The organism is Lysinibacillus sp. NPDC094403 (assembly GCF_050278745.1).
Lineage (GTDB): Bacteria > Bacillota > Bacilli > Bacillales_A > Planococcaceae > Lysinibacillus.
The window spans coordinates 1-55543 of the sequence record NZ_JBNNTL010000023.1 but is presented as its reverse complement, the minus strand read 5'-3'; the positions used below and the strand labels follow the sequence as shown (position 1 = coordinate 55543).

Annotated in this window: 57 protein-coding genes, 2 pseudogenes and 2 riboswitches; of the genes and pseudogenes, 37 read left to right on the top strand and 22 right to left on the bottom strand. The window is 35.2% G+C overall.

The genetic code is table 11. The features are described 5' to 3' along the window. Positions 1-93: 93 nt before the first annotated feature. Positions 94-651 (bottom strand): flavodoxin family protein, encoded by a 558-nt coding sequence (locus ACQKMV_RS21655; protein WP_427422912.1) that lies wholly within the window; start codon positions 649-651, stop codon positions 94-96. A 113-nt stretch (positions 652-764) separates the two neighbouring features. On the opposite strand from ACQKMV_RS21655, the gene ACQKMV_RS21650 reads away from it, so the two are divergent. Further along, complete coding sequence (locus tag ACQKMV_RS21650) at positions 765-1655, top strand: LysR family transcriptional regulator (protein WP_427506415.1); 891 nt, start codon at positions 765-767, stop codon at positions 1653-1655. Positions 1656-1793: 138 nt separating this feature from the next. On the opposite strand, the gene ACQKMV_RS21645 is transcribed toward ACQKMV_RS21650, so the two are convergent. Further along, positions 1794-2819, bottom strand: a complete 1026-nt coding sequence (locus ACQKMV_RS21645; protein ID WP_427506413.1) for an S-layer homology domain-containing protein — start codon at positions 2817-2819, stop codon at positions 1794-1796. A gap of 135 nt (positions 2820-2954) precedes the next feature. Between ACQKMV_RS21645 and ACQKMV_RS21640 the strand changes: the two genes are divergently transcribed. The 8 genes from ACQKMV_RS21640 to ACQKMV_RS21605 all read left to right on the top strand — a co-directional run bounded on the left by ACQKMV_RS21640 (position 2955) and on the right by ACQKMV_RS21605 (position 12173). Next, positions 2955-3902 (top strand): bile acid:sodium symporter family protein, encoded by a 948-nt coding sequence (locus ACQKMV_RS21640; protein ID WP_427506412.1) that lies wholly within the window; start codon positions 2955-2957, stop codon positions 3900-3902. A 450-nt stretch (positions 3903-4352) separates the two neighbouring features. Next, complete coding sequence (locus ACQKMV_RS21635) at positions 4353-4508, top strand: hypothetical protein (RefSeq protein WP_198516273.1); 156 nt, start codon at positions 4353-4355, stop codon at positions 4506-4508. A 340-nt stretch (positions 4509-4848) separates the two neighbouring features. Further along, a complete protein-coding gene (locus tag ACQKMV_RS21630; RefSeq protein WP_427506410.1) occupies positions 4849-6036 on the top strand; it encodes an MFS transporter in 1188 nt (395 codons plus the stop codon). A gap of 176 nt (positions 6037-6212) precedes the next feature. Beyond that, complete coding sequence (locus ACQKMV_RS21625) at positions 6213-6863, top strand: ArsR/SmtB family transcription factor (RefSeq protein WP_427506408.1); 651 nt, start codon at positions 6213-6215, stop codon at positions 6861-6863. A 25-nt stretch (positions 6864-6888) separates the two neighbouring features. Further along, positions 6889-7209, top strand: a complete 321-nt coding sequence (locus tag ACQKMV_RS21620; RefSeq protein WP_427422906.1) for a DsrE/DsrF/TusD sulfur relay family protein — start codon at positions 6889-6891, stop codon at positions 7207-7209. A 31-nt stretch (positions 7210-7240) separates the two neighbouring features. After that, positions 7241-8509: an MFS transporter gene (locus ACQKMV_RS21615; protein WP_427506407.1), complete on the top strand. Its 1269-nt coding sequence runs from the start codon at positions 7241-7243 to the stop codon at positions 8507-8509. A 610-nt stretch (positions 8510-9119) separates the two neighbouring features. Next, positions 9120-9434: a hypothetical protein gene (locus ACQKMV_RS21610; RefSeq protein ID WP_427506406.1), complete on the top strand. Its 315-nt coding sequence runs from the start codon at positions 9120-9122 to the stop codon at positions 9432-9434. 786 nt (positions 9435-10220) lie between these two features. Further along, the gene (locus ACQKMV_RS21605) at positions 10221-12173 is read left to right on the top strand and encodes an LTA synthase family protein (RefSeq protein ID WP_427506405.1); all 1953 of its coding nucleotides are present in this window, start codon (positions 10221-10223) and stop codon (positions 12171-12173) included. Between the two features lie 272 nt (positions 12174-12445). On the opposite strand, the gene ACQKMV_RS21600 is transcribed toward ACQKMV_RS21605, so the two are convergent. The 6 genes from ACQKMV_RS21600 to ACQKMV_RS21575 form a co-directional block, all read right to left on the bottom strand. Further along, positions 12446-13750 carry an alpha/beta hydrolase family protein gene (locus ACQKMV_RS21600; RefSeq protein ID WP_427506403.1) on the bottom strand — a complete coding sequence of 435 codons (1305 nt, stop codon included), beginning with the start codon at positions 13748-13750 and terminating at the stop codon, positions 12446-12448. A gap of 187 nt (positions 13751-13937) precedes the next feature. Then, positions 13938-14378, bottom strand: coding sequence for a DUF3021 family protein (locus ACQKMV_RS21595; protein WP_427506402.1), 441 nt, complete (start codon positions 14376-14378; stop codon positions 13938-13940). 12 nt (positions 14379-14390) lie between these two features. Beyond that, positions 14391-14828, bottom strand: coding sequence for a LytTR family DNA-binding domain-containing protein (locus ACQKMV_RS21590; RefSeq protein WP_427506401.1), 438 nt, complete (start codon positions 14826-14828; stop codon positions 14391-14393). A gap of 673 nt (positions 14829-15501) precedes the next feature. Then, complete coding sequence (locus ACQKMV_RS21585; RefSeq protein WP_427506400.1) at positions 15502-15888, bottom strand: DUF3021 family protein; 387 nt, start codon at positions 15886-15888, stop codon at positions 15502-15504. A 24-nt stretch (positions 15889-15912) separates the two neighbouring features. Beyond that, positions 15913-16431, bottom strand: a complete 519-nt coding sequence (locus tag ACQKMV_RS21580; protein WP_427506399.1) for a hypothetical protein — start codon at positions 16429-16431, stop codon at positions 15913-15915. Between the two features lie 81 nt (positions 16432-16512). Then, positions 16513-16980, bottom strand: coding sequence for a LytTR family DNA-binding domain-containing protein (locus ACQKMV_RS21575; RefSeq protein WP_427506397.1), 468 nt, complete (start codon positions 16978-16980; stop codon positions 16513-16515). A gap of 301 nt (positions 16981-17281) precedes the next feature. On the opposite strand from ACQKMV_RS21575, the gene ACQKMV_RS21570 reads away from it, so the two are divergent. Genes ACQKMV_RS21570 through ACQKMV_RS21555 form a run of 4 tightly spaced genes read left to right on the top strand, consistent with a single transcriptional unit; the run spans position 17282 to position 19657 of the window. Beyond that, positions 17282-17935, top strand: coding sequence for a copper amine oxidase N-terminal domain-containing protein (locus ACQKMV_RS21570; RefSeq protein ID WP_427506396.1), 654 nt, complete (start codon positions 17282-17284; stop codon positions 17933-17935). Positions 17936-17946: 11 nt separating this feature from the next. Continuing rightward, positions 17947-18189 (top strand): hypothetical protein, encoded by a 243-nt coding sequence (locus tag ACQKMV_RS21565; protein ID WP_427506394.1) that lies wholly within the window; start codon positions 17947-17949, stop codon positions 18187-18189. Positions 18190-18202: 13 nt separating this feature from the next. Continuing rightward, a complete protein-coding gene (locus ACQKMV_RS21560; RefSeq protein WP_427506393.1) occupies positions 18203-19102 on the top strand; it encodes an FAD:protein FMN transferase in 900 nt (299 codons plus the stop codon). Further along, a complete protein-coding gene (locus ACQKMV_RS21555) occupies positions 19103-19657 on the top strand; it encodes a ferric reductase-like transmembrane domain-containing protein (protein ID WP_427506392.1) in 555 nt (184 codons plus the stop codon). Positions 19658-19693: 36 nt separating this feature from the next. Here ACQKMV_RS21555 and ACQKMV_RS21550 read toward each other — a convergent pair whose 3' ends face one another. Beyond that, positions 19694-20929 (bottom strand): sensor histidine kinase, encoded by a 1236-nt coding sequence (locus ACQKMV_RS21550; protein ID WP_427506390.1) that lies wholly within the window; start codon positions 20927-20929, stop codon positions 19694-19696. Further along, positions 20929-21600 carry a response regulator transcription factor gene (locus ACQKMV_RS21545; RefSeq protein ID WP_427506388.1) on the bottom strand — a complete coding sequence of 224 codons (672 nt, stop codon included), beginning with the start codon at positions 21598-21600 and terminating at the stop codon, positions 20929-20931. Before ACQKMV_RS21545 ends, ACQKMV_RS21550 begins: the two co-directional genes overlap by 1 nt. 161 nt (positions 21601-21761) lie before the next feature. Here ACQKMV_RS21545 and ACQKMV_RS21540 point away from each other — a divergent pair. Further along, a pseudogene (locus ACQKMV_RS21540) lies at positions 21762-22647 on the top strand (DMT family transporter). Between the two features lie 36 nt (positions 22648-22683). Here ACQKMV_RS21540 and ACQKMV_RS21535 read toward each other — a convergent pair. Then, entirely contained in the window at positions 22684-23370 is a 687-nt protein-coding gene (locus ACQKMV_RS21535) for an ArsR/SmtB family transcription factor (RefSeq protein ID WP_427506387.1), read from the bottom strand. Between the two features lie 91 nt (positions 23371-23461). Between ACQKMV_RS21535 and ACQKMV_RS21530 the strand changes: the two genes are divergently transcribed. The 6 genes from ACQKMV_RS21530 to ACQKMV_RS21505 all read left to right on the top strand — a co-directional run bounded on the left by ACQKMV_RS21530 (position 23462) and on the right by ACQKMV_RS21505 (position 27688). Then, complete coding sequence (locus tag ACQKMV_RS21530) at positions 23462-23770, top strand: antibiotic biosynthesis monooxygenase family protein (RefSeq protein ID WP_427506385.1); 309 nt, start codon at positions 23462-23464, stop codon at positions 23768-23770. Positions 23771-23942: 172 nt separating this feature from the next. Continuing rightward, the gene (locus ACQKMV_RS21525; RefSeq protein WP_427506384.1) at positions 23943-24269 is read left to right on the top strand and encodes a PadR family transcriptional regulator; all 327 of its coding nucleotides are present in this window, start codon (positions 23943-23945) and stop codon (positions 24267-24269) included. Beyond that, positions 24259-24804 carry a DUF2812 domain-containing protein gene (locus ACQKMV_RS21520; protein WP_427506382.1) on the top strand — a complete coding sequence of 182 codons (546 nt, stop codon included), beginning with the start codon at positions 24259-24261 and terminating at the stop codon, positions 24802-24804. The genes ACQKMV_RS21525 and ACQKMV_RS21520 overlap by 11 nt, the downstream gene beginning before the upstream one ends. A gap of 451 nt (positions 24805-25255) precedes the next feature. Further along, positions 25256-26455: an MFS transporter gene (locus ACQKMV_RS21515; RefSeq protein ID WP_427506380.1), complete on the top strand. Its 1200-nt coding sequence runs from the start codon at positions 25256-25258 to the stop codon at positions 26453-26455. A 177-nt stretch (positions 26456-26632) separates the two neighbouring features. Next, positions 26633-26971, top strand: a complete 339-nt coding sequence (locus ACQKMV_RS21510) for a hypothetical protein (protein ID WP_427506379.1) — start codon at positions 26633-26635, stop codon at positions 26969-26971. Positions 26972-27217: 246 nt separating this feature from the next. Beyond that, positions 27218-27688, top strand: a complete 471-nt coding sequence (locus ACQKMV_RS21505) for a peptide-methionine (S)-S-oxide reductase (RefSeq protein ID WP_427506377.1) — start codon at positions 27218-27220, stop codon at positions 27686-27688. A 405-nt stretch (positions 27689-28093) separates the two neighbouring features. Here the strand turns inward: ACQKMV_RS21505 and ACQKMV_RS21500 are convergent, their stop codons facing one another. The 7 genes from ACQKMV_RS21500 to ACQKMV_RS21470 all read right to left on the bottom strand — a co-directional run bounded on the left by ACQKMV_RS21500 (position 28094) and on the right by ACQKMV_RS21470 (position 34725). After that, the gene (locus ACQKMV_RS21500) at positions 28094-29377 is read right to left on the bottom strand and encodes a Na+/H+ antiporter NhaC family protein (RefSeq protein ID WP_427506376.1); all 1284 of its coding nucleotides are present in this window, start codon (positions 29375-29377) and stop codon (positions 28094-28096) included. A 109-nt stretch (positions 29378-29486) separates the two neighbouring features. Further along, positions 29487-29595: riboswitch (SAM riboswitch) on the bottom strand. Between the two features lie 382 nt (positions 29596-29977). Further along, a complete protein-coding gene (locus tag ACQKMV_RS21495; RefSeq protein ID WP_427506374.1) occupies positions 29978-30364 on the bottom strand; it encodes a hypothetical protein in 387 nt (128 codons plus the stop codon). Positions 30365-30383: 19 nt separating this feature from the next. After that, positions 30384-30911, bottom strand: coding sequence for a hypothetical protein (locus tag ACQKMV_RS21490; RefSeq protein ID WP_427506373.1), 528 nt, complete (start codon positions 30909-30911; stop codon positions 30384-30386). Positions 30912-32102: 1191 nt separating this feature from the next. Continuing rightward, positions 32103-32450 (bottom strand): hypothetical protein, encoded by a 348-nt coding sequence (locus ACQKMV_RS21485; protein WP_427506371.1) that lies wholly within the window; start codon positions 32448-32450, stop codon positions 32103-32105. A 30-nt stretch (positions 32451-32480) separates the two neighbouring features. Then, positions 32481-32810 carry a fluoride efflux transporter FluC gene (locus tag ACQKMV_RS21480; RefSeq protein ID WP_427506369.1) on the bottom strand — a complete coding sequence of 110 codons (330 nt, stop codon included), beginning with the start codon at positions 32808-32810 and terminating at the stop codon, positions 32481-32483. Further along, positions 32807-33169 carry a fluoride efflux transporter CrcB gene (gene crcB, locus ACQKMV_RS21475; protein WP_427506368.1) on the bottom strand — a complete coding sequence of 121 codons (363 nt, stop codon included), beginning with the start codon at positions 33167-33169 and terminating at the stop codon, positions 32807-32809. The genes ACQKMV_RS21480 and crcB overlap by 4 nt, the downstream gene beginning before the upstream one ends. A gap of 1106 nt (positions 33170-34275) precedes the next feature. Then, entirely contained in the window at positions 34276-34725 is a 450-nt protein-coding gene (locus tag ACQKMV_RS21470) for a VOC family protein (RefSeq protein WP_427506367.1), read from the bottom strand. A gap of 538 nt (positions 34726-35263) precedes the next feature. On the opposite strand from ACQKMV_RS21470, the gene ACQKMV_RS21465 reads away from it, so the two are divergent. Together ACQKMV_RS21465 and ACQKMV_RS21460 are read left to right on the top strand one after the other, a co-directional pair. Beyond that, positions 35264-37006, top strand: a complete 1743-nt coding sequence (locus tag ACQKMV_RS21465; protein WP_427506365.1) for an ABC transporter ATP-binding protein — start codon at positions 35264-35266, stop codon at positions 37004-37006. Then, on the top strand, positions 37003-38736 hold the full coding sequence (locus tag ACQKMV_RS21460; protein WP_427506364.1) for an ABC transporter ATP-binding protein: 1734 nt from the start codon (positions 37003-37005) through the stop codon (positions 38734-38736). Before ACQKMV_RS21465 ends, ACQKMV_RS21460 begins: the two co-directional genes overlap by 4 nt. A gap of 70 nt (positions 38737-38806) precedes the next feature. Here the strand turns inward: ACQKMV_RS21460 and ACQKMV_RS21455 are convergent, their stop codons facing one another. Then, the gene (locus ACQKMV_RS21455; protein WP_427506363.1) at positions 38807-39178 is read right to left on the bottom strand and encodes a hypothetical protein; all 372 of its coding nucleotides are present in this window, start codon (positions 39176-39178) and stop codon (positions 38807-38809) included. 172 nt (positions 39179-39350) lie between these two features. Between ACQKMV_RS21455 and dacB the strand changes: the two genes are divergently transcribed. From dacB to ACQKMV_RS21415, 8 genes are all read left to right on the top strand, one after another. After that, the gene (gene dacB, locus ACQKMV_RS21450) at positions 39351-40784 is read left to right on the top strand and encodes a D-alanyl-D-alanine carboxypeptidase/D-alanyl-D-alanine endopeptidase (RefSeq protein WP_427506362.1); all 1434 of its coding nucleotides are present in this window, start codon (positions 39351-39353) and stop codon (positions 40782-40784) included. A 466-nt stretch (positions 40785-41250) separates the two neighbouring features. Next, positions 41251-42186: an LCP family protein gene (locus ACQKMV_RS21445; protein ID WP_427506361.1), complete on the top strand. Its 936-nt coding sequence runs from the start codon at positions 41251-41253 to the stop codon at positions 42184-42186. A gap of 336 nt (positions 42187-42522) precedes the next feature. Continuing rightward, the gene (locus tag ACQKMV_RS21440) at positions 42523-42633 is read left to right on the top strand and encodes a transcriptional regulator (protein ID WP_427506359.1); all 111 of its coding nucleotides are present in this window, start codon (positions 42523-42525) and stop codon (positions 42631-42633) included. 147 nt (positions 42634-42780) lie between these two features. Then, positions 42781-43338: a signal peptidase I gene (gene lepB, locus ACQKMV_RS21435; RefSeq protein WP_427422873.1), complete on the top strand. Its 558-nt coding sequence runs from the start codon at positions 42781-42783 to the stop codon at positions 43336-43338. Between the two features lie 476 nt (positions 43339-43814). Continuing rightward, a riboswitch (purine riboswitch) is annotated at positions 43815-43914 on the top strand. A gap of 66 nt (positions 43915-43980) precedes the next feature. Continuing rightward, positions 43981-45171, top strand: a complete 1191-nt coding sequence (locus tag ACQKMV_RS21430) for an MFS transporter (RefSeq protein WP_427506357.1) — start codon at positions 43981-43983, stop codon at positions 45169-45171. Between the two features lie 208 nt (positions 45172-45379). After that, positions 45380-45655 carry a hypothetical protein gene (locus tag ACQKMV_RS21425; RefSeq protein ID WP_427506356.1) on the top strand — a complete coding sequence of 92 codons (276 nt, stop codon included), beginning with the start codon at positions 45380-45382 and terminating at the stop codon, positions 45653-45655. Positions 45656-45714: 59 nt separating this feature from the next. After that, entirely contained in the window at positions 45715-46008 is a 294-nt protein-coding gene (locus ACQKMV_RS21420; RefSeq protein WP_427506354.1) for a hypothetical protein, read from the top strand. A 767-nt stretch (positions 46009-46775) separates the two neighbouring features. Continuing rightward, complete coding sequence (locus ACQKMV_RS21415; protein ID WP_427506353.1) at positions 46776-49382, top strand: cation-translocating P-type ATPase; 2607 nt, start codon at positions 46776-46778, stop codon at positions 49380-49382. A gap of 52 nt (positions 49383-49434) precedes the next feature. On the opposite strand, the gene ACQKMV_RS21410 is transcribed toward ACQKMV_RS21415, so the two are convergent. The 3 genes from ACQKMV_RS21410 to ACQKMV_RS21400 all read right to left on the bottom strand — a co-directional run bounded on the left by ACQKMV_RS21410 (position 49435) and on the right by ACQKMV_RS21400 (position 51459). Beyond that, positions 49435-49920 (bottom strand): DUF3231 family protein, encoded by a 486-nt coding sequence (locus ACQKMV_RS21410; RefSeq protein WP_427506352.1) that lies wholly within the window; start codon positions 49918-49920, stop codon positions 49435-49437. 395 nt (positions 49921-50315) lie between these two features. Beyond that, the gene (locus ACQKMV_RS21405) at positions 50316-50603 is read right to left on the bottom strand and encodes a hypothetical protein (protein WP_427506351.1); all 288 of its coding nucleotides are present in this window, start codon (positions 50601-50603) and stop codon (positions 50316-50318) included. A 145-nt stretch (positions 50604-50748) separates the two neighbouring features. Continuing rightward, positions 50749-51459 carry a cupin domain-containing protein gene (locus ACQKMV_RS21400; RefSeq protein WP_427506416.1) on the bottom strand — a complete coding sequence of 237 codons (711 nt, stop codon included), beginning with the start codon at positions 51457-51459 and terminating at the stop codon, positions 50749-50751. Between the two features lie 244 nt (positions 51460-51703). On the opposite strand from ACQKMV_RS21400, the gene ACQKMV_RS21395 reads away from it, so the two are divergent. The 7 genes and pseudogenes from ACQKMV_RS21395 to ACQKMV_RS21365 form a co-directional block, all read left to right on the top strand. Beyond that, positions 51704-51925, top strand: coding sequence for a transcriptional regulator (locus ACQKMV_RS21395; protein ID WP_427506349.1), 222 nt, complete (start codon positions 51704-51706; stop codon positions 51923-51925). A 514-nt stretch (positions 51926-52439) separates the two neighbouring features. Continuing rightward, positions 52440-52688 (top strand): hypothetical protein, encoded by a 249-nt coding sequence (locus ACQKMV_RS21390; RefSeq protein WP_427506348.1) that lies wholly within the window; start codon positions 52440-52442, stop codon positions 52686-52688. Between the two features lie 22 nt (positions 52689-52710). Further along, entirely contained in the window at positions 52711-52932 is a 222-nt protein-coding gene (locus ACQKMV_RS21385) for a transcriptional regulator (RefSeq protein ID WP_427506346.1), read from the top strand. Further along, positions 52929-54188 (top strand): DNA polymerase thumb domain-containing protein, encoded by a 1260-nt coding sequence (locus tag ACQKMV_RS21380; protein ID WP_427506345.1) that lies wholly within the window; start codon positions 52929-52931, stop codon positions 54186-54188. Before ACQKMV_RS21385 ends, ACQKMV_RS21380 begins: the two co-directional genes overlap by 4 nt. A 13-nt stretch (positions 54189-54201) precedes the next feature. Beyond that, positions 54202-54534 carry a YolD-like family protein gene (locus tag ACQKMV_RS21375; protein WP_427506343.1) on the top strand — a complete coding sequence of 111 codons (333 nt, stop codon included), beginning with the start codon at positions 54202-54204 and terminating at the stop codon, positions 54532-54534. Beyond that, a complete protein-coding gene (locus ACQKMV_RS21370; RefSeq protein WP_400912208.1) occupies positions 54527-54877 on the top strand; it encodes an aconitate hydratase in 351 nt (116 codons plus the stop codon). Before ACQKMV_RS21375 ends, ACQKMV_RS21370 begins: the two co-directional genes overlap by 8 nt. Positions 54878-55114: 237 nt before the next feature. Beyond that, a pseudogene (locus tag ACQKMV_RS21365) lies at positions 55115-55374 on the top strand (heavy metal translocating P-type ATPase); the annotation flags it as partial. Positions 55375-55543: the final 169 nt, after the last annotated feature.

Sequence of the window (55543 nt, the reverse complement as noted above, 5' to 3'; positions counted from 1 at the left end):
GGTTGGCGGACCTTTCAGTGTGTCTTTAGACATGGGCCAGTACCCCAGCGTTTCACGCGTAGAGCAAACCACCAGTTAGACTGGTGGTTCTGATTAAATGGGATAGATACGTGATTTTAACTTCTTATTTAAAATGGATGCCTGTGCTATTGCCTGTGCATCATGACTAATCTCACCAGGTTTGTTTGCCTCTCCAATAATATAAGAGGAGAACGGCATCTTTAAGAAGTCAAAGATATATTGGAATTGTTGAATCATTGGTAGGCCCTTTATATATGGGTCGTCACCACCGACAGCAAGAACAATGGCCTCGGTAGTTTGTAGTTTTTCTTTTAGCTGTGGAAAACGCTCATCTCGAATAGCTTGACTCAGACGATCCACCATGTTCTTCATTATTCCTGACATGCTATACCAATATATCGGTGTCGCAAAAATAACGATATCACTTGTTAAAAACGCATTGATAATTTGATCATAATCATCATCTACAAACTGAAAGCCATTGTCATCATGACGCAAATCGTTGATGGGGTCAATCGTTAAATTTTTTAGATCTATTTTTTCATGTCTAATGCCCTCTAACACATAGTCAGCTAGTTGTTCACTATTACTATCGGCTCTAGAGCTACCAATAAATGCGGTAATGTTCATAAGAATCCTCCTCTATCCTTTAGGTTATAACTAGTGTAAACTTATTTTTATTATCGATAAAGCTGAATGTTTCGATGTAATGAATCGAAAAAAACGATTTAGGGGTGAAATAGATGGATATGAAACAGCTACAAACGTTTTTAACAGCTTCAGAAACGTTAAGTTTTACGCAGACTGCTCAGTTACTAGATTATGCTCAGTCGAGTATTACAGCACAAATTAAATCTCTTGAAGAAGAGCTTGGTGTTGTCCTTTTTGAAAGGCTCGGAAAACGCATAACCCTTACGGAGGAGGGCAAGCGATTACAACAGTATTCCCAAAAAATGCTAGATTTAAACGTGGAGATGAAAAAAGCTGTATTAAATGAACAAACACAAGCGGTGTTAAAAATAGGTGCACAGGAAAGTCAGTGTGTGTACCGTCTGCCGAGTATTTTACAACAATTTCAGAAATCCCATCCACAAGTCAAAATCATTTTTAAGCCTGTACATACAACCGAAATCGCCAAAGATTTATTACAGTCAGGCAAGCTCGATGTAGCATTAATTACAGATGCATATAAGGAAACACCTATGCTACATCGAAAGCGACTTATTCAAGAGCAATTAGTATTTGTTAGTGCACCTCCTAACAGCGACGAGGGGAGAGATGTATTTTCTTTACAGCAACTATCAAATGAAACGTTGCTTCTGACGGAAAGTGGTTGCTCCTACCGTAATCAATTGGAAGTACAGCTGCAGAAGGAAGGTACGCAACCAATACAAATGATTGAGTTTGCAAGTATTGAGGCCATTAAGCAATGTGTGATGGCAGGCTTAGGCATTACATTCTTACCCAAAATGGTGGTGGAGCAGGAGTTAGAAAACCACCGTTTAAAAGAACTGACTACATCAATGAATTTAGCAGAGATTTTTACGGATATAGCTTGGCATAAGGATAAACATATATCTCCGTATCTCGCTGATTTTATAGAGATTGCCATGGAGAGATATAAGAAGTTTTAGGAGCATGAAAAAAGTGCGAATGAATATTTTAATCCATTTCGCACTTTTTAGTTCTTTTCAATATGGAAGGGTATTATGGTGACTTATGAAAGTACCTCAAGGGTGTTCCTTTGAATTCCAGTCGGACCTATGGAAAACCTATTGTTTCTTTAAAGTCCCAGAAAAATTAGTGCCTTCATCATGCTCTGTACGACAATCTACCTCGGTAATTTTAAGCGCATTATTAAGGCGTTCAAACTCTAATACACAACGATTGCCGTTTGAGGATTTGTTCATCACGGCTTTAGTGCTAGAAGTAATTGTAGCAGTCCCATCGACACTCCCTGCAGCAGTCCCATCATTTGAAGTAATGGATATATTAAAGTTTTTGCTTGTTGCGTTTGAAATATAGGCATCACGGCGATTAAAATCTGTTGAGCCTGTACCCCACTTATAGTAATACGAATAGGTACCGTCCCAAGCACTTTTAGAAGGTGTTGTCAGCTGCATTGTTTTATCTAGCTGATTTTGGCCATTTTTCGCTCGTGTATTTAAAGAAGCATTACTCGTATTTTCATGAATTGCTTGTGCGTCCTCTGAAATTTCATAAAAATTTCTTTCATCCATACGGTGGAGCATTGTAACGACTTGAGCTCGTGTCATATTATTTGTTACGCCAAAAAACTTCTGTAAATTGCGATTTTCATACTGAAAGTTTTGACCAGTGGAAATGTAATAATCGAGTAAAAACTGTATGGATTGATCTAACCCACTTTTACCTTTAGCTAAATGTGTAATTGCCTGTGCCACAACTCCGCGCTTCACATTAGCTGCTCGAATAGTGTTATCGAAATATCCGTTTAAAGGAGCACCATAGCTTGCAAGTCGATTGTAAAATTCATCAGACCAGTTTGCTGCAGGGGTTTGCTTTTTTACCTCATCATATGGTGTTTCAAGCTCATAAAAGTTAGCAAGTAGTTTTGCGAATTGTTGCTCTGTGATTGTTACATTGGGCTTAAACGTACCATCTGCATAGCCGTTAACGATATCATATTCCTCTGCCCACATTATGGCTTCGTAGGCATAGTGATCTTCTGGCACATCCTTAAAGCCAGCAGCTTGTACAGTGTATCCACTTGCCACAACAAATAGGGAAAGCAATAAAGCGCACACTAATTTTTTCATTTGTCTCAGTCATCCTTTCTTTCTAATCATGTTAACAGTTTGAAGGAAATGGATAAAAACTGCAAATTTTTTTGGTTTATTTTACTATAAAGAGGCTGAAGAAAATTGTTCTTTTAAGAAAGAAGGAATAAAAAAATGTTGACTAGTTTAAATAAATACCTACAAAAATGGATGCCTATTTTAACACCGCTTAGTTTAGTGGTTGGTGTGTTGTTTGAAAACGTAGGGCATCAGCTATTATTTTTAGTACCCTGGCTGTTTGCTTTTATGACATTTGCAGGTAGTTTAAGCATGAATTTTGAAGGAATAAAAAATCTTAAAAAATACCCAACAGTTATTTTAATTGTTATCGCATTTTTACACCTACTCATGCCAATTTGGGCTTATTTAGTATCAAACATCATCTTTCACGATCATCTACTGACAATTGGTTTTGTTTTAGCAGTCGCTATACCAACAGGGGTAACGAGTTTTATTTGGGTCAGTATTTGTAGGGGGCATCTTGCATTATGTCTTGCAATTATTTTAATCGATACACTCATTTCGCCCATTGTTATTCCAGCATTACTTCATATTGTTGTAGGGCAAACAATTGAAATTGATACTGTTGCTCTCGTTCTAGATTTACTTTGGATGATTGTTGTTCCTTCTCTTATAGGTGTAGCGTTAAATGAGTTTACTAAAGGTAAAATTGAGCTTACTTTAGGAAAGAAATTAGCCCCTTTTTCAAAACTTAGCTTATTTAGTATTGTAATGATAAATAGTAGTGCAATTGCTCCATATATTAAAAATATTAACTTGGAGCTTGTTAGTGTTATTTTGGTCGTATTTCTTCTAGCTGTATCAGGATATGCTTTTTGTTTAGTATTAGGGCATATACTTTGGAAGGATAAAAGCATTGTTACGATGTTCGTTTTTACAGGAGGGATGCGTAATATTGCTGTAGGGGTTGTAATAGCGACTACATACTTTCCTGCAAAAACGGTTATGCCTGTAGTGTTTGGTATGCTATTTCAGCAAGTTCTAGCCTCGTTCTTTAGTCGATTAATGGAAAAGTATCAGCTGAAATATGCGGAAGGTTAAATATATGATGAACGATTGTTTGAGAGAAAGCGAATGTTTTTTGTAAGACTCACAATGCAGTAGCTATCGACTGTTATTAGAACGCTACATCATGATGATGAAGCTGTTACAAAAAAACACTAAAAATTTTGATGCATTACCATCATTGAAAATAACAAAATATGAGGTTTCCATTATGCTACCTTCAGAATATGATGAAGATAAGCGATAGCCATGTTATTTAATTGGGGGATGGGGGAGATTTTGCATCTTAAAAATTATACAAAAATATATATTTGAGAGTAAACACCAAAAGTTTTTATACTAGAAATGCTGGTGCTTTGCGCTATTGGAAGTATTTTGGGTAATGATTTTTCTCAAAAAATATCAATAAATAGTTAAAATTTATAAAGTTTAAGCTTATTTTTCCTTAAAGAAAGCAAATGTTGAATGAGAAAGAAGGATGCGTGAATGAAAGAGTTAGATGATTTGAAGCTAACGATTCTTCCGTTAATTATTTTGCTTATTCTTATACTTTTATGGAAACTGACCGAGTCGGTTGGAGCAGGGATGGTGGTCATTATTTTCTGGATAGGCTGGCGCCGCCTTGTAAGAAAATTATTATAAATTGAAAGCTTGCGTAGTGTCAGTTTTAAGGCTCCTCACAAAATGCTAAATGGAGGGTCTGTCGATTAAAATATACTAAACAGCTTTATACAATCAAAGTAGCGTTTGTTTACAATAGACATCGTTTGATAATGGAGTCAAACGGTGTTTTTTTGGATGTGATTCGAAAAGGCGATATTTCATAATTAAATATCTATTAAGCAAGATCTCATAAATACATAAATAGAAAATATTTTCAATGCATATAAAGAATGAAATTATTGTAAATTGACTATGTACTAATATTTGTAATTTTGTTACGATTTATTAATTAATAAATGAAACTACGAGGAGATACAGCATGTGGAGTAATCGAAATGTATGGATAATTTTATTAGGTGAATTTGTTGTAGGTCTTGGCTTGTGGGCTGGGATTATAGGAAATCTTGCTTTTATGCAAGAGGTCGTACCCTCTGACTTTCACAAATCATTAATCATTTCTTGTGGTATATTGGCGGGCTTAGTAGTAGGTCCGTTGGCAGGTCGTATTATTGACAGATCAATGAAGAAAACAGTTGTACAGTGGGCTAGTGTGGGACGAATTATAAGTGTTTTATTTATGTTTATGGCACTTTATACAAATTCGGTTATTTGGATGATTCTTTTTTTAATTACGTTGCAAATAGCAGCCGCCTTTTATATGCCTGCCCTACAATCTATTATACCAATGATTGTTAAGGATAAGGATTTAATAACATTAAATGCTTGGCAAATGAATGCTCGAACGATTTCAAGGATTATTGGTACTGCTGCAGCGGGATTCATGCTAAGTTTCTTTGAGCTGAAATGGTTGTACATCATTTCATTTATTGTCTATATGATGATGTTTGTTATTACGAACTTTCTACAATTAGATGAAACTGTAAATCAATCATCAGCAGCTAAAGAAAAGGGAGACTTTAAAGAAGTGTTACCGATGGTGAGAGAGCACCCTGTTGTATTAATGACACTTGTTTTAATGTTAATTCCAACATTATTTTTAGGTTCCTTTAATTTAGTTATTATGAAAATTTCTGAGATCCATCATTCAACGACAATATCAGGATTATTATATACAGTTGAGGGCATAGGTTTCATGCTAGGTGCAGCTGGTTTGAAATTGATTACAGAACGGCTTAACACTGGAACACTACTTTTTTTATTAGCATTTATCATCGGATCGATGGAGCTTATGCTAATATTCTCGGATATTAAATTTTTGGCATTAGTGGCTTTTGGAGTTTTTGGTTTTTCGGTAGGCTGTTTTTTCCCAACGACGATGGTTATTTTTCAAAAGCAAGTGCCAAAAGAATTTCATGGGCGATTTTTCTCATTCCGTAATATGATTGATTCTGTCATCTTTCAGGCCGTCTTATTGTCAACAGGAATGATGCTAGATTTAGTTGGTTTAAGTGGATTGGGACTTGTTTTTGGTATTATTAGCTTAAGTTTAACCATCACTTTTTTACTATATTCAAAGAAAAAGAACGTTGTTATGCATGCTCACTAAACATAAACAAAAAAGAACTGTCAAATCTGTAAACATTTTTTGGCAGTTCTTCCTTCTTATTTAAGTCTACATTTTACGAGGTCAGGTTTGTTGAAGTAAAGGTAATTGAAAAAAATCATTATTATGGATATAATTCAACTATTCAATTAATTTATTGAATAGTTTGGAGGTTTTATATGCTTAATGAACGTAATTTAAAGGATTTATTATATCAAGAGTTTGCAAGAATTGGAAAAAGTTTATCAAGCCCTAAACGATTGGAAATTCTTGATATTTTATCACAAGGTCCAAAGTCTGTAGATGCTTTAGCAAAAAATACGGAAATGTCAGTTGCTAATGTTTCGCAACATTTGAAAACCCTTTTTAATTCGAGATTGGTTAAATTTAAGAAGGAAGGAAATTACGTCATTTACGAACTAGCGGATGAAGTTATTTCTGACTTTTTAATTGCATTACATTCTTTATCAGAAAAGCAACTAATTCAAGTTCAACAAATAAAAGACGAGTTTTTAAATGATCAACTTGGGCTAGAAGGAATAACATTTTCAGAACTTGTTCCTCGAATGGAAAAAGGCGAGGTTTTACTATTGGATGTAAGACCTAAAGAAGAATATGAAGAGGCACATATTCCTGGTGCTGTTTCTATTCCTATCGAAGAATTAGAAGAGAAGCTTGCATCGTTTCCAGCCAATTGTGATGTTGTTGCTTATTGTAGAGGACCTTATTGTTTAATGTCAGCAGAAGCGGTGAAAATTCTAAAATCAAAAGGAATCAACGCATTTCGTATGGAACAAGGCGTTAAAGAATGGCTACAATTTACGAAATAATTAAATTAGAGCGGAGGAACTAAGAATGAAACTAGGAATTATTTTGGAGACGAAAGAACCGGAGAAAGCGTGGAATGCATTTAGGTTCGCGAACGCTGCATTAATGAAAGAACATGAAGTTAAGCTATTTTTAATGGGTGAAGCTGTAGAATGTGAAAACATTGAACATCCAAGTTTTAATGTAAAAGATCAAATGAATAAATTTGAAGAATTAAAAGGTGACCTTTTAGCTTGTGGAACATGTTTAAAATCGAGATTACTAGATAAAACAACTACTTGTCCAATTTCTACAATGGATGACTGTGTTGAAGTTGTTGAATGGGCTGACAAAATGGTGACGTTTTAATTCTTGAGAAGTAGAAAGAAGGTGTTGAAAGATGCTTGGAAAAGCACAAGAAACCACAGAGACTTATATAAATTCACCCGAAAAGTTAAAGAGCTTATATAAACGAGTGTTAATCGTTGTTAGTCTCTCACAAGTTTTTGGTGGGGCAGGGCTTGCAGCAGGTATTACTGTAGGGGCACTTTTAGCTCAGCAAATGCTAGGAACGGATGCTTATGCAGGAGTACCATCCGCTTTATTTACTTTAGGGTCGGCAGGTGCAGCTTTAATTGTAGGGAAACTATCACAACGTTATGGGCGTCGTACAGGTTTATCGACCGGCTTTTTTGTAGGGGGACTGGGTGCAATTGGTGTTGTCATTGCTGCCATGATGAATAGTGTCATTTTATTATTTGCTTCTCTACTAATCTATGGTGCAGGGACTGCGACAAATTTACAAGCTCGCTATGCAGGGACAGATTTAGCAAATAATAAACAACGAGCAACTGCTATCAGTACGACAATGGTTATGACAACCTTTGGTGCCGTGGCAGGTCCAAATTTAGTAGAAATTTTGGGCAAATTTGCGGTTTCTATTGGTGTGCCGGCACTCGCAGGTCCTTTTATTTTATCAGCAACAGCATTTATATTAGCAGGTCTTGTCCTATTTATTATGTTGCGTCCTGATCCGTTAGAAATTGCAAAAATGATACAAGCAGACAGACGAGAAAACGGATATGGAAATAAAGCGGAATCCCTTAGTGAAAGAGCTATCAATAAAAGAGGTCTTACAGTCGGTGCAACGGTTATGGTACTTACTCAAATTGTAATGGTTGCTATCATGACGATGACACCAGTACATATGAAACATCATGGTCATGGTTTATCGGAAGTAGGAATTGTTATTGGATTTCATGTAGGTTCCATGTATCTTCCGTCGCTCGTAACAGGCGTTCTCGTTGATAAAATCGGACGAACAGCCATGAGTATTGCTTCAGGAGTGACTTTGTTATTTGCTGGTTTATTAGCAGCATTTGCACCGAGCGATTCTATGGTTCTATTAATCGTAGCGCTTTCTTTACTAGGATTGGGCTGGAACTTTGGCTTAATTAGTGGTACTGCTCAAATAGTTGATTCGACTGAACCTTCCACACGTGCAAAAACACAAGGGAAAATAGATGTTTTAGTTGCACTAGCAGGAGCTTCTGGTGGTGCTCTTTCAGGCATGGTAGTAGCTAATGCAAGTTATGCAACTCTATCTTTAGCAGGGGGTCTTTTATCCTTAATTCTTATTCCAGTTGTTATTTGGTCTAGAAAAGCTTGAGATAAGTTTTAATGATAGGAACTTAAATTGTTCTCTTTTGTGGTTTCAACCACATTATACATGATGGCACTTCCACTAGCACATCTCGGGTTACTAAACATTTTAGTACTACACTATTTTTTTCCATATAAAAACTGCACCTCCGATTTTTGATATGCTCCTCATTAGGTAGACAGATGAAAAAATAAAATCTGTTTATTTAATGGGGAGTATTTTTATGTGTAAAAGTAAATATTCAAAAAATAGCAATTCTAAAACTTTATCATGAGGGAGACCATTCACAAAACGAGATAGCATCTCTCTTTTCTGTTAATCGTAGAACAATACTAGTAAATATATTGTTAATTCCATCAACAATAGAAACTTTCCCCCTATTTAAACCTTTAAAAGTGGTGTTAACTACATCTTTAGGAGTACGTTTACTACCAAATGATTAAATATAATTGACTGAATACATGGAACATCTGTTTTTTTATGTATGGATGTTTTAGTACCTTTTTTCAATCGGTTAGTATCAAAACAATAATAACCCAAAAAATGTTCAGTATAGTATTAGCCTGATTTCCAATACTAAACCTGTTTCAAATTTTTTTAGGAAGGAGGTGTATTAGTGAGATTTCTTACATGGAGTGTAATAGGAGCTGTTATTTTAGGTGTTGCTAGAGGATTGCAAAATGGTACCCTTCAACAGTTCACAAAAAATATTTCGAATAAATTAAACCTACAGAGTGCCCAACAAATGATGCAGCCAATACAACAAATGGCACAACCATTGCAGCAAATGTCTCAGCCTTTTCAACAAATGAACCAATCTTCACAACAAACGAAGCAACCTCAAGAACAAACAAACCAGTCTTCACAACAAATGAATCAATCAGTACAAAATACAGCCATTAATCGATCAACTGGTAGTTCATCAAAATAATAATGTAAACAAATGAGCAATTGCTATGAATGAGAGGGTTTTGATGGAATAGGTATTCATAGCAATTGATTCTACATAGTATTCACTCAAACGAGTTAATTTAACGGGTGCGTTTCTATAATAAATTGAAACGCTTTTTTACTAACGGCGCAGTTTAGTTAAAGAATCAAACAGGGTTTTTTTTACTTGTATTAATTTAATGGTTCGATGAGTATCCAATAATTCTTTCTATATAAGAAGTAGTTAGATAGAGGTTTAATGTTTCAAAATTTTTTTGAGAGAACGTTTATTGTAATATTACATATGATAAATGGTTATTTATACCATTATTGTGATGTGCTGGTATTTTTATTGGTGCTGTAATATTAGGTATTATGGGTAATGATGTACATAAAATTCAAACTTTCAGTTACGAAGGTGTTCTTAGAAATTTCCAACTTCTAAGCGAAGCGAAAGTGGGAGTAGTTCAATGAAATTAAACCTTACAAAATTATAAGTTTCATGTCACAAAATTTAATTGTAAAAACTAAAATTCTGTTTTAGAATTGCTATTGTTGAATTTAAGTGGGAAAAATGAATAAACAATGAGGTATTCCAAAGGTTTAAAATCCCCCGTAATCTTCAATTATATTAACAACTTGACAGAAGTCTATAAGGGGAGTAGTATACAATAGTTGCGGAAAAAGCTATTGTGAAGTAACAATTTTAAAAATGCAATATATACTTATTATCTAAGTTAATATACATCTAGAATTTAATTTAAGTAAGTAAAAGGTAGGTGCAAAAATGAAAAATTTATTAAGTAAAAAAGATGCCCTGTTAAAGAACTTTTTAGGGATATATATACTAGCTGTTTTAATGTTATGGATTAAAACATACATCACTCAAACAACACAATTTAAACTAGGAGTAGAAGGATTCCTTCAACATTTCCTTTTACTAATAAATCCACTAGGTTCAGCAATGCTGTTTCTAGGAATATCATTTTTATTTAGAGGAAAGAGAAAATATACATCACTAGTTGTAGTTTACACTCTGATGTCTATTCTTTTATATGCCAATGTTGTTTATTATCGATTTTTCAGTGATTTCATTACATTACCTACAGTTATCCAAACGCAGAACTTCGGAGATTTAGGTGGTAGTGTTCTTACTTTAATAAAGCCTTTTGATATCTTGTTCTTTGTGGATGTATTTGTAATGTTTTACCTACGATTCTCAAGAAGAATACCAAAGGAAACCAATCGTTTTGGATATAAAAAAGCAACGGCAATCATTACTTTTGCATTAGCAATATCATTCCTAAATTTAGGATTAGCTGAAGCAGATCGTCCGCAACTATTATCTCGAGGTTTTGATAGAAACTATATTGTGAAATATCTAGGAATGTATAACTATACGATTTATGATTCAGTAGAAACTATGAAAGCATCTTCACAGAGAGCTTTGGCGGATAGTAGTGATATTACAGAAGTGATGAACTATACAAAATCTAACTACGCCAAACCGAATGCAGAATATTTTGGTAAAGCAAAAGGAATGAACGTCATCTATTTACATTTAGAATCATTCCAAAACTTTCTTATCAACTATAAATTAAACGGTGAAGAAGTTACACCATTTTTAAATTCATTAACAAAAGATAAGAATACAATGTATTTTGATAATTTCTTCCATCAAACAGGTCAAGGTAAAACTTCCGATGCAGAATTTATGCTGGAAAATTCTATGTTTGGGTTACCACAAGGATCTGCTTATATTACAAAAGCACAAAATACGTACCAAGCAGCTCCTAGTATTTTAAAAGATTATGGTTATACATCTGCTGTATTCCATGGTAATAACGGAAGCTTCTGGAATCGTAATGAGATTTATAAATCATTTGGATTTGAGCATTTCTACGATGCTAGCTACTATGACACGAATTCTTCAGAAAACATGGCTGAATATGGTTTGTTAGATAAACCATTCTTTAAACAATCTGAAAGTCTATTAAAATCGTTACCACAACCTTTTTATACGAAATTTATTACGGTAGGGAACCACTTCCCGTATACAATGAATCAAGACTTAGTAACAATTAATAAAGCTAATACTGGAGATGCAAGTGTAGATAATTATTTCCAAACAGCACGTTATGCAGATGAAGCAATCAAACAAATGTTCAATCAATTAAAAGAATTAGGCTTATATGATAATACGATGATTGTTCTTTATGGTGACCATTACGGTATTTCAGATAATCATAATGATGCGATGGAACAAGTCATTGGAAAAGAAATTACACCGTATGAAAATGCTAATTTGCAACGCGTACCATTATTTATACATGTTCCAGGAATGCAAGGTGGAACTAACCATGCTTATGGTGGCCAAACAGACCTTCTTCCAACGTTATTACATTTACTAGGAATTGATACGCAAAAATTTGTTCAATTTGGTTCCGACTTATTATCAAAAGACCATGATGAAGTTGTACCATTTAGAAATGGCGGTTTTGTCAGTCCTACTATTTATTCGGTGAATGGGAAATTTTATGATAATAAAACAGGTTTACTACTAGATGATAGTCAATTAGAGTATGCGAAAACTCTTAAAAATAATGTAGATCGTAAATTAGAATTATCTGACAAAGTGGTGAATGGTGACTTGTTGAGATTCTATACGCCAAAAGGTTATACTCCAGTGGATCCTTCTAAGTATAATTACTCAAAAGATGCGAATGTAGAATCTAAATAATTGTTGCAATTTGCTGGGCAGTTCAAGATGATGTGTTTGATATCAAAGCGTTTATTATCCGATTGCTTTTGGTATCTACCGTTATCTTGAATTGTTTTTTATATAGAAAGATTGAAAGGCTTAGGGATTATTCCTAAGCCTTTTTAGATGTTTTAATGAAAGAAAAGTTTTTTAAAGAGAAGACTCAATAAGACTTTGCTATAAATTTAACAGGACATGGTCGCCGTATCCAAAATATCGATGACAAGTGCAAATTACGGCAGAAACTTTATTCAATATGTCTCTTTGGGAGCAAAATGGCCGATTCCCTTTAATTCAAAGTCAAAAAATTTAAGAATTAGTTCATTTTCAGTTTCAATACAGTAATATTGATCAATATCAGCTTTTCCTCCTTGTAAAATATTTGCCAGTATTGGAGAGAAAAGCGGCAAATCGGTCAAACTTAAATGTTTTGCCCCTTGAAAATGAACAGTATATGCTTCTTTGAAGTGTTCATTTTTGGGGTTGTTTGCTATTAAAGTGGAGCTGCTCTCAAGCTGTCCCCATACATCGTCAGAATAAATGCTAAGAAGTGGGGTCGTAAAGTCTTTGCTGCTAGCTACAAAATCATCCATATCTTTCTTATAAACAAGCTCACTAAAGAACGGGCCATCAATATTTACAACTGCACTTATATCATTACGTTCTCTGTCTACCCATACACTCGCTGCACCGCCCATTGAGTGTCCAAACACACCAATTTTCTCTGTATTGATATGTTGATAAATAGGGTCATTATCATTTTTGGACTTTTGAAGGATCGTATCAATAACAAAGTTCATATCGTCTGTTCGTAGTTTCTCCCATTTTTGAATGATATTGTACTTTTCTTCATTTGAGTAACTGCCATTAATCGCATATTTTTCGAATTCATGGCGGAAATCTGAATGGACCATAGCTACTGTTCCATCCTCTGAACGAGTATAGAAGGAGTGATAGGGATGATCGATTGAAACGACTACATAACCGTGGCTTGCCAGTTCAGTATAAGTAGATCTGTTGCTTATCTTGATACCTAATGCCCCATGTGAGAACACCAATAGAGGGTATGTTCCATTTGCGTTTTTGGGATACCAAAATTCTACATTAACAAATCTTTTGTCCCCTGTGTTAGTAAATTCCTCAATACGATTTTTGTCAACATATGTGTAAGTAGCGGTTGCAACTTCATATTCTCCTGTCACTTTTGGTGAATGGTGCTGTGGAAAAATAATGACAGGTGAAAGTACAAATACAAATGTCAATATCATCATAATGGACTTCCAAACAATGCTAGAAGTTTTGTATGGTTTACTATTCGTTTTCTTATGGATAAGAGATACTGTACCATTTAAAGCTAATAAGAAAAGTAGTATAGCAAGCATTATCCAGCGAAAACTCCAGACAATCACTGATGAAGCAGCAAGTATTACAAATACAATAAATACAGCAATCCTAATCCAATTCTTTATTTTTTTATGGTTTTTCTTTGTTACTATGCAATAGATGGCAAAGGTAATCTCAAAAATCAAAGCGACTAATAAAAGGAAAATCCCCATATTCATAACTCCACCTCATTGGAAAAATTTTTTGTAAAATCATCATATTAAACGGAATGGAGGATGTATATGGAAAAATGGTAAGTTGTATCCACAGGCTAATAAGATGCAAAAAAAAAACGGTAAGCTCTAATGCTTACCGTAAAATAATTTGTTACAGATAACTACTGCTTATTAATTTTTTTGATCACTCACCAAAGTCTTTCTTTAATGCCTTTAGTTTTTCATTGATTTTTTTTGCATCTTTTTTATCATTTTGCCATGACAGTACACGAACTATGAGATAGATTACGGCAATTTGCAATGCAAGAAGGATTACACCTGTTGGATCAGTTACAAGATTCAGAGCGCTGCCAAGGACAATCAATAAAATCTCCAAAGTGAAGAAATGAATAATAATCCTTATTCGCATTTCCTTCTCGCTTAGATCTTTAGGAGAATATAAAATAAATCCGGTTAATGCACTTAAAAATGAAATTGCCATTATGATATAAATCGACTTCAAATCAAAGGCCAAGGCCATGTCAGGATAAAACATTTGTCGCAACAAAGTAACCATCATGATTATGGATGCGAAGATGATAAAGAAATTCTTAATTATCTTTTGCACAAATTCAAAAAAATTCATATGTATCCCTCTTTACAAACCAAGCATATTTTTTAGGATAGGCACATACTGCCTTGATATAACAGCACGCTCTCCGTTATCCAACACCGCTTCGAATCGGCCACTAATGGTCGGATAAACAGATGAAATTTTCGTGATGTTCAAAATTGTTGATTTCGACGCGCGAAAACAGTTTTTCCCCGTACATAATTCTTCTAATTCGTATAGTTTTTGTTTTACCTCAAAAACGTTATCCTTGCAGTACATAAAAACTTTTCCCTCGACTGCCTCGAAATAATAGATATCACCAAGGTTAATGCGGTGAATACTTTCATTTTGATGGCCAAGTAAAATGAGGTTCTCGGTTTTCAGCTTGTTGATGATGTCATATATTTCGTCATCAACCTCATGACACCTAATAATAATCTCTTCTTCTAATTCTTGGCTTATTTTTTCTATTGAAATTTTCAAATCATCACCCACGAAAATTCAAATTATTTCAGTTTCACTTGAATTCTATATAAATTTGCAAATGAAGCAAAGCTAATTTGGTTTGTTTATTTTAATGACAACACCTCCATATACAATCCTTTTTTCATTTTATCTGATTAACCGTTTGGATTTTATACTATAATATTATCCATAATCTGCTAAGTCAAGTGAAGGAGAAAGGGAGCAATACAGGAAATATAAAGAAAAAGAAATAGCGAGTGACTATTTTTCACTCGTTATTTTTTTAACCCTCTTTACTAATGTGAAAGCTTAGAAATTACAAATAGTACTATCATTAGAACCACTACAAGCGGGGGGAATCACATCAGGTCAACAAAGCAATATCCATGTAGGGAGCGCAATTAATTACAGATAGTAGTTTCGCGAGTTTTTTGTTCATGGAAATTCTTCCAATCATCTTATTTGCTCTTTGATTTAAACGATATATAATAATTTGAAACATTCCAAAGATACATCATTCATTTTTTCCATTCACATTTCATCAGCAAATGCTCTCCATTAGTGGGAAATACAAAAGACCACTCTGTAAAAGGAGTGATCTTCTGTACCATTTAATCCTCCAGAGAGGATATTAGACGTTGCCGATTAGTATCGGTAAATATGATTTGGTCTATTTAAATACTCTTTTAATTTAAAAATTTCTTATCTGTTTTAGTAATGTATTGAGTTCATTTGCATCTTTTTTTGTCTTAATAATTGTTATAATCCATGCAAATATATATATTAATAAAAAACCACCAAGAAAATCTACACTTAGAAAATTATCTGTCCACTTGTTATATAAAGATATAGAGAAGACGACTAGAAACATCAAGATAAAATGGATGCCTAAAGCAAATAAATAGTTAATTTTTTCAATTTCAAAAATGATTGTAAAAATACCTGCGCAAGCTGAGATTATTAACACACCCATAATCTCAGCTTCTGAAGAGATGATGTTATTTCTCGATAGTAAAACTAGCATATATATAAATGCACCAGTGCCTAAACCTGAAAATAATCTATTTTTTAATTGCAATGAAATGTCTTCCCCTCAAAATTTTTATGATTGTAAGATAGGCTTGTTTAATTCTTTTTGTACATTATATGTATAAAGAATTCCCCCGAAGAAAAGTCCTATAGATAGTCCACTTACTGCAGAATAAATGATATTAATTGAAATGTCATTATAAAATGATGGAGAGATGCCCAAAGTTACATTTAAAAGATACTTCACCAAAAAATTTATCAAGATAATGATTAATGGAAGATAGCACTTCTTCCTGATAATAACTGATTCCAATTTGAAAAAATTTTGATATTTTTTATACAATAAATAACCAATTAAAGTCCCAGGAAATATGAAAAAGAAATAGCTAATTAAACAAAATTCTAAGTGCGAAAATTGAGTGATCATTTTTTCAAATCCCCATATCATAAATATGAAAGGAACTAAAAACATTTTAGATAAATTGATTGGCCTTTCCTGAGAAATAGCAATACCTCTTTTTATTAAAAAAAATAATAATATCCATACCCACAATGGCGTTCTTAAAAGCACTTCTTGAATAATGTTAAACATTTTTTATTACCTCCTTTGATGTTATCCATAATGGCATCAAATAGGGGATAAAGAAATACGTTTAAACATATGTGGTGAAAATCAATACATAAGTGGAGTTTTGGAATATCTTGTTAGCCCTTTTTTTAAGGAAGATACATATTTTCTTGACACAATTATTTTTTCTTCATTAGAGAGAATTGCTTCAAGACTACCATTAGTTTTAACCGAAAATTTATTTAAAAAATGAATATTGATAATGATAGTTTTTGAGATTCTGATAAAGTTATTGGGAAGATCCTGTTCTAATTTATATAAAGGGCTTTTTGTTTCAAAAATAGTATCATTTGTGTAAATGAATATTTTTCGTTCAAGATATTCCAAATAAAATATGTTTGAGTAAGGAATTTTTTCTTGTTCGTCTTTGGATGTAGACTTTGCTATTAAATAGTTGTCAGAGCTTTTTTCAAGAGTGGATACGATATCTTGAATAAAAGACGTTACTTTGTGAATGTTAAACGTACATGATTCTTCTTTAAGTTTTTCAATTATTTTAATGTTTACTTTCATTTAAGACATATATTCCTTTCAAAGTTGTTTCTTCATAATTTAATGTGAACGTTTATGCGATATTTGTAAAGAGTATATCAAAAAAGTTACTCTGATTTTGAGTACCCAGCTTATATTGTAGGATAGTTTACTGAGATGTAGTATACAAAAGAATAAGAGATTTTATGAACCAAGCCATTTCTTAGTGCAGAGGAATCTGTCTATAGAAATGGCTTTTTAAAATGTAAAAATTTGTTTGGGAATTTCAGTCTTGTATCATTTTTAAAACCTAAAATGAAGTCAATAGAAAGGAGTAGTGTCGATGAAGATGAAAAAAATTAGTTTTATTGTAGTTCTAATATTGGCAAGTTTTATAACAGATGGTGTAATTGTACATGCAGATGATCACGAACATGAAGATAAAAAACATGAAAAGTATAAAGAGTATAAGGACTATAAGGACGACGAGGACGACGATGATGATGAGAAATATTACTATGACGATGAAGAAGAAGGTGAAACTTACTACTTTCAAGACGCTGTGAGTGCCAAGGGTACTTGGAATATTTGGACACGAACAGTTGCTGCAGATAAAGAAGTGCTACCTTTCGCAAGCTCTCAAAAGGTCACATTAAAGGTAGAAAGTACAAATAAGGAGCTGAGTTTTTTTGTTATACCAAAAGACGGGGAATTTTTTGTACCGGGTAAAGCTGTTGCACAGGCCCTAGGAGCAAAAGCAACCTTTTATAAAGAAAGTAAAATTTTAGATATCCAGGATCAAGCAAATGAATTAATTTACCGTGCTGGAACTAACGTTGTTTATGCTAACAATGTGAAAACACCATCTCCTGCACAAGCATTTTATGTAAATGAAGAGTTATATGTACCTATTAGTACAATAACGAATGGCTTAGGTTATATAGCAGAGTGGCAAGAAAGTAATCAAACATTTTTATGCCAGCCAATTACGAATTAGGGGGAAGCACTATGAAAGATCCGAAAAAGGCAAAATGGGTTTTAGGGGCGTCAGGGATACTTTTATCTGCAGCGATATTAACCCAAATTAACAGCCCAACAGAAGCCGAAACTACACGCACCAATAATATTCAGGAAGTAGATCAGGACAATATGACGAAAAAAGAAAAGGAACTTGTACAGCTGGATTGGACAAACTTTGAAATTACAAGTCAACCTACTGTCAAAAGCGAGCGCAAAACGAAAAGAACTTAATGGAGTTGGTCGTGTGGATACACTAACTTTACAAATAATGAACACTGAATTTTATATTGCTATGCCAAAAGGTGTTCATTTTGTATGGAAAGAAAAAGCAGAGAAATGGCTTCAATACGTTGCGAAAGAATGGTCGAGATTTCAATCAAATAATGAATTATCACAAGTAAATGATTTAGAAATTGGAGAAACGCTACGCATTAGTTCGTTACTATATGATTGTTTAGTGCAAGCGGATCAATATTATCAACTTTCTAATGGTTTATTTTCACCCTATCTTAAATGCCATTTAGAACAGCATGGTTACAATCAATCTTTCCCATTTGATGCGGCTAAAAGTAAGGCATTTCAACACAAATCTCTTATTGCAGATCAACCATTTCAATTTCTAGGTGATGGGCAAGTTATGAAGGTAGCACAGCAGGAAATTGATTTAGGTGGATTTGCCAAAGGGTATGCCATTGAAAAATTGGCGAATTGGCTTGAGCAAGAGGTATCTCCTGATTTCGGACTAATAGACGGGGGAGGGGATATGAAAATGTGGTCTTCTGGGGAAAAGACCTGGACAATCGGTGTTGCCGATGCCTGGGATATCGACAAGGAAATTAGCTCGATTAAAATGAAAACAGGTGCCATTGCTACTTCCAATCGAGTTTATCGAAGCTGGATGCAAGGAACGAAGAAGAAACATCATTTATTAAACGGACAAACAGGTGATATCGCAAATACAGAAGTATTACAAGCTTCAGTCGTAACGTCCTCTTTATGTGATGCAGAGGTTGGTGCAAAACTGTGCTTTCTTATGGCTGAGGGTCAATTGCAGCAATGGTTCGAAAACAATTGTCAACAAAGTGCCCGCTTTATTGTTAAAGAAGGGCAAGCAGCAAATTGGAGGATGACGGGGGTGAAATAAATGATTATAAGTACATGGGAATGGATTCGATTATTAGGGTTATTAGCGTATTTTTACTTTACAATTTCCATTATATTTGGTTTGTTGAGAAAATCATCATTTGTCAAATCACATAAAAATTTAATTTATCATATACATCAAAATGCTGGATGGCTGGGGTTAATCACCGTCATCGCGCATATGTTAGTGCTTTTAATCGATCATTATGAGCCTTATAGCATAGTAGAGATTTTAATTCCTGTCACAGCGAAATATCAATCTATACCATCGGCTTTTGGAACAATAGCATTTTATTTGTTTTTAATGGTCATCATGACATCGGATTTATGGATTCGAACAATGAATCGCTCCTTATGGAAAAAACTTCACTTTCTTGTGTTGCCAGCATGGGTAATATCACTTGCTCATGGAGTGCTTATAGGAACAGATACAGAAAATGCGTTGATTATGATGTTTTATGTAGTTTCTGGAGGGATTACTATGTTAGTATTGGCAACAAGAACAATAAGCCAGTTCATGAACAAAGTAAATGTTTCAACAACACACAATAGTTAAAAGAAATCGGGGCTGTCGTGACAAGCCCCGATTCTTTTATATTGGGAATTCAATATGAAATGTAGTGCCTTTATCTACTGTACTTGTTGCATAAATTTTTCCATCATGTTGCTCCACTATTGCTTTTGCTATGGCAAGACCTAAACCAGTGCCATTTCGTTGACGAGCAGCATCACTTCGGTAGAATCGCTCAAACACTAAAGGCAATTCCTGTTCAGTCATACCAACGCCACTATCGGCAACAGTGATTTGTACAGAGTCTTTATTTTTTAAAAGTGACAGTGTTATAGCACCACTATTTGTATATCTTATCGCATTGTCTAATAGAATATAAAGCAGCTCTTGTATTTTTGAAGCATCACCAAGCAACTCGATGTTTTCTTGAATTTCAGTAGAAAACTGTATTTCAGGAGGCATAATCCGTTGAAATTTCGTACTCACCTTTTTGAGTAAAGTTGATAATGGTATGATTTCTTTATGAACGGAAACCTGCTGCTGATCGTGTCTTGCTAAGAACAGCAATTTCTCTATGAGCTCTTTCATTATTTCAGCCTCATCTTTTAAATCCGTAATTAATTCTTTTCCGAAAGGGCTTAATTGCTTTGCTTCTTCCACTTCTAAAATTTCAAGTGAACTATAAAAAATGCTTAATGGTGTTCGTAATTCATGGGATGCATCAGATACGAATTTTTTTTGTTTATCGAACGACCATTGAATAGGTACCATCGCTTTTCCAGCCATATAATAGGACAGTAAACCGATTAAGACCGTTGAAATACAAGTTAATAATATTAGTAAGTACTTTGTCATTTGGAAAAAATGATGCTGTGACGTCACAGATTTACCAACGATAATATAGCCTGCTACAGTATCGTCATTGAAAATTGGCTTTTTTAGAAGTAGAAAATGCTCTTCCTGCCATTCATAGTGCTGTATGAGTTCTTCATTTGGGTTGCTATTGCCAAACGCTTTTTCGAGCGGATTCTTCAGTCCCTTAAAAGATTCATCACCATGGACAAACTTATGATCCTTTGTGTAAATATAGTAAAAAAAACTGCGATTTGGGTCATAATTTAAAGTTTTAGTGTTGGCATGAACATGTTCAAAGAAATCGTGCTCTTGCCTACCATAAAAGTCTTCTAATTCGTTTATTTGTTGATTTTCCATTAATTTCATGAGAGAAAAGTATAGCACAATAACGAATAGTGAAAATAGCAAAAAGTAAAGCGTTGCATATAAAAAGGATAATTTTTTTTTCGTTTTATGAAACATTAGTCTTCCCTCAGTTTATAGCCAATCCCTCTAACATTTTGAATACGTGATTTGGATTGACCATCATCAATTTTTTTTCTCACAAGTTTGACTAAAGCATCTAAGGAATTATTCGAAACATCGTAATCATAGCCCCATATATAAATACAAATTTGTTCTCTAGTTAGTACACGACCTTTATTGATAAATAAATATTCTAACAGTAAAAATTCATTTTTTGTTAAATCAACTACTTCATTATTGTACAAAAACACGCGAGAATCTATATTCAGCTGTAATTGATCTATCTGGATGACCTGTTCTATCACTTTATCTTTTCTTCGTAGTAATGCGCGAACTCTTGCTAACAGTTCCTCAATTTTAAATGGCTTTACTATGTAATCATCTGCGCCACTATCAAGTCCTTTGATGATGTCCTCTGTGTCGTCTTTCGCTGTTAGCATTAATATACTACCATTGAATCCAGTGTTTCGTAGCTGCTGGCACACTTGAATTCCACTAAGGTATGGCATCATCCAATCTAAAATAACAAGATCATATTGCTCTGTAAGCGTGTGGTCTAGCGCTTCCTTTCCATTCTCCGCTTCTGTCACATTGTGAAATTCTTTCTTTAAAATATGAACGATATTTCTTCTTAATCGTGCATCATCTTCTGCTAGTAATATTTTCAAGGCAGCTTCCTCCTATTACCTATATTCAACTAAGTATACGCTTAAAAAATGAAATGAAACTGATAAAAGTTCCATCCTCCGCTATATGTATTCCATACTTCGATAAGAGTTGAAGTTTTTCCTATCTATAATGTTCTTATATAGAAATAGGGGGACAAATAATGAATATTTATAAATTTACAACATTGTTAGTTTTAACGACATTTTTAATGGGATCCTCATTTGCCATTGTCAAATTGGGATTGCCGTATGCATCGCCACTGTTATTGGCTGCACTCCGCTTTATACTAGCAGGGATAATGATGGCTGTCATCGTGTTAGCGTTAAAAAGACCTCATCCAACTTCAAAAGAAGGCTGGATGAAAATTTTTACGATTGGAGCATTTCAAACTGCGGGTGTAATGGGCTGTATTTTTTTAAGCTTACGGACAATTACAGCAAGTGAATCCTCTATTCTAACATTTACGAATCCTTTGCTTGTCGTCATCTTCGCTACAATATTTACGAAAGCGCGCTACCGGTTGTATCAATGGTGTAGTGTTTTCTTGGGGTTAATTGGTGTTACGATTACAATGGGTATACAGATTGAAGGTGAAATCGGCATTCTTTTTGGTATTCTTTCAGCTGTTTTTTGGGCAATTGCGACACTGCTGGCTAAAAAATGGGGTGTTCTATTTGATACATGGGTGCTATCAGCCTATCAAATGCTTTTTGGTGGATTACTACTTATATTGGCCAAGTTTTATGTTAGAACAACCATTTTTTACTGTGAATGTTCATTCGGTATTCATTATATTATGGCTTAGCATTTTCTCGTCAATTGTTCAATTTGCAGGCTGGTATTATCTTTTACAAAATAGTGATCCTGGAAAAACGAGTGCCTTTTTGTTTTTAGCTCCTTTTTTCGGCGTGATAACAGGCTGGCTACTATTAAATGAACCATTAAAACCATCGTTAGTCGTAGGAGGGCTGTTTATAATTGCAGGTATTTATTTGGTGAACCGTAACTTTACGGCTAACGCCAAAAAAATATCTGCAGAAAGTTGAGTATAGACTGTCCGCGGAATGAACGCAGTTGTTAGTTTAAACATCTAACTGAAAAACTTCTTTAAATCCAGCCCTTCCTTGTTCAGTCACTTTAATGGCACGAATAGACGGGACACGAGTCACCCAACCCAAACTGAATAAATGTGTAAGTATCCCTTGACCAAGAGCACCAGCTAGATGATAACGTCGTTCACTCCAATCCAAACATGCATGGGAAAATGATCGGCGCTTTCTTTTTAAATCATCTAAATCAAGACCGAAATCTGTAAAGAATTGTGCTCCTTTAGCTGTTATGAGAAATTCTTTTTCCTCTAGTTGTAAATAACCAGCATTAACCAATGATTCTGTTAATTGAACACCTAGTTTACCAGCTAAATGGTCATAGCAAGTTCTTGCACCCTGTAATAATTTCATTTGGCTTGATTGTTTTAAAGAACGTACTTCAGGGGGTGGAGAAATCGCTAAGAAGGATTCGAGTAAATGAGCAATTTCTTCGTCTGCTAATTGAAAATATCGATGACGACCTTGTTTCTCTACTTTAACAAGTTTACCATCTACTAACTTTGCAAGATGAAAGCTAGCAGTCTGGGGCTTAATGGCTGCCATATAAGCTAATTCACTGGCAGTATGAAAACGACCATCCATCATACTAGCAAGCATTGTAGCTCTTGAAGTTTCTCCAAGAAGAGAAGCGATTTCAGCCATGTTTGGATTAATATCCATTTGTCACAATCCTTTCTGCATTCCATATTTCGATTTTCGTAAAAGTATTTATCGTTTACAATAATACATAAAAAGGTGGGAGTAAATAGTTATGAAAACATATTATGCCGTAATTTTTACATCACAAAGAACAGACGAGGATGGAGAAGGCTATGCCAAGATGGCAGAAGTGATGGACGAACTAGCACAAAAGCAGCCTGGTTTTCTTCGTGTAGAAAGTGCTAGAAATGCTGAAGGGAAGGGCATTACTGTATCCTATTGGGAATCACTTGAGTCTATTCAGGCATGGAAAGAAAATTCAAAACATCTGGTCGCACAGAAATTCGGAAAAGAAAAATGGTACATGCAATATAATGTGGAAATTTGTAAAGTTATAAAAGATTATTCTTTTATAATGTAATTAAATCGAGGCGTTGGAATCGCCCAATTCAGTGAAAATTAAAGAGCGTGCTTTTATTTATCCTCTCTAAGTAGCGGCTTGGTGGGGATTTTTTATACAGTTGCTCTATATATCACAAAATGATATATTATTTAATGATATATCGTTTTGTGATATATTGGAGGTGTAGACAATGAAATCATTAGAGCAGTTAACAGATTCTGTTTTTTATATTATGGCTGCCTTAACGGAGCCTCGACATGGCTATGCGGTCATGAGTTTAATAGAGGAGACAACAAAGGGTACTTTCGTAGTTGGTCCAGCATCCCTTTATACAATTATTAAAAAATTATTAGCTGAACAGCTTATTCAGCTACACGATGATTCGGATTCTCGTAGAAAGGTCTATGTCTTAACGGATAAAGGTCGAGAAGTATTGCTCGAAGATATTGAACGAAGAAAGGTCATGATTCAGTTGGCAGAGCAGGGACTACAGGGGGGCAAAAATAGTGAGAAATAAGAGATATATGGCATCATATGGTTTAGCTTTTTCTGAGGAACGCGATATGAAAAAATTAAGCGAAAAGGCGGCAAAGGGTTGGCATTTAAAAAGATTTCGATGTGCTGGCTATGGGCTAGAGAAGGGTGAACCAGAAGACGTCATTTTTAGTATTGATTATCGTAAATTACAGAAGGATGAAGAAGAGGAGTATTTTGAGTTATTTGCTTTCGGTGGCTGGACACATGTTTGTTCTAGTGCATATATGCATATTTTTAAGGCAGCACCAGAAACTACACCCATTTATAGTGACGCCGAGTCTTCTATTGATAAATTAGTGCGTCTTGCAAAGCCTTTAAACCTAGCAGCATCCATTACTCTTGTTTTAACAATGGTTTTGTGGGTATTTATGACATTTACCACTGGGACAATTCAACACATTGCAGAGCAAGGATATATATATTCCTTTGTTTTTACTGTTCCAACAGTGATGACTTCTGGTGGGGTTTACTATCATATGTGGAAAAAATTACGATTAAAATCCAAGCATATATAAGAACGAACAGCTGAAGCTTATCAGCTGTTTTTTCATGTTGTGGAAAATTATTATGTGTCAATGAAAATATGCAATTAAATAAAGTAAGGGTGTTCGGCAAAACGGGGGGATTGATTTCCGTTCCGACTTGGCGCTTTCCAAGGGGCGTCCGAATTTTATTTTATCTATAATAAGATTTATAAGGGAATTTTATACTATATTTGTTATTATTTAATTCATAAGAGGTTGATAATATTTTTGTTTTAATAACAATTCTACCTTTTTTAGCGCTTCACTTTTTATTTTTAAATAGATTTGTTCGAAGGAATGATTTTGTTTGTAGGGAAGGATAATACTTCTCCCAAAAAACATATTGCGTGGGTTCATGACTAATTGAAACAGTTACTATATATAGCGCACTGGAGATTATTTTTAATTTGTAAACTATATTGATTTATTTTTGGGGGGTATTATGATTCAAGGTTCTTGGAGAGCGTTGGTCTGGATTGGTTTAGCAGAATTATGTGCTTTAAGCTTGTGGTTTAGTGCATCAGTGATTGCACCCGAACTAATTGAAATTTGGAATCTTAGCTCCAATTCAGAATCTTGGCTTTCAGCTGCTATCCCTATTGGCTTTGTCCTAGGATCATTGTTTAGTTCATATTTTGGGGTTGCGGACCGCTTTAATCCCCGAAAGATTTTTGCGATTTCAGTTTTTCTAGGCGGAATATTAAATGTCTTACTAATTTTTGTGAATTACGCTTTTTTAGGTATTCTACTTAGAATTTTAACTGGAGTAACTCTTGCAGGTGTCTATCCAATAGCTGTGAAAATTTTATCGCAATGGTTCCCCAAAAAACGAGGGTTTGCAATTGGAGTCTTAATAGCAGCATTAACATTAGGATCATCATTACCACATTTTGTAGTTATGTTTTTCTCGTCGTTAAATTGGAAACTCGTGATAATTAGTACTTCAGTATTGGCTTTATTATCGGCTATAATAGTTACTTATATTTTAGAAGATGCTCCGATTGTACCCAATAAATCGCCGTTCTCTTTAAAATTAATAAAAAAAGTAGTTATGAATAAACCAGTAATGCTTGCGAACTACGGTTATTTCGGTCATATGTGGGAATTGTATGCGATGTGGACATGGCTACCTGCTTTTTTGACAGCTAGTTTCTTAACCTATTCACCAGGAATTCCACATTGGTTTATTGCATTATCATCTTTTATTTCAATAGGAATTGCCGGAGGGATTGGTTGTGTGGTAGGTGGACTAATCTCAGATAAAATCGGAAGAGCCAATTTAACGATTATTTCTATGTTTATTAGTGCTATCTGTTCGATAGTAATAGGTTTTACCTTCGGGCAGTATATTTGGCTAACCTTAATAATCTCCATGATTTGGGGGGTGTCTGTTATATCTGATTCCGCCCAATTTTCTGCAGCAGTTTCAGAAATAGCCGAAGTTGATTATGTAGGTACAGCCCTTACTTTTCAAATGTGTATTGGCTTCCTCCTTACTATATTTTCTATAAATCTAATCCCTATTATACAGAGGATCATTGGTTGGGAGTGGGTCTTTACAATATTAGCGATTGGACCAATTCTTGGAATTGTATTTATGGTCAAATATAGACGTTACGAGTTAAATAACGAGAAAGTGTAATTGTAATTTTTAAGTATTGACTATATCTGATAGTTTAAATTTTTTCTAAATAAGCATCTGTAAAATGAATAGCCTCAAATAAAAAGGCTGTTTTCTTAAAGGTTGTTGCTATTTCAATTAACGGAGCAGGTTTGTTCAAGAATGAGACTTGAATATCGAAATTAAAGGGGTGAAATTGTGAAGGTTAAACATTCTATTTTCAGTATATTTATATTTTCTATTCAGGTTATTGCAGGCTGTTCTTCAAGTGCTGACTGGAATTCATCATTTGTTATTTGGGATGGATATATTTATGAAATTAGCGAAGAGTATGTAAATGAAATAAATGAAGAGATTGGTCAAGTTACCAAACATTCGGACAAGGAAGGGACTTACCCTGGAAACTTTTCAAACAAGTACAAAAAGGGGACTAAGTATTATTCGATAAAAGGCATTAATACGGATGAAGCAATAGCTATTGAGGAAGATGGAAAGTATCGAAAAGCAATTAGAAGTGGAAAATATGGAGAAAAATAACTTTACTTCTTGAGCAAACGGGTGCTTTACTTGAAGAACGTTGAGCTGCTTAGACAGCTCTTTTTTATTATTGTACTAACGGTGCAAGTTAGTTGAAGAGCATTGTTTGATTTGTGTTCAACAATCGGGTCATAATGTGGAATAATAAAATTTGTCATTATTTTAATGTGTAGTAGACTTAGTAATTACATTTTTTTCCTCCAATTTACTTGGAATGAATTTTTTAAAACAAAGAGGAGAGTCAATATGGAAGTAGTATATTTTGCAGGTGGATGTTTATGGGGAGTACAAGCTTTTATAAAAACTTTACCTGGGGTTAAGTTTACAGAAGCAGGAAGAGCTAATGGAACAAGTCATACACTTGAGGGTGATTATGATGGTTATGCCGAATGTGTAAAAACAGGATTTGATCCGACAGTTGTAACAATCAGGGAATTAATGGGGTATTTATTTGAAATCATTGACCCATACAGTTTGAATAAACAAGGACAGGATGTTGGCGAGAAATACAGAACAGGAGTATATAGTGAAAATCCTGAACACTTAGAAGAGGCAAAGGCGTTTCTTTGTGAGAGAAATGATTACGACCTTATTGTTGTTGAAGTATTACCTCTTACAAACTATATAAGAAGTGCAGAAGAACATCAAGATAGGTTAGCTAGATGTCCAAATGATTATTGTCATATTCCAGAAGAAATATTAAGTAAGTATAAGTAGGGGAGATTATTAAAAGATGGTTTATGGGATCTATAGTTTTCAGAAATGCTTTACCATATTATAAGGGGAACAGAACTGTTTAATCATTTTCAACGTTCGGGCGCGATTGTTTAATTAGCATCTCTGTTCTTATTAAACTAAAGAAGGATTTACTAAAGACCAAGTTAATCTACTAAATGCGTAGAATCAACTTGGTCTTTGTGTATTAACAGCAACAATCTATAAGAAAACAGCCAATAAAAAATCCAATCGTTTTAATTATTTTTCTCAAAACGATTGGAATATTTCAATGTAAAATGACGGCGGATATCACTGAATCGGAAAGGAGTTCGCATAGGATGTTAGCCTAAGCACAAAGCCTATCCAGACGCAATTATGCCGAAGTATAATTGATAGTGGTGAAATTCAGGCTTTCTTTTTTGCAGGGTATCCGATGAGGATCGCGATGCTCCCGCAGATTCCTATAAGGATTGGATAGAAAGAGTATTGTAGCATGCTCACTGGCGATATTCCAGCTACGCTTGCGGCTGCTAGGAATTGGGCTCCGTATGGTAGAAGGCCTTGAATCGTACAAGAGAAAATATCTAATATACTTGCGGACTTTCTTGGCTCAATCTCATACTGTTCAGCAATATTTTTTGCAAGTGGACCAGCAATTAAAATAGCTATCGTATTATTGGCTGTAGATAAATTAGTTAGGCCCACAAGGCCAGCAATCCCAAATTCAGCACCCTTTTTCGATTTTATTCTTCGTGTCGCAAGGTGAAGCAGAAAGTCAATTCCTCCGTTAAACTTAATAATCTCCACCATTCCAGCTATTAATATCGCAAGAAATGCCATTTCATACATGCCTGACATTCCTTCGCCAATCTTTTGCAAAAGGTTCATTAAATGATAGCTACCATCTGCTAAACCAACAGCCCCGGCGAGAACAATCCCAAATGCTAGAACAAGGAAAACATTCATTCCAACTAACGCAAAAATAATAACTAACACATAGGGAACAATTTTTACCCAACTATAGCTTAAATGCTCTACTTGTGCTGTCGTTTCACCCATTGTGATTAACCCTAAAATAATGCTCGTTACAATAGCTGCCGGCAACACAATCCAAAAATTCACCTTAAATTTATCCTTCATTTGTGCGCCTTGTGAACGAACGGCAGTAATTGTTGTATCTGAAATAAAGGATAAATTATCGCCAAACATCGAACCGCCAACAATCGCCGCCATTACTAAAGCCATGGAAAACTCTGTATGCTCGCTTATCCCAACTCCAATTGGCGCCAGTGCAACAATTGTTCCTACCGATGTACCCATTGATAGGGAGATAAAGCAGGCAATGATGAACAAGCCTACGACAAGCAGGTTTTCCGGAATGACCGACAAAGCAAAGTTAACAGTGGAGTCCACTGCCCCCATACCTTTTGCTACCTCTGAAAAGGCCCCAGCCAAGAGAAAAATAACAACCATCAGCATGACATTTAAATTTCCTGCGCCTTTGCAAAAAATATCAACCTTTCGCGAAAACGATTCTTTTCGATTCATCGCCAGAGCCACAGCGCCCGAAATGGCGATGGCTACAATGACAGGAAAGGCATAAAAATCACCTGTAATAACTCCTGAACCAATAAATAAAATTAAAAAAACAACAAATGGGATCAGCGCCCATGGATTCTCTTTCTTCATTGTTCTACCTCCAAAAATTAAAAAGGGACACGACCTTTGCCCATTTTTTTACATAAAAAAGACCTCATCTTGAAACAACAAGAAGAGGCCTTATATCTATAAAACACTCCTCTTATCTATCAAGCCATTGCTTGCTGGATTTGGCACAGTAACTTAAATCACTAAGTTCCGCTGCCGAGATATCATCGGGCCAGTCCCTCCATCTCTCTTGATAAGAAGCAAAAATATTATATTTTTTTCACAATAGTATTAGAATAAAATAAAAATTCAATATTTGCAACATATTTTTAAACAAAGTATAAAAAACTCTCGGAAAAGTCAGCGTTAAGGCGACCAAAGAGTAAAGTGTTAAATTATGGGTATTGGGATTTGAGCGTATTGGTGGAGAATGGAGAGGGTCATTTTTTAATTTGATTTTCGAGGTAAGACCACGCATATCTAAATATGAATCTTCTTAATTACAATAGGAAGCTACTTGAACAATAAATTAGTGTTTTGAACAATTAACGCGTCAGATATTTAGGTGGTGCGATTGGTGGGGAATGGAGTTTAAAGAGTTGTAGTATGGCTAAGAAGCCTAGTAAAACTAGACTTCTGCATTTAATTAGAGGTATTAAAGTACTCATAAAGTCCTTTTGAGAACCCTATGCCACCAGTAGGACCATTCAACCAAAGTTTAATAAATGTATTAACCTCTGATTGAGATCTATTTTGTAACAATCCACTTCTATCTATAATATTAGTGAATTTGGAGGTGAATTCCTCTAGAGTGATAACCTCGTTATTATCAAGTTTTTCCTCGTACATTCTAGTCAAATTTTGAAGTTCGTTGAATTCGTCTTCTCCTAAATCGTAGGCTAATATTTGGTCAAACACACCAAACATATCATAATTAGCTGCTAATTTTTGCAGTATTCTAATTTGAAAAGAATGTTTTTCTACTCTTTTTTCAAGTTGTGAAATTCTTTCTTCTGATGATAACGACATTATTACTTAACCTCCTAAATTAAAATGCAAAGAATGTAAAAATATTAGCGATAGTTCTAGCAGTCGATGATTTTACACCAACATTCATTAATGCTGATGCCACTGTATCCATAATAGCATCTTCAACTACGTCCCCGCGTCTAACTAAATCTTCTAATGCATTGGCGATTGTATTTGTATGTTTAGTGAATATTTTAGCTTCCGACTTTGTTAATTGTGAAGCCACAGTATTAATAACCGAACCACCACTACGTAGAGCTTTAGCAGTTCCTTTAAGTGCCTGAGTAGTAATCCACTTTTTAATACCACGTGATTGAATTTCATTTTTATCTTCGTTTTCATTTTCATTTAATTGTGTACCATCTAATGGTAACACATTACTACTGAAATCATACTCAATTATCGTTAATGTCGTTGCTAAACTTTCAGTAACTTGTGGTGGATTTTCTATTTCACTAGCCTTAGCATAGTTTGTTCCTCCAAATGGAAATAGGACTGATGCAGTTAGAACTCCAGAAGATAAAGCTACTATAGATTTCTTGAACATAAAATACCATCCTTTTCTTTGGTTATTTTTAAATAGTTTATATAATATTCGTTTTGGTGAAATACGGAAATCAAAACATAGGTTTTCATGTTAGATTGCATTATATTTATACAAATAACCTATGAACCTAAAGTGATGTGGTAAATCAAATTGAATTAATATAAATAGATTTCACAATCAAATTTCATGACAAATGAGAGTGACCAACAACCAACGTAACAATGCAGTTATACTAATGCTATAAATCTATTACTCAATAGAAAAGCAGTAACAATTTTATAAGATGTTTATGATACTAATCCTCCCATATTGTCTAAGCATTGAATAAATATGCTTAGTTGGTTTCTTCAGATGTTTTCATAATTATGCTCCCTCCTTTTTGATTTTGTTAGTACCATACCATTAGCTACAAAAGTTTCAAAATCAACTTTCGTTGATAATTGAACAAAAATTGATAAAATTCAGAAAAAACACTCTTCTTGGAGTTTGAAATCACAGATAATCCTTATAAGAAAGAAAAGAAGCCTAGTAAAAACTAGATTTCTACATCTAAATAGAGGTATTAAAGTCCTTATAAAGTCCTATAGAGAACCTTGTGCTACCAGTCTATAAAAGTTTTAAAATCAAGTTTTGGCATAAATTGAACAAAAATTGATAAAAGTCAGAAAATCAAAACTTTGATTTCTAACACGGTAAGTATCGATGTGTGTGACAATCGCTGAGGAATAGATCTTGAAGTATTGCAGAACGGACAGGTTGTTAGTTGAGTTAATAGAGGGTGGTTCACTTTGAGAATAGCTACAAAGCAGAAATATTTAATGAAAAAATGGAGCAAGTAATTATTACTCATGTGTGTGAATGTAGAGTTAGCCGTAACTTCATCAGCATCGCTATAACAAGTAGAAGAAGAAGGAGGTTAAATAATGATTAGTTGCATACAAAAGGTTATGGATTGAAATACCAAGGTGTATTTCGATAGATGCTCTCTTCAATAATCTAAAGTCAGTTTTGCTAATCTTTTTTTCAGAAGATCGCGCTCTTTGGTAAAATAAATTTCTCCCTGTACCTGATAGATGGCATCATTAATTATTCTTAAATTTTTGCTTGGTATAATTGATCAATTGAAGGGGGAAATAAAGGAAGTGTTGCAGCAATTGCAACTTTAAAAAGAGACGCCCTTGAGAAAGGCGCCTAAAACATTTGTGGTAAAAATTCCGTCATAAAGCGTTGATTTTTACGCAGCCATATTTTTAGAATCATACGGTGTGTTAGAAGTCGTTGCCTTTTATGTGGTCTATTCTTTGCCTCTATTAAACTTTGCAGTAGAATACAAGTTTCTGTTGCAAATGCTTGAGGATCAACGAGGACATCAAGCTTATAATCAATTAACTGTGCAGCCTGTACCTTTGCAAGTAATTGTGCAAAGCGTGTATTCATTTCTGGAAAGTTTTCTTCTAGTTCTAGGTCGATTAAAGTATAAAGTGTTTGTTCAATTTCAGCTTCGAGTGCTTGTAATTGTTCAATGGATGGCTGTGTCAAAAAATCACCTCTAGCTTCTTAAAAATGCTGCTACACAAGGAAAAAGCCAAGTGCAGCAAAAAGTAAACCAAATAAAACTGTAGTGCTTATATAAACAATTACTTGTCTCCATTTTTTCTGCTCCAAAAGCGTCAAACATTCAAAACCGAATGTTGAAAAAGTCGTATAAGCTCCTAAAAAACCAAGCCCTATAAAATGCCAAATCCAATCACTTGGATGTAATGCAAATAGAAAGCCAAGAGCAAAAGAACCCGTTATATTGATCAAAAATGTTGCCCATGGGTATGTATGGACAATCAATTTTCCTAGATAAAATCTCGTTAGTGCACCCAAAAATCCACCGATACCAATAACTATCATACGATGCGCCCCTTTGCTAGCTTAAATCCTAGCCATGCACAAGCTAAACCGCCAAAAACACTCATTAAAATATAAAGAACAGCTTGTAGCCACTTACTATCCTGCAAAAGTAATAGCGTTTCTAAAGAAAAAGTCGAAAAGGTCGTAAAGGCTCCAAAAAAGCCAGTCCCAATTCCTAAAATAACAGGCGTACGCTTTGTAAACGTAGTAAATAGCCATGCTAAACAAAAGCAACCGATTAAGTTTATGCAAAGTGTCGCAAATGGAAAACCACCGTTATTCGAAAGTGCTAAACCGAGGATATATCGACAGATGGCACCCAAAAATCCGCCAATCCCAACAGCTAAAAATGATTTCAACGTAAAGACTCCTTATTAAAATGTCTATATGGAAAAGTGTATCACGTGATAATTATTTTAGATATGTTTCAGTTCAAAAATATCAAAGTGAGCCCAAACATTATAGCTTATACTGTTTTACCAACTTTGGTTCAAATGTTTTCGTTCTATAGTTTATTTTGACTTCTTGAATATTATTTTATAATATCGTCGATTAAGATTCTTATAATTTCTGCCAAAATACGTCGTAGTTAATGTCCCTATATCATCTCTTAATATGTATATAATTAACAAGGAGGCATAATTATTAGGATTCAAACACTAATTACACCGTTGACTGAAAATCCGATAACGGTTAATCCGTTGACGGAAAATCCATGAGGGGAAAACCCGCTAGCGGAAAAACCGTCACTACTAATTAATAATTAATTACTAAATAATAAATTACTAAATAATTATTATTATTGTTATAGGGCTGGGAGCTTAGAAAGCACACCGTAAAATTCAAAACAGTAAACGACGTTTCAGCTTAGTGTTAGTGTCTCTTATATTCAACTTGCTAAGGACGGAGTTTGTGGCATTGGCATATTACTAGTACACCGATAGTTGTTGGAGTAAGCAAAGATGGATGCATTTTTACACCCTTAATGGAAATCAGGAAACATTCTTTGCACTTGTTTTCCAAGAGGGGTAAGTCTAGTTAGATTACAGGTTGCTGCTTGGACTCAACTCCCTTTTCTGGCTCGCAACGGTTAGCGGTTCTTTGTTTTTTTTGTGAAGTGGGCGATAAATTAAAGTTAGTTGATAAATTTAGAAAGTTGGTTGATAAATTTAAAAAGTTGGTTGATAAATTTAAAAAGTTGGTTGATAAATTAAAAAAGTTAGGCGATAAGTTAAAAAAGTTGAGCAATAAATTAAAGTTAGGCGACAAATCACAGAATTGTTCCGATAAATCTTGAACTTGTTCCTATAAATCGTGGAATTGTTCCGATAAATCAAAAATTTGTTCCGATAAATCTCAAGATTGTTCCGATAAATCGATTTGGATCCTATCGAACTGGCTTTGTTCGCTAGGGCCTTCCAGAACTTTTCAGCAAGTGTCCAAACATCCGCTGAAATAGTGGAAGCTATAATTGATCTTTAACATTGTCAATAACAGTACCAAAGTCTTTATTAGAATCAACGCTTTCAGTTACTGTATAAACATAACCATCTGGATCTTCTAAAGTTAATTCTTTTGCATTCCATGGTTGAACTGTCGGTTGTTGAATGATCTTCGTTTTATTATCCAGTGCTGCTTGATAAATACTGTAAATATCACTGGAGAATAAATTAATAATGACTGAGTCAGAGGTGTTGACTTCTGCAGCCTGTAATAACATCAAATCTTGGTACTTTGTTCCTCTCAAATGTGTCATTGAAGTTATTCCGTTAGCATCTGGAAAATCAAATACAGAATTGAAATTTAGTACGTTTCCATACCATTCCTTTGACTTTTCTATATCTCTTACTTTTAGCTTTACGAATAATGGCATTTGATAAAATTCATGCATGTTTTCTTCCTCCTTTAGGTTCATACAAACTAACCATAAAGGTTTACGTCGCGTTAAAGTCAATATAAAAAGTTGTCGTAGTATTTAATTCTAAATTTCTGGATTTACTTCTTGTTTCTAGATTGTAAATTTAGCAATTCGTTACTTTAAAGCGTTAATTATTTCCTGAAAAACGTAAAAAATAACAGTGAGTTGGTTGACAAATATTTCTAAAGTGTGATAATCTTCAATAACACTATAACAATCTTAAGTAAAGGAGGGCATGACGATGTTAATTTTACCAGTATCATTTCAAATCACAACTGCATACATTGTCCATGTCTTCTAACTTTTTATTTTGCGTTGCAAATAAAGGGCATGGGTAACTCCTGGCCTTTTATGAAAAGACACATGCTCTTTTTTTGGGTATGTGTCTTTTTTGTTGCAAAAAAGGGTTGTAGTGATCATAAAAAGGGAGTGCATGTGTATGCGAAACAAAGTACAAAAAATGATTTTCATCAAGAAATTTATGGATAGTGGGTAGCAAAGCTTTAACAGCACTAGAGAAAGAAGGTTATAAAGTATGTTTGATGTTTTAAGTAAATTAAGCTGGTTTTTTAAGAAATACTGGAAACAATATACAATAGCGGTCGTGCTACTAATGGTTGCGAGCGGCTTAGAAGTTGTTCCACCGTATTTACTAGGGTCAATTATTGATATATTGACTGCTGGGGAAATGACATCAGCCCTTTTAACGAAGTATATTTTGATTTTTGTGTGTATCATGATTGGGGGCTATGTCCTTAATTTTGTGTGGCAATTCAGATTATTTGAAGGGGCCATTAACCTAGAGAAAATTTTACGTCGAAACCTTATGCAGCATTTTTTGCGCATGACACCGACGTTTTATGAGAAAAACCGTACCGGAGATTTAATGGCACGTGCGACAAATGATTTAAACGCAGTGTCGTTGACTGCTGGATTCGGGATTATGACATTGATTGATTCCACAATCTATATGGGCTTTATTATTTTTGCCATGGGTATTATGATTTCGTGGAAGCTTACTTTTTTTGCAATGCTGCCAGTGCCGATCATGGCCATCCTTATTCAATATTTAGGGAAAATTGTACATGAACGCTATATGAAGGCGCAGGATGCTTTTGGAGAGTTGAATGATAGTGTTCTAGAGTCGGTTGCAGGTGTGCGAGTTGTACGGGCATACGTACAAGAAAAAAAGGACGAAACAAATTTTGCGGAGATGAGCGAGATTGTGTATGAAAAAAATATGCATACCGCAAAAATTAACGCCTTATTTGGACCGATTACAAAGGTCGGTACTGGGATTAGTTATGTCGTAGCGCTTGGCTATGGTGCTCATTTAGTCTCAACTGAGGCTATGACAGTTGGGCAGCTTGTAACGTTCAATGTTTACTTGGGGCTAGCAGTTTGGCCAATATTTGCAATTGGGGAACTTATAAATGTGATGCAGCAAGGTAACGCTTCTCTTGATCGTGTACAAGAAACGCTAAACTATGAGGCGGATGTTCGGAATATTTCGAATCCACGAACGATTGCGACACCGAATGCGATTGGCTTTGATGATTTAACATTCCAATATCCGATGAGTCAGGTAAAAAACCTCCAGGAAATTTCGCTGTCGTTGAAAAAGGGGCAAACACTTGGAATTGTTGGTAAAACAGGAGCGGGAAAAACGACCTTCCTGCGACAATTATTACGCGAGTATCCAATCGGCGAAGGACAGCTATCGATTGATGGAGTAGATATTACTGCACAAACGAAGGAACAGTTACTCGACTGGATTGGTTATGTTCCACAGGATCATGTTCTATTCTCACGTACCATTCGTGAAAATATTTTATTTGGGAAAGAAGATGCTACACAGGCTGAATTGCACCAGGCGATTCGTGCAGCATACTTTGAAAAGGATTTAAAAAATTTACCAATGGGCCTTGAGACACTTGTTGGTGAAAAGGGAGTATCTCTTTCAGGTGGTCAAAAGCAACGTGTTTCCATTGCGCGTGCTCTTATTAAAGACCCTGAAATCTTAATGCTTGATGACTCGCTTTCTGCTGTAGATGCCAAAACAGAGGCACGAATTATTGAAAATATACAGCGAGAGCGACAAGACAAAACGACGATTATTACTACGCATCGTTTATCAGGAATTCAGCACGCCAATTTAATTATCGTGCTAGATGAAGGCCAAATTGTAGAGCAGGGAACACATGAGCAGCTTCTTTCACAACAAGGATGGTATAAAGAGCAATTTGACCGTCAGCAGCTAGAAGGAGGTGCCTCATGAGTACGAGTCAACGTTTAACACGCTATGCAATGTATTTTAAAAAACCGATACTACTTGGACTATTTTTCTTAACAATCGCCGTCTTTACGGAGCTTGTTGGGCCGTTTATTGCGAAGCATATCATTGATAATTACATGACAGTTGGCCGCATTGAATTAAAACCAATCACCTGGCTATTACTTGTCTATTTACTTTTAGCAATAGCTACAGCTGTTTTACGCTATTTTATGTATATCTATTTACAAATGGGGGCCAACCGTGTTGTACAAAAATTACGTAAGGATGTATTTGAGCATATTCAAACATTGCCAATTCAATACTTCGATAATTTACCAGCAGGGAAAATTGTAGCCCGTGTAACGAATGATACCGAGGCTGTTCGTAATTTATATGTGCAAGTACTTTCAAACTTCGTTACGAGTTTAATATCTATTTTGGGTGTTTATATCGCACTCTTCATTTTAAATTGGAAAATGGCGTTCCTAGCATTGGCTATGGTACCAGTCGTTTATTTATGGATGATTTTATACCGTAAAGTTGCTTCGAAATATAATGATGTTATTAGAACGAAAATTGCCGATATTAACGCAATGATTAATGAATCGATTCAAGGGATGACGATTATTCAAGCATTCCGTCGTGAGCAGCAAATGACGAAGGAATTTGATGACATGAATAATGAGCATTATGCATATGAACGTAAGCTACTTTTCCTTGATTCTGCAACTTCCTTCAACCTTGTTAATACATTAAGGCTTCTTATGTTTACGATCTTTATTTTCTACTTTGGTACACAGTCATTTACGGCAACAGAAGTTATTTCTGCGGGGACATTATATGCCTTTGTCGATTATTTAACGCGATTATTTAATCCGATAACGAATATCGTCAATCAATTTTCTCAGCTTGAGCGCTCACTTGTTGCAGGAAAGCGTGTCTTTGAAGTGTTAGATATTAACGGGGAGCCGGTATCTGAAAAAAGTTTACCAAGATATAAAGGAAATGTGATGTTCGAGGATGTTTCTTTTGCTTATAAAAATGATGAGTACGTATTAAAGAACCTATCATTTGAAGCACATCAAGGTGAAACCATTGCCTTAGTAGGTCATACAGGATCTGGGAAAAGTTCTATTATGAACTTATTGTTCCGTTTCTATGACCCATCTAAAGGGAAAATTACGATTGATGGAATTGATATTACTTCAGTTCCTCGTCAAACAATGCGTGAACATATGGGCATTGTTCTACAGGACCCATACTTATTTACAGGTACAATTGCTTCGAACGTCAGCCTGAATAATCCTAAAATTTCACGAGAAAAAATAGAAACTTCATTAAAGGCTGTTGGTGGGGAACGTGTTTTAGCGAACTTACCAAATGGTTATGACGAGCCTGTTATTGAGAAGGGGAGCACACTGTCATCTGGGCAGCGTCAGTTAATTTCCTTTGCGCGTGCCCTTGCCTTTGACCCGGCTATTTTAATTTTAGATGAGGCTACTTCTAATATCGATACGGAAACAGAGGAGATTATTCAACATGCGATGGATGTACTGAAAAAAGGACGTACAACATTCATTATCGCTCACCGACTTTCTACTATTAAAAATGCAGATCGTATTCTTGTCTTAGATCGAGGTAAGATTGTTGAGCGTGGTACACATGATGAGCTATTAGCACAGGGCGGCATTTACGAAAAAATGTATCAAATGCAGGCGAATTCATTGCAATAATAATTTGAATGGTTACAGAGAGAATAGTATAAATGAAGCCCCACTTTTCGAAAAAAGTGGGGCTTTCTATTTAAGATTTTACATTTTTAAAGACATTGACGAAAAAGAACAGCACTGAAATTGCCACTGCGATACCGCCACCAGATACAAAGAGCTCAAATAACCAGTGCGGTACATCTATATAAACCATCATCATACCAACAAGGAGGAACGGCAATCCGAGATTATAGAACCAAAATTGTGCTTTGGCCAGTCCTGTCTCGGCTGCCTCTTTATATACTGAATAAATTAAGCCGATAAAACCAGTTGTCAGCCAACCTACTACACCGATGTGTGCGTGTGTCGCCGTCCATTCGAGTTGAATTGTATAATGCATAAACAGTCCAAACGCCAAAACAATCACTAAATATAAGACTGAAATCTTTATCCATTTAGCACCCATTTTAAACAACTCCTTTCCCGAAATGATTTAGCTAGCTATAACAGTTTATTCTTGTCGAATAAAAAAGATGACTACTATTCTTTGTAAAATAAAAAAGTGTTTTATTGTAAAATGCTAAATTTTTCCGTAGAATTAAGGCATGAAAAGTAGAAATTTGCAAACTGGAGGGTCTATGAAAAAGAAAAATATTTTTTTAATGATTATTTTAATGGTCTGTTGTACGCCAATCACCTTTGTTGTGAAGGCAAGTGCTAGTGAGCAAACAATGACAACGAAAGTGAATAGCGTAATTTCTAAAAATTGGAAGAATAACGAGTATAGCATTACTGTACGAGATATAGAAACAGGGAATGTCCTTTACAATAAAAATGGTGATAAGATGATACGCCCTGCTTCTACGCATAAACTTTTAGTTAGCGCCGCTGCATTGGATTTACTAGGACCTGATTATCGCTTTGCTACAACGACATATGTCGATGGATCAATTGAAGATGGTGTTCTTCACGGTAATATCTATTTACAAGGTGGGGGAGATCCAACGCTTTTACCTAGTCATTTAGAATCGTTTGCCAATGGGTTGAAAAAAATGGGTATCTCGAAAATTACAGGTTCCTTAATCGGGGATGATACTTGGTTTGATGCAGATCGTTTACCGAAGGGAATTGTACCTCAGGAAGAGGATCAACCTTATGCTTCGCGTATTTCGGCATTAACGATTTCGCCAAATGATCAATATGATATTTCAACTGTGCAAGTGAAAGTGACAGGCTCAAAGGCCGGCACTGCGGCTAATGTTCAGCTTGTTCCGTTTGCAAGTACTATTCCGGTTGTTAACAAAACAAAAGTTGTTAAAAAGGGCGAGAAAAGTACTGTGAAAATTACAAGAGAATATGGTACAGAGCGTATCGTTGTAACTGGTAACTTACCAGCAGGTTCACAGAAAAATACATATGTAACTGTCTATAATCCAACTCTATATACACTTGATGTATTTCGAGAAAAATTAGTAGCAAAAGGTATCCAAACAATGCCTCTTGAAACAGGGAAAGTACCTGAGAATGCACAGCGGGTAGGTAATTCATATTCAAAACCATTACAGGATATTAACTTTAGGTATTTAAAGCTAAGCATTAATGGCATGGGTGATATGTTTACTAAACAACTTGGACGCGAGGTACTTGGGGAAGGAAGCTGGTCAGCTGGCATCCAAGCGATTCGTACATATGGTAGTGATATTGGACTTGATATGGAGCAGTGGTATTTTGAAGATGGTTCAGGTTTAAGTCACAAAAATCGAGTAAACAGTATGCAAGAAAGTCTATTATTATATAAAGTTCGAAGTAAATCCTGGTATAACTCTTATTTAGATGCATTACCGCATGCAGGAAGAAAGGGCAGCCTTGTTGGTGCGACTTTAGAAAATCGTATGAAGGGCTATAGTGTTTCTGCTAAAACAGGCTATATTACTGGAACATATTCTTTGAGTGGCTATGTAAAAGGAAAAAGTGGCAAGTGGTATATCTTTAGTATTTTGACACAGGCCAATAAAACTTCAGCTATCCCAACTATTGATGAAATTGTTAAGCAGATTGCAAACGAAATGTAAGGATGCTGAACAATTTGTTTAGCGACAATTGGTTTAAGGTTATAGTAAATGAATATTATTATTCTACTTTGTACAAGCATGTGCAAAAGTGTATAATGATTAATCTTATAATGACGTCTGCAAAAAGGCTCAGGACACTGTTAAAGTTGTCTTGAGCCTTTTTCTACTGTTATTTACAAAGCAAATGCGTCAGCTAATCTGTAGCCTTAATTGGTCGTGAGATGAATGGGGATGAATCTAATTTCGTATTAAACATAGTGGGATTATGTAAGGCGCTTTTTCATAAATTTAGCTGACACTAACAAATAAGGGGTAATTTACAAATTGAGGAATACTTTGTCGTACATTTAGTAAATACTAGTGTACGTCTTTTTTTCGTCCAATATGCATATAATTAGGCATATTAACTTTTTTCCAACTTAAAACGTCAAAAAGAGGGGCAAATTTTGCAAGAGAGGACTTATGTATGGAAAAAAACAAGACACGCTCTAAGGAAAAAAAGAGCAAAAAGAAAATTTGGCTTTGGATAGTAGGTGGCTTATTAACAATTTTTTTAATTTTTATAGGTACTGCTTATTACACTATCCAAAAAACGATGAATAAAATAAATACACCATTAATTGAAACGACAGGTGATGACAATAAAGAACAAAAAATAGTTACGAAGAAAGACCCTTTTTCTGTGTTACTGCTTGGAGTAGATCAACGTAAAAATGATAGTGGACGTTCAGACACGATGATTGTTATTACGGTGAATCCTGAAAAACACACGATGAAGATGCTCAGTATACCTCGAGATACTCGTACAGAAATTATTGGCCATAATTCCGTCGATAAAATCAACCATGCCTATGCATTTGGAGGCGTTCCAATGGCGGTGAATACAGTGGAGCATTTTTTAGATATACCCATTGATTATTATGTGTTTATTAATATGGAGGGCTTCTTGCAAATTATCGACACGATTGGTGGCGTAACAATTGATAATGACATGGATTTAACCTATGACTCTTATCATTACCCTAAGGGGGAGATAACGTTAGACGGTGATAAGGCACTGATTTTTTCACGTATTCGTTATGAAGATCCCCGTGGTGATTTTGGTCGTCAAATTCGCCAACGTCAAATTATTGAGGCGGTTCTGAAAAAAGCCTCGTCGACACCTTCTATATTATTAAAGGCTACAGATATGCTTGATGTAGTAGGAGAGAATGTTCGTATGAATTTCACAATGAAGGACTTGATCCAACTACAAAGTATTTATAAAAAAATGGATGGTAAAATTGAGCAGTTGTCATTTAAAGAGGGAAATGGCAAAAAGATTGACCACATTTGGTATTTCATCCCTGAAGATATAGAACTAGAAAAAATAAAATCGGAATTAAAAGCCCATTTGCAATAAATTCTAAGGAGTGAAAATTTGAATATGGTAGCTGTAAATCTTTTGACAATGAAAGGAGGGACAAAAATGAATGGGAGGACCCAGGTGCTTAGGTATACAGCTCTAAATAATTGCATGCAAAGCTATGTACCTAAGCGTAAAGTTCAAAAAAATCCAGTCAGTTCAGCTATGCGACATTTACAACTATTGTGCTTAAAAATTTTCATGTAAAACATAAAAAATCATTCAGGTAGGGTGCATGCCTAGTTGAATGGTTTTTTTTATTTCATCAAATGTTTGAAATATCAGAAAATTTGGTGTATAATTGTATTAGAAATGGTTGAGGGAGTGATTGTGATGATTATAGGCACAATTTTATTAGTAGTTGCACTACATACCGGTATTGTTTTAGCAGTAGACTTGTTCACTGAGCAGCATCACTCTACTACGCAAAGTAGCCATTCTTAATCGAAAAACAAAAATTATAGAATGATCTAGACAAAGTTATAAAATAGCTTTGTCTATTTTTTGTGACTTGAAACAAATTATGTGATTAATTCGTCAATATACTGTAGAAAATGTTATACTATAAAAAAACAGTATCGGGGAATGAGCATGCAAGAAGAGAAAACAAGTTTCAAAAAAGAATTAATATCCTATCTTAAAATTATTGTGATTACAGCTATAGTTGTTTTAGGCTGTAAGCAATTTTTATTTGCACCGATTAAAGTGCAAGGCGCTTCTATGTACCCAACTTATCACGATAAGGATATTATTATTGTAAGCAAAATGAGTAAAATTGATCGCTTTGATCAAATTGTCTTTCAATCACCAACAGAAGATGAACTATATATTAAACGTGTGATTGGTTTACCAGGTGATACAGTTGAAATGAAGGACGATGTTTTGTATGTAAATGGCAAAGCTTACAAGGAAGATTATGTGAATCGTCAAACAGATGATCCTAATCAATTACGTATTACAGAAAATTTCACGTTAGAGCAATTACTTAATGAAAAAAAGGTACCTGAGGGTAAGTACTTTGTACTTGGGGACAACCGTTTAAAAAGCTCCGATAGCCGCCATTATGGCTTAATTTCTAAAGATGCCATCTATGGTGAAGCTAAATTAACAATATATCCGTTTAATCGTTTCCATATCGGTCCAAAATAAAATAATTTTGGTCCTTCAGTGAAAAGAGGCTACGTTGGTAGCCTCTTTTTTAGTTTATTACTTTGCAAACTTTATAAGAGGGGTAATAGACACAAACTGTTGAATTTTCAACAGTTTCTTTTATGGGGATTTGCTGTTTGCTCAGACTAGGAGAAATGATTGCTGGCTTATCGATTGAGAGCTCTTCTATTACTGGTTCTACACCATAAAACAACATTAAAAAATAGCATACTAAACCTAATATACGCAAACAATCACCTCACAATGTTCTGTTATATTAGTATGTATGGTCAAACTTAAAAAAATATAAGTAAAATATAAAATTTCTCTTTTTGAAATGATTTTTTATTACGTAAGCGTTTGCATTTCAATGATTGAAAGTGCTATAGTGGATCGACTTTGTGGGTGACAAGGATAAGAGAGAAGAAAATAATAATAAAAAAATTGTTGTCATGGAAAATTCGATATGCTAATATAGCTAACGTGAATATTTGATCTGTATAACCTCAATGATATGGATTGAGGGTCTCTACCAGGAACCATAAAATCCTGACTACAAAAATTTGCTTCATTTTTGTAGTCAGGATTTTTTTTATTTAAATCTCCCTACAAAAATGAAAGTGTAAATGAAGGGTGATTATTATGAATTGGAGAGTATATATTCTTGCCGCTACTACTTTTGCAGTAGGATTGGTGGAACTGATTGTTGGTGGTATATTACCAACAATTGCAAAAGATTTAAATGTGTCCTTAGCAACAGCGGGACAATTAATTACAATATTTGCTCTTGTCTACGCAATATCAGCGCCTGTCCTTTTATCATTAACCGCAAAAGTGGAAAGGAAGCGCCTTTATCTTATTTCTTTATTTATTTTTACTTTAGGTAATCTTATGACGTATTTTAGTACGACATTCTTGATCGTCATGATTGCTAGAATTTTCACAGCGATGAGTACTGCATTGGTCATCGTCTTATCCTTAACGATTGCAACAAAAATTGTTGAACCAAGACATCGTGCAAGAGCTTTAGGACTTGTTTTCATAGGTGTAAGTTCGGCACTTGTCATCGGTGTGCCAATGGGGATATTTGTGTCAGAAGCATTTGGTTGGCGGACTGTGTTCTTAGGAATAGCGCTTCTTTCCACTGCATCTATGATTCTTATTGCGTTACTGCTTGAAAAAATGCCAGTTGTGGAAGTTGTCCCATTAAAGGCTCAAATTAAATCATTAGCAAATTTAAAAATCTTTAGTGCACAATTAACAACACTGTTTATGCTGGCTGGTCATTATATGCTTTATGCTTATTTAACACCATTTTTAGTAGAATCATTTGATATGAGTGCCTCTTGGATTAGTATCTGTTATCTAATCTTTGGAATAGCATCTGTCAGTGGGAACGCTCTAGGTGGTTGGCTAAGTGACAAATTTGGTACTGGGAAAGCCATTTTAATTATTGTATCTACATTTACCGTTGTATTATTTATTCTTCCATACACGATTGTTGCTTTACCGCTCTTTTTAGCTACGACAATTTTATGGGGTGCGCTTAGCTGGGCACTTACGCCTCCATTACAAAATTATTTAATAGAAACTGATCCAAAAACATCTGATATTCAACAAAGCTTAAATACAGCTGCATTACAACTTGGTATATCCATAGGTTCAGCTGTTGGTGGAGCTTTGTTTGCTGTTACAGGATCAGCTACGCATTTAGCTAGCTTCGGTGCCATTTTAGTTTTATGTGCTCTAGGCTGTGCCATTTTCTCTCTAAAAAGAGCGCCAGGTTCACAGGAGGCTGAGCTAGAGCTGAAATCGGCTCACAATAACTCATAGTTTAGAGTGGCTCATCACCAAAAGTTGTGATGACATTTGTTAAAACATATGTCATTTATCTTCATTCAGTAGAAGGCTTTTACCTCTAAGGAAGTGAAATGAATGCGGATGTGGTTCTCTTTCAGTGGGTGGAACCTGCTGCTTAAGCGGCTCATCGGACGCCCCCCAGGAAGCTCTGCTCTGCGCGAAAGCGAAGCGTCAGCGGCAAATGTTTTCTGTAGCGAAAGCAAAGCGACAGCTACAAATGTTTTCTGTAGCGAAAGCAAAGCGACAGCTACAAATGTTTTATCTGTGCGAAAGCGAAGCGTCAGCAACAAATGTTTTATCTGTGCGAAAGCGAAGCGTCAGCAACAAATGTTTTATCTGTGCGAAAGCGAAGCGTCAGCAACAAAGCGCCCAGCCGGAACGGAAATCAACCACACGTTATGGTGTTGAACTTTTAGAGTGGATTTTTTTGGATGGAATATCCAGAAAATACTGCTGAAAAAGAAGGACAATGATATAGAGAGATAGAATGTAAGTTTAGAGGAGGTTGGTAAATACATGCAAATAGATTTAACAGAATTTAAAGGATCAAATGTGAAAGTTGTCGCAACGATTGACCAGACGCTTTACCGAAATGTGGGTGCTATTATTTTATATGAAGAGGATTCACATACTTTATCTGTACGAAAACTAAAACGAAAAATCGCTGATCAATATATACCAACAGACGAACTCGAAAACTTTATGTTTGACTCTCAAGCAGATGCTATAAAGTTTACTCATAAGCTTACTAGAATGAGTGCACTCGATTATTTATTAGTCACGAATAAAGAGAGACAACTAGAACAATAAAATAATTGCAAGGCTGGCCTATAAGGAGTCTATGCATGGGACGAAGGACATTTGGAATAGTCATATTCCAAATGTCTTTTTTTAGTGGTCACATAGCTAGTAAGAGGAGATTCTTTTGTCCAATAGGGCTTCATTGTCATCGCGAATTTATCTGGTGAAGGTCAGTAAGGATGAAAAAACCTCACTGATTAAAGTTTCATTTTATCTTATATGTTCACCTATTAAACAAATATTTAATTTCTATATCGATTATTATCATACTGGAATAGGGCAAGGAATAGATTGTTGTAGTTAAAGTATTTTAGGGGCTCGAGTAGATAGAGTGTCTGATGATTCAATACTATTTTTAGGACATATAATTTTTACTCCGCCTAAGATAGATATTTCAAAGGGGTCTACTGATGGGAATCTAACTTATTAACTAATAACCGGCTCATCACCATAAAGTAGGTTGATTTTCGTGCCTACTGGGCGCTTTCATAGGTGCGTTCCTTTAAGCTCTTGGGCTAAAAGGATGTTGGTCACGAAGGTATTATCACAGGATGTGTTTCTCTACCGGCACGAGGAGGCTCATCTGTGACGCCGATTCCGGACGCAATTATGCCGAGGCATAATTGATCGAATGTATCCTCAACTTTTGGTGATGAACCTAATAACAGCATTTTCTCCTGAATTTAGTCAGTGAGAAGGAATTCAGTATAGAGTGGTTGCTGTGAGTTACTTAATTGGCATGATTGTCTAATAATTTCAAATGGAGGGGGAATCGAATGTCAGAATATCATCAACAATCATCAGCTGAAGTTATGAGAACTTTGAACGTGACAGATCAAGGATTGAGTGATTTTGACGTTCAAAAGAGGCAAGAAGTATACGGCTATAATGTATTAGAGGAAGGGAAAAAAACAAGTGCATTTGCCGTTTTCTTTGGACAGTTTAAAGATTTATTAGTCATTATTTTACTCATCGCTGCTTTCGTTTCATTTCTATTAGGGGAAGTAGGAAGCACGGTTGTGATTATGATTGTCGTTATATTAAACGCTATCCTAGGCACTGTACAGCATGTTAAGGCAGAACAGTCTTTGGATAATTTAAAAGCCTTAACCTCTCCAATTGCCAAGGTAATGCGAAATAATCAGTTAATAGAGATTTCTTCGGAAGATATAGTCGTTGGAGATCTTCTTTATTTGGAGGCTGGCGATTATATCAATGCAGATGGGAGATTATTAGAAAGTCATAATTTGCATATCAATGAAAGCTCGCTAACAGGTGAATCAATCGCTGTAGCGAAAAGTATCGATGCTATCAAGGAAAGCAATGTAACTGTTGCTGATAAAAAGAACATGGTATACTCTGGAAGCTTCGTGACAACTGGTCGTGGTATTGTCATGGTTACAGCTATCGGAATGCAAACTGAAATCGGCAAAATTGCAAATTTACTAGATACTGCGAAAGAGAAGAAAACACCCTTACAAGTAAGTTTAGATCATTTCGGAGAAAAATTAGCTTTAGGGATTACGTTAATCTGTTTAGCTATTTTCGTGATTGACCTTATTAGAGGACGTGCGCTTGTAGAATCGTTTATGTTTGCTGTTTCACTTGCCGTTGCAGCAATTCCAGAAGCATTAAGCTCAATTGTTACCATTGTACTAGCTTTTGGGACACAAAAAATGGCAAAGCAAAATGCCATTATTCGAAAGCTATATGCTGTTGAAAGTCTTGGAAGTGTATCTGTCATTTGTTCAGATAAAACAGGAACATTAACTGAAAATAAAATGGTTGTACAAGAGGTATATGTGGATGAAAAAGTTATTCCACATGATCAGCTACACACTATAAATGCAGTTGAGAAAGATCTTATGTTAAAGGCAATACTATGTAGTGATGCTGTGGAACGGGACGGTAAGGAAATCGGGGATCCTACTGAGGTTGCACTTGTAAAATTAGGGAAGCAATATGGTTTTGATGAATTACTGGTAAGAGATCATTATCCAAGAGTGGCCGAAATCCCTTTTGATTCAGATAGAAAGCTCATGAGTACTGTAAATAATATCAATCAACAATCTATCATGATTACAAAAGGAGCACTAGATGTCCTTCTTCCTAAAATTGTGAAAATAGAAACTTCACATGGTATATTTAATATTACAAAACAACAACGCCAAAAAATCGAAGCGGTAAATCGCAATTTTTCTATGAATGGGTTAAGGGTGCTAGCAGTTGCCTACAAAGAGGTAAAGGGAAATCAAGCAATCGATGTAAGGGCTGAAAAAGATTTAATCTTTGTTGGGTTAGTCGCGATGATGGATCCTCCAAGAAAAGAATCTAAAGATGCTGTTGAAAAATGTATAAAAGCTGGTATCAAACCGGTGATGATTACAGGGGATCATAAAATTACGGCAACGGCTATTGCCAATCAAATCGGGATTTTAAATGATCCCTCTGAAGCGATTGAAGGGCATGAAATAGAAGGCCTAACAGATCAACAGCTTCAAGAAAAGGTTAAAGATTTTTCGGTTTATGCCCGCGTAACTCCGGCTCAAAAGATTCGTATCGTGAAAGCGTGGCAAGAAAAAGGGCATGTCGTCGCCATGACAGGGGATGGTGTTAATGATGGCCCTGCCCTAAAACAGGCCGACATTGGTGTGGCAATGGGAGTTACCGGCACAGAGGTAGCCAAGGATGCCTCCTCTATGATATTAACGGATGATAATTTTTCAACGATTGTTAAGGCTATTGCAAACGGTAGGAGTATCTATACGAATATTAAAAATGCTATTTTGTTCTTATTATCTGGGAATGCGGGTGCTATTTTTGTTGTTTTATATGCAACAATATTAGGTTTGCCAGTTCCTTTTGCGCCTGTGCATCTATTATTTATTAACTTACTAACGGATAGTTTACCGGCGATTGCAATCGGCCTTGAGCCGAATAACAAAAAAACAATGAAGGACAAGCCCCGAAATATTCATACACCATTATTAAATAAAGCATTTACTACTCAAGTGATCCTCGAAGGATTACTAATTGCAATTTCTACAACGGTTGCCTTTGAAATCGGGTTGTCAACGGGAGACACTTTAACGGCGAGCACCATGGCATTTACAACTTTATGCTTGTCACGATTAGTGCATGGTTTCAACTCCAGAGCTAAAGAGTCTATCTTCGCCATTGGGATATTTTCGAATAAATATACTTGGCTTGCATTCTTAATCGGTTTTTTAAGTTTACACGCAGTATTGTTTATTCCAATGCTTACAGGTGTGTTTGAAGTGGCCACATTAAGTACCGCACAATTAGGCTTTATTTATAGCTTGTCTGTGCTACCGTTCATCGTGAATCAGTGGTACAAGCTGTTGTTCGTGAGAAGTCGATAATGAGGAAAAAATATTGAAGCTCTCGTTTTATTGAAACGAGAGCTTTTTAACATTAAATTGTAGCAGGGGCTAGTAGCCAGCCTTTGTCATTACTAAGCCGTATTAGCTTCGCACCAAGTATGGCATACCTCATATGAAGTTCTCCATATTTTGCAGTATGCTTCTTCTTAACAGACATTTCTAATGCCTGACTGACTGAAATAACTGAAGAAGCTATATTCATCGACAAAATGGTGCTGATTTCTGTATCATTAATGGCTGCTTTTCCTCGAATATTTCCCATTCTCAACTTTGAGTAGTCGATTGAGGTAGAAGGGGCAAGCACCCCATTTTCCTTTAATAACACAGTTAGCTGTCTATTTTCCTCTTTTAAACATTGCACAAAATCCACGATAATAGCCTTTAATTTTTTATCAACGGCGTGCTTGAAAAATGCATGATTTGAAGCTATATAGCCATTATTAACGCCGATCTGTGTCCAGAGCTTAAAAATTTCTTTAAATCGTAATGTTGCTAGATTTCCATTTATCAATTCCATTTTTACACATCCTAACTCTCGTTCTCGTTCATTTATTTGAGATTAGGATGTGCTGATAAATGAAATTCTAATCATTTTTTACAATATAAGGATTCATAACTAAAAGTTAAGGGATGACATTTGTTAAAACGTCTAACATGTATATAAGTTGATTGGAGTGGAGGCTGGGTGACTCCTTGGGGATCTGCGATAGGGGAACAAAGGCTAAGAGCATCACATCCTGTGATAACGCCTTCGTGACCAACGTCGTGTTGGCCCGAGACCCTGGAGCGAGCATCGCGAGTGAAGCGGCTCATCGGACGCCCCCAGGAAGCTCTGCTCTGCGCGAAAGCGAAGCGTCAGCGGCAAAGCGCCCAGTCGGAACGGAAATCAACTCCACGCTATGAGCCAAAGGTTTATTCCTTTAATTTCTTGCTTTTAAAACTATTAATGGTTGTTTTTAATGCAGCAAAGTTTCCAATAGCTGCGTAACCATAAAAAAAGCCCATAAATATTCCTGCAATAAGATTATGTTTATGGCTAATGAAAATAGAAATAATCAAGCCAATAGCAAGGGCGATTGTGGGAACATATTTAGGCTGAACATGCATAAATACCTTAATTAGCTGTGTAATAATTAACACAGCTGGAACGGCTATTACAGCATCCCAAAAATTCGTATGGATCACCGGAAATAATTCCATTTTCTACACCTCTTTTAGTAATAACGAAGCTATGACTTAAAATATAGATTTTCCTTTTTATTTATTTTTATGCGATGAAAGGTGTAGAGCTTATGATGTCGAGTCATACACTCGAATGAATGACTTTCCGTTTTTTTACTATTGCTTAATAATATGAGCCATAAGGATTTGAGCCATAAGGATTCATATATGGATTCATATTTGGATATTGATACGGCGGATATGGGTTCATAAATTGTGAAGGTCTATACTTATTTTTATGTTTATGATGAGGATCTTTTTGTTCCTTTGGATCTTTTTGCTTTTCAGCAGTTGATTTTACACGGTTACAGTCTTTAGGTGGACCGATATATGTTGATGGTACGATAGGAGCAATTGTTTTCTTCCACTGAGCTTCATCTAAGCAATAAGTGTGGGCCATAACATTGGAAGGTGTAAATTTCAAAATATCTGAACCTAAAATAACTTCAGGAGTTGGAGCATCAAAAATGGCTAGTAAATGCGTGTCATTCTCAGTAGCAATTTCATAATGCCACCATCCTTGCGGTACATTGGCGACTTGGCCAGGCTCGATAGGATAGTTTTTAATCTCTTTTGTAAAGGGGTTAAATATTGAAACAATGGCAGCACCAGAAATACAATAAACAAGTTCTGCTGCATTTTGATGATAGTGTGGTTCTATCACCTTATTCTTACTTAGAAAAATATCGAGCAAAGATATATTTTCTAACGTATTTAATTGTTCTACACCTAGAATATTTAGAAAATTCCGATCATCTCTTTTAAAAAGAGTACTGTCATTTACATCAAACGTGAACTGGGTTGATGACGAAGTATAGTCAATATCTGAGCTAATAATTACATCCTTTCTAATTAGTTTTCAATACATGTCTTAAGCACAGAATATGTACAAAGCTATTTTAGGCTTACACGAACGCCCACTTTATTTATCCCCTAATTCCTTAAAAATTAGCTACAATTACCTCTTCTAATTAAGAACGTATGTACGTATAATTTAAATACAAACATTCGTTCTGTTTCAAAAAACAGCTTTGTGTGCACACTGCATATAACAGAGCTAGTGAAAAGGAGCAACTAAGATGAAAGAACAGTTAATAAAAGCAATGCAGCGTCAACAAGTAGTTAGCATGATGTATGTAGCCAAGTCTGGTGCCATTACGAAAAGGCGTGTGAAAATCATGAAGATTGTTGGTGATTCCTTTACAGCATATTGCTTTACGAGGCAGGCAAAGCGCACGTTTATTATTAACAATGTTCTAGCAATATTGCCCGTTACACATCGGAAGCGTGAGGTGATATGAATTACGACAATCTGCCGCATAAGGACATTTTTTGTATTGATATGAAATGCTTTTACGCAAGCTGTATTGCAAAACTCCTTTTTTATAATGATTTTCAAAAAAAGTGAAATGTATTCTAAGAAATTTAATTGTGGCGAAATCATCAAAATTAAATTGTAACCTAGATATGTTTAGTAATTTATTATAGGCATTAGAGGAAAGCGATGAATAGAAATGTGTATATGTGTCACAATGAGACAAATGTCTTGAAATGGTTCATTTGTAGAAATATACAGCGAAAGGATGGATGATGATACAACGCTAATGACTCAACCATCTGGCACAGAATATCTATACCAGATGGCTGCTCAGTCTTTTACAGCTGTCTATTTGACAAGGGTAAGTCCGGTGCTCAATTTGAGTACTTGGTCTTTTTTTGTTTCCAAAAATTTAATCTTGCCAAAAAGCAAACGTTTGTTCTATTATGTATACAAACAAATGTTCTTACATATGATAGATAAAAGGGAAAATCATTGTGCCAATAAAAAATATCAATAATACACAGCTATTATTTGGAGTAGGAGATATTTCAGTTCAAATCGGATATAAAAGGTTTACAGGCCCAGGTGCCATTCAATTTGTGAAAGTTGATCCGTTACCAGTAGACGTGTCCGCAGAAATTGAAACTAACGAAAAGGTGAAAATTGATGAAGCTCTAGTTACATTTATTTTTAATCAAATCGAAAGTCTATATAAAGTGATTAGCCAATTTAAGGCATTTTGAGAGATAGTGGGAGGAAACTAAGGTGAGAGAACAACTGATTAAAGCTATGCAGCGCAAACAATTAGTGAACATGATGTATGTAGCAAAAGATGGTTCCGTAACAAAAAGGCGTGTAAAAGTCATTAAAATTGTTGGTGATTCATTTCAAGCATTTTGTTTTACAAGACATGCAAAACGTACTTTTTTGATCAGTAATGTTCTAGCCGCTATTCCTTTTGTGAGTAAGGAGCGTGAAGTTGTATGAATTATGAGGGTATGCCCAATAGACCTATTATCTGTATCGATATGAAATGTTTTTACGCCAGTATCGTAGCGATGTTACATGGGATAGATGTTTTAAAAACTCCAGTTGCAGTAGTAGCAAATTTTGACCAACCAGGTAGCGTAGTACTTGCTGCATCCCCCTTAATGAAAGAGAAATTTAGTATCAAAACTGGTAGTCGTCGTTATGAAATACCTAAACATCCTGACATTAGATTGTTTGAGCCTAAAATGAGTTTCTTTATTCAAATGTCGATGACGATTACAAAATTGATCTCTAACTACGTACCAGTTGATGCCATACATGTGTATAGTGTAGACGAAAGTTTTGTTGATTTAACCGGCACTGAAAAGCTTTGGGGTTCACCTGAAGAAACGGCTAAGGAAATACAAAGGGCTATTCTTGATCAATTTAATATACCTAGTGCAGTAGGTATGGGACCAAATATGTTAATAGCCAAATTAGCTTTAGACCTTGAAGCAAAGAAAACTGGTTTTGCCAAATGGACTTATGAGGATATTCCAAAGAAATTGTGGCCTGTACGACCTCTATCCGAAATGTGGGGTATAGGAAAACGAATGGAAGCAAATCTAAATGCTATGGGAATACAAACAGTTGGTGGTTTGGCTAATACAGATCCAAAAGAATTAGAAAAGCGCTTTGGTGTAATGGGCAATCAACTCTATTACCATGCATGGGGAGTAGATCTATCCACATTAGGGGAGCCGTTAATAACAAACGGAGCTTTAAGTTTTGGGAAGGGCCAAATGCTGATGAGGGATTACCACACGCGTAAAGAAATCTCTGTAGTGCTACTTGAAATGTGTGAGGACGTAATGAAGCGAACACGGGATGCAGGTTATGTTGGCCGTACAATTAGTATTGGTCTTTCTTATAGTCGAAATGCTATGAGCAAAGGATTCCATCGATCTAAAACGATTGCAGTACCAACGAGCGAAACACTTGTGATGTATAAAACTTGTATTGAATTACTAGATGAACACTTTGCAGGAGAGCCTGCCCGTCAGTTATCAGTTAGAATATCCAACCTGGAAAGAGAGCATAGCATTCAATTGGATTTATTTGATGAACGTAAGCCACAGCGTCAAATAATCGGCCCTACAATGGATGCAATACGCAACAGGTTTGGAGCTACCTCAATATTAAGAGCAGTTTCTTTCACCAAAGCTGGTACGGCTATTAATCGAGATCGCTTAGTTGGTGGTCATTTAGCGTAGGAGTGATTTATTAATGATACAAGACAGAGGTAATATTAAATGGGCATCAATGATGTTGCCGGAGCATTTAGAGCTTCTTAGAGAGTATAAACAAGAGAGTGCAGAACAGCCAAGAGAATTGACTGAATGGGAACTGGAAGAACTACAAAAAACAATTGATCAAGCTTTTAATCAGCAATTGGACATAAAATTAGAAGTGTGGAAGGACTACAAAATCACACAATGTGCCGGAATAATTAAATCGATTAATACTAATGAACTCATACTTGAAACACTACTTAAAACGAAAAGTATTCCAATCCAAAGTATTCAATCAGCCCAACTGGATGCTGATTATTATGATTAAAGCCGACGAAAGACAGTTACTTCATAAGTATCTTTTGTTTGAACTAGCAGTTAAATCATTGCAGGTTGACTATTGTAAATTAGAGCAGTTTAAAATGAAAACGGTATTTCTCCCAATGATGGATTCATTGCTAAAGGATTTAAGACAAGAATATTTTAACCTCAAACGGGAACTTGCACAAAAACGTATACGAGTAGTAGGTTGGCAACCAGTAGATGAATACTTTAGTGACGTGCAAGTTGCTACTGCAGGTAATGATGTAGTACTCCGTTATGCAAATCAAGCTCTTAAATCACAAGTAGAAAAGTTGTTGATTAATCATATACGTGTAGCTTTAGAATAAAGGAATCAAAAGAACTATTTAGTGTTTTAAAAGAATCAACAGTAACTTTTACTTCTCCCATCATTATTGTGTCTCTTTCCAAAGAGAACTCTTCATTGATTTTAGGATAATAAGAACCATTTTGTAGATTCTCCGTCGCGGTATTTAAGTGTCCCTTAGCATCGAAAAGAGCCTTTTTAAACATCCTTAAATTTACAACATTGAATGGGCTAGGTTCAATTAACCCACTTCCAATTGGGGTGCGGGACTGATACAGCCATGGAAACTGCAGATATCGTATTAATGGCTGATAACCTTGATAAACTACCACATACGATTAAATTAAGTAAAAAGCTTTAATGATTATTAAACACTTTTCAATTATTATCAAAGTTATTGCGTTAGTGTTGATTTTCCCTGGATACCTTATTCTATGGCTAGCAGTTTTAAGTGATATAGGGGCTGCATTACTTATTATCCTCAACTCTCTTCGCTTGCTGAGATTCAGAATAAAATAAAAAAAGGCTTGGAAATTAAACATCTTAGCTTTGTAAAAAAGACTAGTCATAGTTAAAAAAGCTGATTTCTTTTATAAACTGTACCCTATAAGATAGACACTTTGAAAAAAGTCTATCCTATAGGGTACTTTTGTTTATAATGAGAAAAAAGATGTTGGGGTAGAGTGAA

What these genes read in the sequence shown, in the direction of transcription:
- ACQKMV_RS21655 (WP_427422912.1), bottom strand. Translation starts at nt 651, where the DNA reads ATGAACATTACCGCATTTATTGGTAGCTCTAGAGCCGATAGTAATAGT.
- ACQKMV_RS21650 (WP_427506415.1), top strand. Translation starts at nt 765, where the DNA reads ATGGATATGAAACAGCTACAAACGTTTTTAACAGCTTCAGAAACGTTA.
- ACQKMV_RS21645 (WP_427506413.1), bottom strand. Translation starts at nt 2,819, where the DNA reads ATGAAAAAATTAGTGTGCGCTTTATTGCTTTCCCTATTTGTTGTGGCA.
- ACQKMV_RS21640 (WP_427506412.1), top strand. Translation starts at nt 2,955, where the DNA reads ATGTTGACTAGTTTAAATAAATACCTACAAAAATGGATGCCTATTTTA.
- ACQKMV_RS21635 (WP_198516273.1), top strand. Translation starts at nt 4,353, where the DNA reads ATGAAAGAGTTAGATGATTTGAAGCTAACGATTCTTCCGTTAATTATT.
- ACQKMV_RS21630 (WP_427506410.1), top strand. Translation starts at nt 4,849, where the DNA reads ATGTGGAGTAATCGAAATGTATGGATAATTTTATTAGGTGAATTTGTT.
- ACQKMV_RS21625 (WP_427506408.1), top strand. Translation starts at nt 6,213, where the DNA reads ATGCTTAATGAACGTAATTTAAAGGATTTATTATATCAAGAGTTTGCA.
- ACQKMV_RS21620 (WP_427422906.1), top strand. Translation starts at nt 6,889, where the DNA reads ATGAAACTAGGAATTATTTTGGAGACGAAAGAACCGGAGAAAGCGTGG.
- ACQKMV_RS21615 (WP_427506407.1), top strand. Translation starts at nt 7,241, where the DNA reads ATGCTTGGAAAAGCACAAGAAACCACAGAGACTTATATAAATTCACCC.
- ACQKMV_RS21605 (WP_427506405.1), top strand. Translation starts at nt 10,221, where the DNA reads ATGAAAAATTTATTAAGTAAAAAAGATGCCCTGTTAAAGAACTTTTTA.
- ACQKMV_RS21600 (WP_427506403.1), bottom strand. Translation starts at nt 13,750, where the DNA reads ATGGGGATTTTCCTTTTATTAGTCGCTTTGATTTTTGAGATTACCTTT.
- ACQKMV_RS21595 (WP_427506402.1), bottom strand. Translation starts at nt 14,378, where the DNA reads ATGAATTTTTTTGAATTTGTGCAAAAGATAATTAAGAATTTCTTTATC.
- ACQKMV_RS21580 (WP_427506399.1), bottom strand. Translation starts at nt 16,431, where the DNA reads ATGTTTAACATTATTCAAGAAGTGCTTTTAAGAACGCCATTGTGGGTA.
- ACQKMV_RS21575 (WP_427506397.1), bottom strand. Translation starts at nt 16,980, where the DNA reads ATGAAAGTAAACATTAAAATAATTGAAAAACTTAAAGAAGAATCATGT.
- ACQKMV_RS21570 (WP_427506396.1), top strand. Translation starts at nt 17,282, where the DNA reads ATGAAGATGAAAAAAATTAGTTTTATTGTAGTTCTAATATTGGCAAGT.
- ACQKMV_RS21565 (WP_427506394.1), top strand. Translation starts at nt 17,947, where the DNA reads ATGAAAGATCCGAAAAAGGCAAAATGGGTTTTAGGGGCGTCAGGGATA.
- ACQKMV_RS21555 (WP_427506392.1), top strand. Translation starts at nt 19,103, where the DNA reads ATGATTATAAGTACATGGGAATGGATTCGATTATTAGGGTTATTAGCG.
- ACQKMV_RS21550 (WP_427506390.1), bottom strand. Translation starts at nt 20,929, where the DNA reads ATGTTTCATAAAACGAAAAAAAAATTATCCTTTTTATATGCAACGCTT.
- ACQKMV_RS21535 (WP_427506387.1), bottom strand. Translation starts at nt 23,370, where the DNA reads ATGGATATTAATCCAAACATGGCTGAAATCGCTTCTCTTCTTGGAGAA.
- ACQKMV_RS21530 (WP_427506385.1), top strand. Translation starts at nt 23,462, where the DNA reads ATGAAAACATATTATGCCGTAATTTTTACATCACAAAGAACAGACGAG.
- ACQKMV_RS21525 (WP_427506384.1), top strand. Translation starts at nt 23,943, where the DNA reads ATGAAATCATTAGAGCAGTTAACAGATTCTGTTTTTTATATTATGGCT.
- ACQKMV_RS21515 (WP_427506380.1), top strand. Translation starts at nt 25,256, where the DNA reads ATGATTCAAGGTTCTTGGAGAGCGTTGGTCTGGATTGGTTTAGCAGAA.
- ACQKMV_RS21505 (WP_427506377.1), top strand. Translation starts at nt 27,218, where the DNA reads ATGGAAGTAGTATATTTTGCAGGTGGATGTTTATGGGGAGTACAAGCT.
- ACQKMV_RS21500 (WP_427506376.1), bottom strand. Translation starts at nt 29,377, where the DNA reads ATGAAGAAAGAGAATCCATGGGCGCTGATCCCATTTGTTGTTTTTTTA.
- ACQKMV_RS21495 (WP_427506374.1), bottom strand. Translation starts at nt 30,364, where the DNA reads ATGTCGTTATCATCAGAAGAAAGAATTTCACAACTTGAAAAAAGAGTA.
- ACQKMV_RS21490 (WP_427506373.1), bottom strand. Translation starts at nt 30,911, where the DNA reads ATGTTCAAGAAATCTATAGTAGCTTTATCTTCTGGAGTTCTAACTGCA.
- ACQKMV_RS21480 (WP_427506369.1), bottom strand. Translation starts at nt 32,810, where the DNA reads ATGATAGTTATTGGTATCGGTGGATTTTTGGGTGCACTAACGAGATTT.
- ACQKMV_RS21470 (WP_427506367.1), bottom strand. Translation starts at nt 34,725, where the DNA reads ATGAACCTAAAGGAGGAAGAAAACATGCATGAATTTTATCAAATGCCA.
- ACQKMV_RS21465 (WP_427506365.1), top strand. Translation starts at nt 35,264, where the DNA reads ATGTTTGATGTTTTAAGTAAATTAAGCTGGTTTTTTAAGAAATACTGG.
- ACQKMV_RS21460 (WP_427506364.1), top strand. Translation starts at nt 37,003, where the DNA reads ATGAGTACGAGTCAACGTTTAACACGCTATGCAATGTATTTTAAAAAA.
- ACQKMV_RS21455 (WP_427506363.1), bottom strand. Translation starts at nt 39,178, where the DNA reads ATGGGTGCTAAATGGATAAAGATTTCAGTCTTATATTTAGTGATTGTT.
- dacB (WP_427506362.1), top strand. Translation starts at nt 39,351, where the DNA reads ATGAAAAAGAAAAATATTTTTTTAATGATTATTTTAATGGTCTGTTGT.
- ACQKMV_RS21445 (WP_427506361.1), top strand. Translation starts at nt 41,251, where the DNA reads ATGGAAAAAAACAAGACACGCTCTAAGGAAAAAAAGAGCAAAAAGAAA.
- ACQKMV_RS21440 (WP_427506359.1), top strand. Translation starts at nt 42,523, where the DNA reads ATGATTATAGGCACAATTTTATTAGTAGTTGCACTACATACCGGTATT.
- lepB (WP_427422873.1), top strand. Translation starts at nt 42,781, where the DNA reads ATGCAAGAAGAGAAAACAAGTTTCAAAAAAGAATTAATATCCTATCTT.
- ACQKMV_RS21430 (WP_427506357.1), top strand. Translation starts at nt 43,981, where the DNA reads ATGAATTGGAGAGTATATATTCTTGCCGCTACTACTTTTGCAGTAGGA.
- ACQKMV_RS21425 (WP_427506356.1), top strand. Translation starts at nt 45,380, where the DNA reads ATGTTTTCTGTAGCGAAAGCAAAGCGACAGCTACAAATGTTTTCTGTA.
- ACQKMV_RS21420 (WP_427506354.1), top strand. Translation starts at nt 45,715, where the DNA reads ATGCAAATAGATTTAACAGAATTTAAAGGATCAAATGTGAAAGTTGTC.
- ACQKMV_RS21415 (WP_427506353.1), top strand. Translation starts at nt 46,776, where the DNA reads ATGTCAGAATATCATCAACAATCATCAGCTGAAGTTATGAGAACTTTG.
- ACQKMV_RS21410 (WP_427506352.1), bottom strand. Translation starts at nt 49,920, where the DNA reads ATGGAATTGATAAATGGAAATCTAGCAACATTACGATTTAAAGAAATT.
- ACQKMV_RS21405 (WP_427506351.1), bottom strand. Translation starts at nt 50,603, where the DNA reads ATGGAATTATTTCCGGTGATCCATACGAATTTTTGGGATGCTGTAATA.
- ACQKMV_RS21395 (WP_427506349.1), top strand. Translation starts at nt 51,704, where the DNA reads ATGAAAGAACAGTTAATAAAAGCAATGCAGCGTCAACAAGTAGTTAGC.
- ACQKMV_RS21380 (WP_427506345.1), top strand. Translation starts at nt 52,929, where the DNA reads ATGAATTATGAGGGTATGCCCAATAGACCTATTATCTGTATCGATATG.
- ACQKMV_RS21375 (WP_427506343.1), top strand. Translation starts at nt 54,202, where the DNA reads ATGATACAAGACAGAGGTAATATTAAATGGGCATCAATGATGTTGCCG.
- ACQKMV_RS21370 (WP_400912208.1), top strand. Translation starts at nt 54,527, where the DNA reads ATGATTAAAGCCGACGAAAGACAGTTACTTCATAAGTATCTTTTGTTT.